Source organism: Pseudomonas sp. Q2-TVG4-2 (assembly GCF_013620795.1).
In the GTDB taxonomy this organism is placed as follows: Bacteria; Pseudomonadota; Gammaproteobacteria; order Pseudomonadales; family Pseudomonadaceae; genus Stutzerimonas.
Genome location: NZ_LGLW01000003.1, coordinates 336014 through 384547 on the forward strand (window position 1 = coordinate 336014; position 48534 = coordinate 384547).

At 60.2% G+C, this 48534-nt stretch carries 49 protein-coding genes and 1 tRNA gene (1 of these 50 running past the window's edge); 18 read left to right on the plus strand and 32 right to left on the minus strand.

From position 1 onward, the window contains the following. The 12 genes from H3028_RS07935 to rpsU all read right to left on the minus strand — a co-directional run. A protein-coding gene (locus tag H3028_RS07935) for an acyl-CoA synthetase family protein (RefSeq protein WP_181296481.1) crosses the window boundary here: on the minus strand, positions 1-36 show its 5' portion. It extends 1644 nt beyond the left edge of the window; 36 of the gene's 1680 nt are visible here — the first part of the coding sequence; its start codon is at positions 34-36; its stop codon lies off the left edge, out of view. Next, complete coding sequence (locus H3028_RS07940; protein ID WP_181296482.1) at positions 33-611, minus strand: hypothetical protein; 579 nt, start codon at positions 609-611, stop codon at positions 33-35. The genes H3028_RS07935 and H3028_RS07940 overlap by 4 nt, the downstream gene beginning before the upstream one ends. Positions 612-702: 91 nt before the next feature. Continuing rightward, a complete protein-coding gene (locus H3028_RS07945) occupies positions 703-960 on the minus strand; it encodes an acyl carrier protein (RefSeq protein WP_181296483.1) in 258 nt (85 codons plus the stop codon). A 13-nt stretch (positions 961-973) separates the two neighbouring features. Continuing rightward, positions 974-1237: a phosphopantetheine-binding protein gene (locus H3028_RS07950; protein WP_181296484.1), complete on the minus strand. Its 264-nt coding sequence runs from the start codon at positions 1235-1237 to the stop codon at positions 974-976. Next, the gene (locus H3028_RS07955) at positions 1218-2027 is read right to left on the minus strand and encodes a 1-acyl-sn-glycerol-3-phosphate acyltransferase (protein WP_181296485.1); all 810 of its coding nucleotides are present in this window, start codon (positions 2025-2027) and stop codon (positions 1218-1220) included. Before H3028_RS07955 ends, H3028_RS07950 begins: the two co-directional genes overlap by 20 nt. Further along, positions 2003-2722 (minus strand): beta-ketoacyl synthase chain length factor, encoded by a 720-nt coding sequence (locus tag H3028_RS07960; RefSeq protein WP_181296486.1) that lies wholly within the window; start codon positions 2720-2722, stop codon positions 2003-2005. The genes H3028_RS07955 and H3028_RS07960 overlap by 25 nt, the downstream gene beginning before the upstream one ends. Positions 2723-3037: 315 nt before the next feature. Continuing rightward, a complete protein-coding gene (gene trxC, locus H3028_RS07965) occupies positions 3038-3469 on the minus strand; it encodes a thioredoxin TrxC (RefSeq protein WP_181296487.1) in 432 nt (143 codons plus the stop codon). 118 nt (positions 3470-3587) lie between these two features. After that, complete coding sequence (locus H3028_RS07970) at positions 3588-5378, minus strand: SLC13 family permease (protein WP_181296488.1); 1791 nt, start codon at positions 5376-5378, stop codon at positions 3588-3590. A 214-nt stretch (positions 5379-5592) separates the two neighbouring features. Continuing rightward, positions 5593-5669: transfer RNA gene (locus H3028_RS07975), tRNA-Ile, on the minus strand. Positions 5670-5786: 117 nt separating this feature from the next. Then, positions 5787-7643: an RNA polymerase sigma factor RpoD gene (gene rpoD / locus H3028_RS07980; protein WP_181296489.1), complete on the minus strand. Its 1857-nt coding sequence runs from the start codon at positions 7641-7643 to the stop codon at positions 5787-5789. Between the two features lie 67 nt (positions 7644-7710). Next, positions 7711-9642, minus strand: coding sequence for a DNA primase (dnaG, locus tag H3028_RS07985; RefSeq protein WP_181296490.1), 1932 nt, complete (start codon positions 9640-9642; stop codon positions 7711-7713). Between the two features lie 137 nt (positions 9643-9779). Beyond that, on the minus strand, positions 9780-9995 hold the full coding sequence (rpsU, locus tag H3028_RS07990) for a 30S ribosomal protein S21 (protein ID WP_003283508.1): 216 nt from the start codon (positions 9993-9995) through the stop codon (positions 9780-9782). A gap of 196 nt (positions 9996-10191) precedes the next feature. Here rpsU and tsaD point away from each other — a divergent pair, with 196 nt between their 5' ends. After that, the gene (gene tsaD / locus H3028_RS07995) at positions 10192-11217 is read left to right on the plus strand and encodes a tRNA (adenosine(37)-N6)-threonylcarbamoyltransferase complex transferase subunit TsaD (protein WP_181296491.1); all 1026 of its coding nucleotides are present in this window, start codon (positions 10192-10194) and stop codon (positions 11215-11217) included. 13 nt (positions 11218-11230) lie between these two features. Here tsaD and plsY read toward each other — a convergent pair whose 3' ends face one another. After that, a complete protein-coding gene (plsY, locus tag H3028_RS08000; RefSeq protein WP_181296492.1) occupies positions 11231-11800 on the minus strand; it encodes a glycerol-3-phosphate 1-O-acyltransferase PlsY in 570 nt (189 codons plus the stop codon). A 75-nt stretch (positions 11801-11875) separates the two neighbouring features. Between plsY and folB the strand changes: the two genes are divergently transcribed. Both folB and folK read left to right on the plus strand, forming a co-directional pair. Continuing rightward, complete coding sequence (gene folB / locus H3028_RS08005) at positions 11876-12229, plus strand: dihydroneopterin aldolase (RefSeq protein WP_181296493.1); 354 nt, start codon at positions 11876-11878, stop codon at positions 12227-12229. Further along, the gene (folK, locus tag H3028_RS08010) at positions 12220-12756 is read left to right on the plus strand and encodes a 2-amino-4-hydroxy-6-hydroxymethyldihydropteridine diphosphokinase (protein WP_181296494.1); all 537 of its coding nucleotides are present in this window, start codon (positions 12220-12222) and stop codon (positions 12754-12756) included. Before folB ends, folK begins: the two co-directional genes overlap by 10 nt. A 74-nt stretch (positions 12757-12830) precedes the next feature. On the opposite strand, the gene H3028_RS08015 is transcribed toward folK, so the two are convergent. From H3028_RS08015 to H3028_RS08065, 11 genes are all read right to left on the minus strand, one after another. Beyond that, positions 12831-14057, minus strand: a complete 1227-nt coding sequence (locus tag H3028_RS08015) for a multifunctional CCA addition/repair protein (RefSeq protein ID WP_181296495.1) — start codon at positions 14055-14057, stop codon at positions 12831-12833. A gap of 93 nt (positions 14058-14150) precedes the next feature. Then, a complete protein-coding gene (locus H3028_RS08020) occupies positions 14151-15704 on the minus strand; it encodes a SpoVR family protein (RefSeq protein ID WP_181296496.1) in 1554 nt (517 codons plus the stop codon). A gap of 10 nt (positions 15705-15714) precedes the next feature. Continuing rightward, the gene (locus tag H3028_RS08025; protein WP_181296497.1) at positions 15715-16986 is read right to left on the minus strand and encodes a YeaH/YhbH family protein; all 1272 of its coding nucleotides are present in this window, start codon (positions 16984-16986) and stop codon (positions 15715-15717) included. A 79-nt stretch (positions 16987-17065) separates the two neighbouring features. Continuing rightward, complete coding sequence (locus H3028_RS08030) at positions 17066-18988, minus strand: PrkA family serine protein kinase (RefSeq protein WP_181296498.1); 1923 nt, start codon at positions 18986-18988, stop codon at positions 17066-17068. A 272-nt stretch (positions 18989-19260) separates the two neighbouring features. Further along, positions 19261-19590: a thiosulfate sulfurtransferase GlpE gene (gene glpE, locus H3028_RS08035; RefSeq protein WP_181296499.1), complete on the minus strand. Its 330-nt coding sequence runs from the start codon at positions 19588-19590 to the stop codon at positions 19261-19263. Next, positions 19583-20407 carry a symmetrical bis(5'-nucleosyl)-tetraphosphatase gene (locus tag H3028_RS08040; RefSeq protein WP_181296500.1) on the minus strand — a complete coding sequence of 275 codons (825 nt, stop codon included), beginning with the start codon at positions 20405-20407 and terminating at the stop codon, positions 19583-19585. The genes glpE and H3028_RS08040 overlap by 8 nt, the downstream gene beginning before the upstream one ends. Further along, positions 20404-20787, minus strand: a complete 384-nt coding sequence (apaG, locus tag H3028_RS08045) for a Co2+/Mg2+ efflux protein ApaG (protein WP_181296501.1) — start codon at positions 20785-20787, stop codon at positions 20404-20406. Before apaG ends, H3028_RS08040 begins: the two co-directional genes overlap by 4 nt. A gap of 26 nt (positions 20788-20813) precedes the next feature. Continuing rightward, on the minus strand, positions 20814-21611 hold the full coding sequence (rsmA, locus tag H3028_RS08050) for a 16S rRNA (adenine(1518)-N(6)/adenine(1519)-N(6))-dimethyltransferase RsmA (RefSeq protein ID WP_181296502.1): 798 nt from the start codon (positions 21609-21611) through the stop codon (positions 20814-20816). A gap of 149 nt (positions 21612-21760) precedes the next feature. Further along, entirely contained in the window at positions 21761-22741 is a 981-nt protein-coding gene (pdxA, locus tag H3028_RS08055; RefSeq protein WP_181296503.1) for a 4-hydroxythreonine-4-phosphate dehydrogenase PdxA, read from the minus strand. A gap of 82 nt (positions 22742-22823) precedes the next feature. Next, positions 22824-24131, minus strand: coding sequence for a peptidylprolyl isomerase (locus H3028_RS08060; RefSeq protein ID WP_181296504.1), 1308 nt, complete (start codon positions 24129-24131; stop codon positions 22824-22826). After that, complete coding sequence (locus H3028_RS08065) at positions 24112-26868, minus strand: LPS-assembly protein LptD (protein WP_181296505.1); 2757 nt, start codon at positions 26866-26868, stop codon at positions 24112-24114. The genes H3028_RS08060 and H3028_RS08065 overlap by 20 nt, the downstream gene beginning before the upstream one ends. 131 nt (positions 26869-26999) lie before the next feature. On the opposite strand from H3028_RS08065, the gene H3028_RS08070 reads away from it, so the two are divergent. The 3 genes from H3028_RS08070 to H3028_RS08080 are packed head-to-tail and all read left to right on the plus strand — an operon-like array spanning position 27000 to position 29461. Further along, positions 27000-28022 carry an aminoglycoside phosphotransferase family protein gene (locus H3028_RS08070; RefSeq protein ID WP_181296547.1) on the plus strand — a complete coding sequence of 341 codons (1023 nt, stop codon included), beginning with the start codon at positions 27000-27002 and terminating at the stop codon, positions 28020-28022. After that, on the plus strand, positions 28019-28690 hold the full coding sequence (murU, locus tag H3028_RS08075; RefSeq protein ID WP_181296506.1) for an N-acetylmuramate alpha-1-phosphate uridylyltransferase MurU: 672 nt from the start codon (positions 28019-28021) through the stop codon (positions 28688-28690). The genes H3028_RS08070 and murU overlap by 4 nt, the downstream gene beginning before the upstream one ends. Then, complete coding sequence (locus tag H3028_RS08080; RefSeq protein WP_181296507.1) at positions 28691-29461, plus strand: DnaJ domain-containing protein; 771 nt, start codon at positions 28691-28693, stop codon at positions 29459-29461. Positions 29462-29492: 31 nt separating this feature from the next. Here the strand turns inward: H3028_RS08080 and H3028_RS08085 are convergent, their stop codons facing one another. Continuing rightward, entirely contained in the window at positions 29493-30512 is a 1020-nt protein-coding gene (locus tag H3028_RS08085; RefSeq protein WP_181296508.1) for an alpha/beta hydrolase family protein, read from the minus strand. A gap of 386 nt (positions 30513-30898) precedes the next feature. Between H3028_RS08085 and gabT the strand changes: the two genes are divergently transcribed. From gabT to trpC, 7 genes are all read left to right on the plus strand, one after another. Beyond that, positions 30899-32179, plus strand: a complete 1281-nt coding sequence (gabT, locus tag H3028_RS08090; protein WP_181296509.1) for a 4-aminobutyrate--2-oxoglutarate transaminase — start codon at positions 30899-30901, stop codon at positions 32177-32179. A gap of 99 nt (positions 32180-32278) precedes the next feature. After that, positions 32279-32953: a ribulose-phosphate 3-epimerase gene (gene rpe, locus H3028_RS08095; protein ID WP_181296510.1), complete on the plus strand. Its 675-nt coding sequence runs from the start codon at positions 32279-32281 to the stop codon at positions 32951-32953. Continuing rightward, positions 32950-33651, plus strand: coding sequence for a phosphoglycolate phosphatase (locus H3028_RS08100; protein ID WP_258237729.1), 702 nt, complete (start codon positions 32950-32952; stop codon positions 33649-33651). The genes rpe and H3028_RS08100 overlap by 4 nt, the downstream gene beginning before the upstream one ends. A 179-nt stretch (positions 33652-33830) precedes the next feature. After that, positions 33831-35315 carry an anthranilate synthase component I gene (gene trpE, locus H3028_RS08105; protein ID WP_181296511.1) on the plus strand — a complete coding sequence of 495 codons (1485 nt, stop codon included), beginning with the start codon at positions 33831-33833 and terminating at the stop codon, positions 35313-35315. A 2-nt stretch (positions 35316-35317) separates the two neighbouring features. Beyond that, positions 35318-35911, plus strand: a complete 594-nt coding sequence (locus H3028_RS08110) for an aminodeoxychorismate/anthranilate synthase component II (protein WP_181296512.1) — start codon at positions 35318-35320, stop codon at positions 35909-35911. Next, positions 35911-36957 (plus strand): anthranilate phosphoribosyltransferase, encoded by a 1047-nt coding sequence (gene trpD / locus H3028_RS08115; RefSeq protein ID WP_181296513.1) that lies wholly within the window; start codon positions 35911-35913, stop codon positions 36955-36957. The genes H3028_RS08110 and trpD overlap by 1 nt, the downstream gene beginning before the upstream one ends. Then, positions 36954-37787, plus strand: a complete 834-nt coding sequence (trpC, locus tag H3028_RS08120; RefSeq protein WP_181296514.1) for an indole-3-glycerol phosphate synthase TrpC — start codon at positions 36954-36956, stop codon at positions 37785-37787. The genes trpD and trpC overlap by 4 nt, the downstream gene beginning before the upstream one ends. A 60-nt stretch (positions 37788-37847) precedes the next feature. On the opposite strand, the gene crp is transcribed toward trpC, so the two are convergent. Continuing rightward, positions 37848-38492 carry a cAMP-activated global transcriptional regulator CRP gene (gene crp, locus H3028_RS08125; protein ID WP_025240288.1) on the minus strand — a complete coding sequence of 215 codons (645 nt, stop codon included), beginning with the start codon at positions 38490-38492 and terminating at the stop codon, positions 37848-37850. Between the two features lie 217 nt (positions 38493-38709). On the opposite strand from crp, the gene H3028_RS08130 reads away from it, so the two are divergent. Together H3028_RS08130 and speD are read left to right on the plus strand one after the other, a co-directional pair. After that, on the plus strand, positions 38710-39132 hold the full coding sequence (locus tag H3028_RS08130; protein ID WP_181296515.1) for an OsmC family protein: 423 nt from the start codon (positions 38710-38712) through the stop codon (positions 39130-39132). A gap of 266 nt (positions 39133-39398) precedes the next feature. Next, the gene (gene speD, locus H3028_RS08135; RefSeq protein WP_168426147.1) at positions 39399-40193 is read left to right on the plus strand and encodes an adenosylmethionine decarboxylase; all 795 of its coding nucleotides are present in this window, start codon (positions 39399-39401) and stop codon (positions 40191-40193) included. 55 nt (positions 40194-40248) lie between these two features. On the opposite strand, the gene coq7 is transcribed toward speD, so the two are convergent. The 4 genes from coq7 to hemJ form a co-directional block, all read right to left on the minus strand. Continuing rightward, positions 40249-40896 carry a 2-polyprenyl-3-methyl-6-methoxy-1,4-benzoquinone monooxygenase gene (gene coq7, locus H3028_RS08140; protein ID WP_181296516.1) on the minus strand — a complete coding sequence of 216 codons (648 nt, stop codon included), beginning with the start codon at positions 40894-40896 and terminating at the stop codon, positions 40249-40251. 56 nt (positions 40897-40952) lie between these two features. Beyond that, complete coding sequence (locus H3028_RS08145; protein WP_181296517.1) at positions 40953-41294, minus strand: histidine triad nucleotide-binding protein; 342 nt, start codon at positions 41292-41294, stop codon at positions 40953-40955. An 80-nt stretch (positions 41295-41374) separates the two neighbouring features. Then, a complete protein-coding gene (locus H3028_RS08150; protein WP_181296518.1) occupies positions 41375-42349 on the minus strand; it encodes a nitronate monooxygenase family protein in 975 nt (324 codons plus the stop codon). 20 nt (positions 42350-42369) lie between these two features. Further along, complete coding sequence (gene hemJ, locus H3028_RS08155; protein ID WP_181296519.1) at positions 42370-42798, minus strand: protoporphyrinogen oxidase HemJ; 429 nt, start codon at positions 42796-42798, stop codon at positions 42370-42372. Positions 42799-42934: 136 nt separating this feature from the next. Between hemJ and argC the strand changes: the two genes are divergently transcribed. Continuing rightward, positions 42935-43969, plus strand: coding sequence for an N-acetyl-gamma-glutamyl-phosphate reductase (gene argC, locus H3028_RS08160; RefSeq protein WP_181296520.1), 1035 nt, complete (start codon positions 42935-42937; stop codon positions 43967-43969). Between the two features lie 139 nt (positions 43970-44108). Further along, positions 44109-44459, plus strand: a complete 351-nt coding sequence (gene erpA / locus H3028_RS08165) for an iron-sulfur cluster insertion protein ErpA (protein ID WP_122166900.1) — start codon at positions 44109-44111, stop codon at positions 44457-44459. A gap of 80 nt (positions 44460-44539) precedes the next feature. Here the strand turns inward: erpA and H3028_RS08170 are convergent, their stop codons facing one another. Together H3028_RS08170 and H3028_RS08175 are read right to left on the minus strand one after the other, a co-directional pair. Continuing rightward, positions 44540-45640: an anhydro-N-acetylmuramic acid kinase gene (locus H3028_RS08170; RefSeq protein ID WP_181296521.1), complete on the minus strand. Its 1101-nt coding sequence runs from the start codon at positions 45638-45640 to the stop codon at positions 44540-44542. Further along, positions 45641-47038, minus strand: coding sequence for a peptidoglycan DD-metalloendopeptidase family protein (locus H3028_RS08175; protein ID WP_181296522.1), 1398 nt, complete (start codon positions 47036-47038; stop codon positions 45641-45643). It lies immediately after the preceding gene. A 183-nt stretch (positions 47039-47221) separates the two neighbouring features. Here H3028_RS08175 and tyrS point away from each other — a divergent pair, with 183 nt between their 5' ends. Beyond that, the gene (tyrS, locus tag H3028_RS08180) at positions 47222-48421 is read left to right on the plus strand and encodes a tyrosine--tRNA ligase (RefSeq protein ID WP_181296523.1); all 1200 of its coding nucleotides are present in this window, start codon (positions 47222-47224) and stop codon (positions 48419-48421) included. Positions 48422-48534: the final 113 nt, after the last annotated feature.

The following is a 48534-nucleotide window of genomic DNA, read 5'->3' on the forward strand; positions in this document are numbered from 1 at the left end:
CTGATCGAGCAGGTGTTCCAAGGAAATCCAGTTCATTTACCTTTCCTGATTCGCTGGCGCACCAGCCACTCACCCGCAAATAGCAATCCCATCAGCAGATAGGCGATCAACCCGGTGTACAACGTCCACCAGCTCAGCGGCGCCCACAGCGCGAGGCCGCTGGCGATACCGGCATTGGTGATGAAATACCCCACCCAGACCCAAGTCACCTGCCGCGTGTAGCGCACCGCCGCGGGCGGGAGCTCGGGCTCGCTCAGGCGTGCCAGGCGCTCGATGATTGGCATGCCGGAGCAGAGGCTACCGGCAAACAAGCCGAGCAGCGCCAGGCTGATCAACACCGGATACCAGCGCAGCAGCGCGGGCTCGCCCGCCACCCCCAACAGCAGGCAGAACAGCAGGGCCACGACGGCCAGCGTGCGGCTGAGCGGCGTTTGCTGGCCGCCGAGGATGCGTGCCAGCCAGAGTGCACCGAGCAGCAGGGCAAACAGTCGAGGCGACAGGTGCTCCAGCCCTAGGTACACGGCAAACGGGTAGGCGAGACCGGCCAACAGCAGGCCGAAGCCAATCAGCCGGTTGGCGTTCGCCTTGCCTGTTCGAGTGGTTACGTGCATCGCATGTCATCCGTTGGCGAGCAGGGTGCATAACGCAGACATCTCCCGTCCGGGTGGCCGGGAGATGTCTGGCTTCCTTGAAGGTTGCGGCTCACGCCGTTTGCGGGTTCACCAGGCGATACACCGCCTCGACGACATCGCCCACGGTACGCACCGACTTGAATTCTTCGGCAGCGATCTTTTTGCCGGTCTGGCGCTTGATATGGTCGATCAGGTCGACGGCATCGATGCTGTCGATCTCCAGGTCCTGATAGAGGTTGGCTTCGAGGCTGACGCGCTCGGGGTCGAGTTCGAAGAGCTCGACCAGCGCATCGCGCAGGGTCTGGAAGATCTCGTTGCGACTGTTCACGTTGGGCTCCTCCTCAGGCGGCGGCGCGGTTGGCGCTAACGTAGGCAGCCAGGCTGTCGACGCTGGCGAAGTGCTTGCGGGTGTCTTTGGCGTCGGCGTCGATCTTGATGCCGAAGCGCTTCTGAATCGCCAGGCCCAACTCCAGGGCGTCGACCGAGTCCAGCCCGAGCCCTTCGCCGAAAAGCGATTGATCGGCCGCGATATCATCCGGGCCGAGGTCTTCCAGACCCAGGGCGTCGATGATCAATTGCTTGATCTCAAGCTGCAGTTGGCTCATCGAGTGCGAGCTCCTTTATGAAGTGTTGGTGCAGATGGTCGTTGAGTCGCCGCGAGGCGATGGGCGCCGCTCCCCGTACGGCAAATTCCTGCGGGTCGATATCCTCACCAACGCGCAGGTGAAAATGAAAACGTCTTGTCGGAATGCGGTACCAGGGTTCGGCCTTGGTCAGGGTGGTGGGCGACACCGTGATCACCACCGGCGTCACCAGGCTTGCGCCGCGCAGGGCAATGGCGGCCGCGCCCCGATGGAACCGCGGCGCCTGACCGGGCGTGGTGCGAGTGCCTTCGGGAAAGATGATCAACGTCTGGCCCTGTTGCAGCACCACGGCGGCTTCATCGAGCATCTCGGCGCTGCCGTTGTTGCTGATGTACTGCGCCGCGCGGATCGGACCACGGGTGAACGGATTGTCCCAGAGACTTTGCTTGACGACGCAGTTGGCGTCGCGGATCAGCGCGATCAGTACCACCACGTCGATCAGCGAAGGGTGGTTGGCAATCACCAATTGTCCGGGGCGGCCGAGTCGTTCCGCGCCCTCGACTTCGTAGGTCAGCACGCCGCTGCGATACATGAACTGGACAAACAGCCAGAACAGCCGGCTCACCGTTTGACGAGCCCGGCGACGGCGCTTGGCTGCCTCACCCGGAAGCAATCCGAGGAGGGGAAATATGACCAGCCGCAGGCAAAGCCCACCGAGACCGAACAGGATGAATGACAGCCCGGTCGCGACCAGACGCCACGGCCAGGGCGTGTTGGGCCGTTTATTCAACGAGTCTGCTGCCAGCTCCATCGGCGTCTCCCCCATCGATGCTGAAAGGTGGGCTGGTCGTTGAGCAATGCACCGATCAGCTCGATCGCGTGCGGTCGCTGTGTCAGCGCCTCATGCCCATCGGCGGCTTCGAGCCGCAGTTGCCACGTGCTGCCCGGCTTGAGCAGCAGCGCGACGGCATAGGGAAAGCTGACATCGCTGATCCAGGGAGCATAAACGGAGGGGGTTTGGTCTTCGGCGACCACCACCAGAACGGCCGGAGCACCCTCGCCGAGCAGTAGGGAGGCTTCAAGCACGGCATGTTCCAGGCCATCACCTTCCGCGGCGAGCGCGGTCATTTCGCTGGGGTTTTTCTGCTGAATCGACCAGAGGCCGATGATCGCGTTGTGCACCGACAGGCTGAACTGCGTTGGGGAAAGGGGCTCGTCACTTGCCAGGTCATTGAGAATGGCGAAGGTGCGTGCGGTTTCGCCGTGACGTGAGGCATAAACCAGGGGCATCGGAGGGTGTCCGGCCGCTAGCGGTGCGGTCACGGCGAAGACCATGCGCGCCAAGCGGCTCAGCCGCCGACGCTGCATGGGCGGCAGAAAACTCACATCCGGCTGTGCGTCGCTGCTCTCCGGGTCGCACGGATCCCGGGCCCAAATCGCCCAGTCGTCGGCGCTCGCCAGGCCCGGAGCCCAGGCCTGCCATTTATCGATATCGAATTGAATCACGCGAGAACTCACCGGCTCGCCCGCGAGCCTTGTTATTGGCGTGTCGACGTCCCTGTACAGCGACTATCGGTAAATTATCCGCCGTGAAAGTGGCGGCATTATCCAATCGCGATCCGACTGAGGCAAACGTTGCGTGGTATATCCGGATAAAAGGTGCGCTTGCTTCATGGAACCGGAAGCGAAATGCATGGTCTGTTATGGGTTTTCCTGTGCGCTGCGGAGCCGCTTCTGCTTTTGGGATGGAGCGCCACCCGGGATGAAGCGTGTCTAGGTGCAACGTTCCGCCATACGGAATCTGTCAGCGACAGGCGCTCGTCATACTCCCTGCTGATTGAGCCATGCCAGCAACTGCGGCAACGGAAGCGCGCCGCTCTGGCGTGCGATTTCGCGTCCCTCCTTGAATAGGATCAGGCTGGGAATCGAGCGAATGCCGAGCTGGGTCGACAGCTGCGGGTTGGCCTCGCTGTCCAGTTTGGCCAGCCGGCAGCGCCCCTGCAGCTGGGCGGCGGCCTGGGCGAAGGTCGGTGCGAAGCTCCGGCAGGGTCCGCACCAGCTCGCCCATACGTCTACCAGTAAGGGAAGGTCGCCCTTGATCTGACTGGCGAAGCTCGCCTGGTTGACATCGAAGGGGGCGTCGACCAGCACCTTGGCTTTGCAGCGACCGCAACGTGGCGCCTCGGACAGTCGGTCGGAGGGGATTCGGTTGAGCCCGGCGCAGTGCGCGCAGGGAACGACGAGGGCGCTCATAAGGATTCTCCACGATGGCGTGCTGATTATTTAGGTGGAGGCGGGGAGCTGGATATCAAGGTAGCGTCGACGGCGGCAAAAACAGGTTCGCTAGGATACGTTGCGCCTGATTGTCGCCCTACAGCGGTGTCAACGGCCAGAACAGTGGAATCACCAATGTCGCGACGACCCACAGTAAGAGATTCAGCGGAATACCAACCTTGAGAAAGTCGACGAAGCGGTAGCCACCGGCATTGTAGACAAAGGTGTTGGTCTGATAACCGATGGGCGTGGCGAAACTGGCGCTGGCGGCGAACATCACCGCGACCACGAAGGCGCGAGGGTCGATGCCGAGTTGCTGGGCGAGGCCAATGGCGATCGGGGTGACCAGCACGGCGACCGCATTGTTGGACAGGATCTCGGTGAGCACCGACGTGAACAGGTAGATGAACCCCAGCATGAACAGCGGCCCAGCCCAGGGCGTCAGGTCGACGACGCTGGAGACGATCAGCTCGACCAGTCCGACCTTGCTCATTGCCACGCTGATGGCGAGCATCCCAAAGATCAGGCTGAGAATCTTCCAGTCCACCGCCTTGTAGGCATCTTCGACATCCAGGCAGCGGGTGGCCAACACCGCAGCGGCGCCCATGATCGCCAGACCCTCGATGGGCATCACACCGAACGCCGCCAGCAACATCACCATCAACGTAGTGCCAATGGCGATTGGCGCCTTGTCGCGGCGAAACGCGCGCTCTTGCACGGCGTTGAGGCTGATCAGCTCACCGTTGTCGGCGAAGCGCTTGATCTGCGCCGGCGTGCCCTCGACCAGCATCACGTCGCCGAACTGCAACTGGAAGTCGTCCAGGTTACCTTGGATGTTCTCGTCCTGGCGGTGCACGGCGAGCACGTTGATGCCGTAGCGGGCGCTAAGGTCGAGATCACGCATCGGTCTGTGGCTGTAACGCGAATTGCGACCGACAATGGCTTCAGCGAGCACTTCGTCTTCGCTGCTGATGGTCTCGAAGGCGTCGCCGCGATTGAAGGTTAGATGCCCGCTGCCCCGCAGCTCGACCACGTCCTTCACCTGCCCGTGGATCACCAGAACATCGCCAGCCAGCAGGCTGAAGTCCTGTTCCGGCCGGCTGTGCAGGTGAACGCCGCGGTTGACCTGCAGCACCTGCAGGCCGCTGCCACCATTGAGGTTGGCTTCGGCAATGCTCTTGCCAATGACCGGGGAGCCCTGAGGGACCCGCAACTCGCTCATAAAGGTGCGATCGAGCCTTGGCCCGAGCAGCTTGGACAATGTGTCGCGCTCCGGCAGCAGCCGCTTGCCGATAGTCATCATGTAGAGCATGCCGGCCGCGGCGAGCACCAGCGCCGCGCCAGTGATCTCGAACATGCCGAACGGCGGAAGACCAGCCTTGCGCGCCACGCCGTCGACCAGAATGTTGGTGGAGGTGCCGATCATCGTCAGCGTGCCGCCGAGGATGGTGGCGTAGGACAGTGGGATCAGCAGCTTCGAAGGCGTGGTGCCGGCACGCTTGGCCAGTGAGATCGCCACCGGCGTCAGGATCGCAACGACCGGGGTATTGTTGAGAAAGGCCGAAATGACCAGCGCGGTAATCGTCAAACCACCAAGCACCCGGGTCGGGCTGGTGCCGACGAGCCCACCCAGCCAGTTGCCCAGCGCATCGATACAACCGGTGCGCTCCAGCGCCGCGGATATCACGAACATGCAGGCGATGGTGACCGGCGCGGAATTGGATAAGACGCCCAACACTTCTGCCGGGGTCAGCAACTGGCTCGCGATCAGCACGCCCACCGCGATCGCCACCACGACATCCGGGCTCCACGTCTCGCGCACGAAGGACACCAGCACCCACAGCAACAAGGCACAGACGAACAGGAGCGGCAGCGATTCGAAGAGCATGAGCGTCCTTAACGTGGCGTAACAACCGGCCACAGACAGCGGCCCCGCGCGAACGATAGGAGGCAACGCTTAGAGAGTCTAGGAACGTTTATTCTGGTTTATATTCGATTTGGTTATTTTTCGGCGGATCACCGTCCCGCTTTCGTCTCGCGAGAAACATCGCGCTGTCAGGCAGTCAGAAACGAAAAAGCCGCGCGGTGCGCGGCTTTGGAGTTGGTGGGCCCACACGGACTCGAACCGTGGACCAAAGGATTATGAGTCCTCTGCTCTAACCAACTGAGCTATAGGCCCTCAGAGGCCGGCGGATTATACCGGTGGTGTTGCGGGTGCGCCAAGCGAAGCTGAGCGCGCATTGTTGTTTTGCTGGTACTGAATGCAAAACCCCCGGCGCGGGCCGGGGGTTCTGGTTTACTCGTCGAGGAATGAGCGCAGATGCTCGCTTCTCGTCGGGTGGCGCAGCTTGCGCAGCGCCTTGGCTTCAATCTGCCGGATCCGCTCACGGGTGACATCGAACTGTTTGCCGACTTCCTCTAGGGTGTGGTCGGTGTTCATGTCGATGCCGAAGCGCATGCGCAGTACTTTGGCTTCCCGTGCGGTGAGGCCGGAGAGGACTTCGCGGGTGGCTTCCTTGAGGCTTTCCACCGTCGCCACGTCAATCGGCGATTGCATGGCGGAGTCTTCGATGAAGTCACCCAGGTGCGAATCTTCGTCATCACCAATCGGCGTCTCCATGGAGATTGGCTCTTTGGCGATCTTCAGTACCTTGCGGATCTTGTCCTCGGGCATTTCCATGCGCTCGCCAAGCTCTTCAGGCGTGGGCTCGCGACCCATTTCCTGCAGCATCTGACGGGAGATGCGGTTGAGCTTGTTGATCGTCTCGATCATATGCACCGGGATGCGGATGGTCCGCGCCTGGTCGGCAATGGAGCGAGTGATCGCCTGGCGAATCCACCAGGTGGCGTAGGTCGAGAACTTGTAACCGCGGCGATATTCGAACTTGTCCACCGCCTTCATCAGGCCGATGTTGCCTTCCTGAATCAGGTCGAGAAATTGCAGGCCGCGGTTGGTGTACTTCTTGGCGATGGAGATCACCAGGCGCAGGTTGGCCTCGACCATCTCTTTCTTCGCCCGGCGAGCCTTGGCTTCACCGATGGACATGCGACGGTTGATGTCCTTGATGTCGGCGATCGCCAGTACGCATTCTTCTTCCAGCGCGAGCAGCTTCTGCTGGCAGCGATGAATGTCTTCCTTGCGTGCGGCAATGGCTTCTGCGTACTTGGCTTTGCCCCCGGCCAACTGATCGGCCCAGTTCAGGTCGGTTTCGTTATTTGGGAACTGGCGCAGGAAGTCGGCGCGCGGCATGCGTGCGTCGCGGACGCAGATCTGCATGATGGCGCGTTCCTGGGCCCGGACCTGGCTCAGGGCGTTGCGTACACGTTCGACCAGCGCATCGTACTGCTTGGGGATGAGCTTGATCGGCATGAACAGCGTTGCCAGCTCCTGCAGTGCATCGGTGGCCTGCTGGCTACCGCGGCCATGCTTCTTCAGGGCCTTCTTGGCGACGTCCAGCTGCTCGGCAACAGCGCCGAAGCGAACGCGAGCGACTTCCGGATCCGGGCCGCCATCGCCTTCTTCTTCATCGCTGTCGGAGTCGTCTTCTTCCTCGTCTTCCTTGTCACCAGCAGCCGGCTTTGCCGCTGTCTGAGGTGCGGCGGGCTCGACTTCCTGCTGCGGACCGGCAGCGCCGTCGTCGTCAGGATCGATGTAGCCACTAAGGATGTCGGACAGACGGCCGCCTTCGCTGGTGACGCGCTCGTAATCAGCGAGAATGCTGTCTACGGTGCCCGGGAAGTGGGCAATGGCGCTCATCACCTCGCGAATGCCTTCCTCGATGCGTTTGGCGATTTCAATCTCGCCTTCGCGGGTCAGCAGTTCGACGGTGCCCATCTCACGCATATACATGCGCACGGGGTCTGTAGTACGGCCAATGTCGGTTTCGACAGCGGCAAGTGCCGCAGCGGCTTCTTCCGCGGCGGCTTCATCGGTATCGGCTTCGGCCAGCAACAGGGCATCGGCATCCGGGGCAACCTCGAATACATTGATACCCATGTCGTTGATCATGCGAATGATGTCTTCCACCTGTTCCGGGTCGGAAATATCCTCCGGTAGATGGTCATTGACCTCGGCGTAAGTCAGGTAACCCTGCTCACGGCCACGCTGGATCAATTCTTTGAGACGGGACTGCTGTTGCGCTTTTCCGGACATATAACCCTATCCACTGACGGTTCTGGCGGGCTGAAAACAAGCTGAGCATTATAGCTGAGCAAGGACCTCACGCGCCAGTTGAGGTCGATATAGCGGGTGTTGAGTTGCGATTTAGCAGGTTGCGCAGTTGCTCTTTCTCCTCTGCGCTGAGTTCACCCTGGCGAGCTTTGCGGAGCAGCGATTCAAGGCTGCGCTCGCGTTGCCTGGCGGCCAGAGTGGTTATGGTGTCGAAAAACTGTTGTTCAAGGTTATCGGCCGAGATCAGCCATTCTTTCTCTGCAAGTGCGCGTAAAAGGCGCCCCTGGTCGGTTCCATGCCAACGTGCAATCAATTGCAGGCTGCGTAGCTTGGGATTCTTCTGCAAGGTGCCGAGAAGCGCGACGAGCAATTGGGCATAAGTATCGTCTTCTGCTGCGAAATGGCTGGCATCTTCGACCTTTTGAGCAAGCTCTGGATGATGCAGCAGCGTGCGCAGCGTGGTCAGTGCCGGTGGTTCTACAGTCGCGGGCGTTCTCGGTGTGCGTGATCTGAAGTCTGGACGCTGGCCGGGCTTTTTCCAGTCCTTTTTCCATTCTTTCTTGCTGTTGCGCTTCTGATGGGCGGGCTCCGGCGGTATGTAGTAGTCGCTGTCGTCCTGTCCGGAGCCCGTGTCGTAATACACGCTGTCGTCGTATTCCGGGGCTGCTTTTGGCGACGAGGTACTCATCTGCTGAAGCGCTTCGCTGTGCAGTCCGGTGATCTCGCCGAGGCGCTGGCGCATCAGTGCACGCAGGTTGGCGCCGGGTATCTTTTCGATGAGCGGTGCCGCCAGGGTGGCCAGGTGGGCCTTGCCTTCCAGTGAGCGCGGGTCTGCTTCTTCGCTGAGCTGCTGGAAGAAATAGTCGGCCAGTGGCTGAGCTTGTTGCTGTATCCGAGCCATGAAGGCATCGGTGCCTTCGCTTCGCACCAAGGTGTCTGGATCTTCGCCTTCCGGCAGAAACAGAAAGCGGGCGCGGCGGCCATCCTGCAGGTTGGGCAGCGCCGATTCCAGCGCACGCCAGGCGGCCTTGCGGCCAGCCGCATCACCATCGAAACAGAACAGCACGCTGGGTACGATGCGAAACAGGCGCTTGAGATGCTCGTCGCTGGTGGCTGTGCCAAGGGTGGCGACGGCGTTGCGCAGGCCTTGCTGGGCCAGCGCGATCACGTCCATGTAGCCTTCGACGACCATGATTTCATCCAGGTCGCGATTGGCCTTGCGTGCCTCGTAGAGACCGTAGAGCTCCTGACCCTTGTGGAAAACCGGTGTTTCCGGTGAGTTCAGATACTTCGGCTTGTCATCGCCCAGTACGCGGCCGCCAAAGGCAATGACGCGTCCGCGACTGTCGCGGATCGGAAACATCACCCGGTCGCGAAAACGATCGTAGCTTCTGCCGGTTTCGGCGTTTTCGATCAGTAGGCCGGCATCGATCATCGCTTTTTGCTGTAGGGCGTCGCCGCCCAAGTGCTTCATCAGGTTGTCCCAGCCGGGTGGCGCGAAGCCGAGGCCAAAATCTCTGGCGATGATGCCGGACAGGCCGCGGCCTTTGAGGTATTCCACCGCGGCCTTGCGCGCCGGATGCCCCTTAAGCGCCTGTCGGTAGTACTCGGCGGCCGATTCGAGCAGCGGATAAAGTGGCGAATCCACTGGCTGTCGTGGCTTGCGCCCTGGGCCGCTTTCCTCGCGCGGAACTTCCATGCCGGCGCGCTTGGCCAGCTCTTCGACGGCCTGGGGGAACTCCAGGCTGTCGTGGTCCATGATGAAGCCGAGCGCGTTACCGCCAGCGCCGCAGCCGAAGCAGTAGTAGAACTGCTTGTCTGGGCTGACGCTGAACGAAGGCGTCTTCTCTTTATGAAACGGGCAGCAGGCCGTGTAGTTTTTCCCGGCTTTTTTCAGTTGGATGCGCGAACTCACCACCTCGACGATGTCGGAGCGGTTGAGTAGGTCATCAATGAATGATTGCGGGATCAAGCCGGCCATAGGGGTATGAGAATACGCTCGCGGTGTTCGGGCCGGAATGAAAAAAACTCCGACCATTCGCCAGCTGGCGAAGCGGAGTCTATTTCAATGCAAAGCCCGACGTTTGTCGGGCTTGATGCAGCTTCAGCTGTACTGGATCAGTACAGACGAACGCTGCGGCGCTGTTCGCGCTGCACTTTCTTGGCGTGACGCTTGACTGCGGCAGCAGCTTTGCGCTTGCGCTCAGCAGTCGGCTTCTCGTAGAACTCACGGCTGCGGACTTCAGCCAGTACACCGGCTTTTTCGCAAGAACGCTTGAAGCGACGCAGAGCTACGTCGAATGGTTCGTTCTCTTTAACTTTAACGTTGGGCATCCAGGACGTACCTTCACTTGTTTACCGGTTACAACGCGCTTCGGCAAATATCGCGAGCACGCTGGTTTTAAGGGTTGCGGATGTTAACGCCTTGCCGCGTGGAATGCAAAGCCCCCTGATCGAAAAGCGCTGGTCGGTCGCTGGTCCCGGCGATTAGTATGCGCGGCTTCATTCGCTTCTCTGGAAGGTCGTACCCATGCTGGTGCTGGGGCTGGAAACTTCATGCGACGAGACCGGCGTCGCGCTGTACGACAGCGAGCACGGCCTGCTGGCCGATGCCCTGTTCAGTCAGATCGATTTGCATCGCGTCTATGGCGGGGTCGTGCCGGAGCTGGCCTCGCGTGACCACGTCAAACGGATGCTGCCACTGATTCGCCAAGTACTTGCAGAAGCCGGTCGCGAGTCGAGCCAGATCGATGCGATTGCCTACACTGCCGGTCCCGGTCTGGTGGGGGCGTTGCTGGTCGGGGCCTCGTGTGCGCAGGCAATGGCGTTTGCCTGGGGCGTGCCGGCGGTCGGCGTGCATCATATGGAAGGTCATCTGTTGGCGCCAATGCTTGAAGAGCAGCCGCCAGCGTTCCCCTTTGTGGCGTTGCTGGTCTCCGGTGGGCACACGCAGTTGGTCCGGGTCGATGGCATCGGCCGCTACGAACTGCTGGGCGAGTCGGTAGATGATGCTGCCGGCGAGGCTTTCGACAAGACGGCGAAACTGATGGGGTTGCGTTATCCCGGCGGTCCGGAGATCGCCCTGCTCGCCGAGCGCGGCACACCCGGTCGTTTCCTCTTTCCACGTCCCATGACTGATCGGCCGGGGCTGGATTTCAGCTTCAGCGGCCTTAAGACCTCAACACTCACTACCTGGCAGCAATGCCGTAGCGCTGGCGACGACGGTGAGCAAACCCGTTGCGATATCGCGCTGGCCTTCCAGCAGGCAGTGGTCGAGACGCTGACCATCAAATGCTGGCGCGCGCTGAAGCAGACGGGTTTGAATAACCTGGTGATCGCCGGTGGCGTAAGCGCCAATTCGGCGTTGCGTGAGAACCTCGAAACGATGCTCGGGGAGCTGAAGGGGCAGGTGTTTTATGCGCGGCCACGTTTCTGTACCGACAATGGTGCGATGATCGCCTACGCCGGTTGCCAGCGGTTGCTGGCCGGCCAGCAGGACGGGCCGGAGATTTCGGTTCAGGCGCGCTGGCCGATGGAGATGCTGGCGCCGGTATAAGCCTGCTTGCCAGCTAGAAGTGCCGTTCCGTACCCGCGAACAGGTCGCGTAGATTGTTCCGGTGACGCCAGACGATCAATCCGGCCAGCAGTACCATCGGCCAGAGCGCTTCAGGCTGCTGCCAGGCCAGAAAAGGCAGGCACAGCGGTAACGCGGCAAGCGCGGCTAGCGAGCTAGTCCGGGTAATCTTGAATACCAGCAGCCAGATAATCAGGGCTAGCAGTGCAGTGGGTGGATGCAGGCCGAGCAGGGCGCCGGCAGCGGTAGCCACGCCCTTGCCGCCACGAAAGCGGAAGTACAACGGATAAAGATGACCGAGCACCGCCGCAAGTGCGATCCAGGCTTGTTGCTGAACAGATAAGCTCAGCGCTGCGGCGAGCAGGACCGGTAGCAGGCCCTTGAGCAGATCGCCAAATAGCGTGCTGATCGCCAGGCGCCTGCCGGCGAGCCGCAGCATATTGGTTGCGCCGGGATTGCCGGAGCCACTAACCCGCGGGTCGGGTGCGCCGGTCAGGCGACTGAGTAGAATGGCGAATGACAGAGAACCGATCAGATAGGCGAGCAGAATCAGTTGCCAAAACATGGCATCCATCCGGGGCAGGGAGCTCCTGAGTCTAACGACGTGCGGCGAAGTTGTCGTGCCGTAGGAGAGAGTTGCGTGGATACAGTTTTCATCGAAGGGCTGGAAGTGGATACGCTGATTGGCGCCTATGATTGGGAGCGTGGAATTCGGCAGTGCCTGCGTTTGGATCTGACTCTCGGCTGGGACGTTCGTCCCGCTGCAGAGAATGACGAATTGGACAAGGCGCTGGATTATGCCGAAGTGACCGCCGCCATCGATCGGTTCGCGCAGGCGTCGCGCTTCGAGTTGGTCGAGACCTTTGCCGAGCGATTGGCTGCTGGCCTGATGAATCAGTTTGGTATCCCCTGGCTGCGACTGCGGGTTACCAAGCCGGGCGTCAACGCGCGCGCCTCGGCGCTCGGCGTGGAGATCGAACGCGGATGCCACTAACTCGCGTACTGCTGGGGCTCGGCAGCAATAACCGACGCGAACAGAATCTGACCGCCGGTCTCGATGCGCTGGAGCAGCTGCTCGGCGGCATGCGCTGTTCGCCCGTTTTCGAAAGCCTCGCGGTGGGTTACAAGGGCGACAATTTCTACAACCTTGTCGTGTGCGGAACCACCGACCTGCCGTTGATGGAATTGGACCGGAGGCTCAAGTTCATCGAGGCGGATAACGGTCGCTACGCGCCGGACCGCAAAGGTCTGCCGCTGGATATAGATGTCCTGCTGTATGACGATCTGGTGGGCAACTTCCATGGCTTGGAGCTGCCGCGACCGGAAACGCTGAAGAATGCCTTCGTGCTCTGGCCGCTGGCGCTATTGGCACCGGATGTGACGCATCCCAGCACGGGGCGACGCTTCGCCGAACTGTGGCGCGAATCGACCATCGAGCAGCAACTGTGGCCTGTGTCGTTTCGTTGGCGAGGTGATGAGCTTACTCCGGCCGCGCTGGTAGGCTCCTTTTCCAGGCCCTAGCTCGGCACCTGCGAGCGCGCCGCGGAACGTACGCGGGGCTTCGCCAAAGCCCCGCGATGCTCGCCCCGATATGGTCAGTCGATGGTGTCCTGGGTCTGACACTGGTACGCCTGAACGGCGATCAGGCGACCACGCTTGAGAGCTTCGCCCAGCTCGGCTCCCTTGTAGCCTTGTTCGATCAACGGTTTCACCTGAACGGCGCGGGCGGACTCGGCGGCGCCTCGCAGGTAGTCCGCCTGTGGATAATCATGCGCCTCCAGGCCGCGGCCTTTCGCATCCATTTCGCACGCGGCGATGAACTGCTCGAAGCGGTCCGGGCGACGGTAGATATCGAAATGCTGAAGCAACTCGAACAGCTGGGGCGCGGGTAGCGTCATTGCGCCATGAGCCTGAGCGTGAAACTCACCGGTCAGCGTGGCCAGTTCCTGGCAGTCTCGCGGCACTTTAAATCGAGCATTGACGGTCTCGATCAGCGGCACTCCCGCTTTGCCGGAGTCCGATCCCTGCACGTTCGGCGCTACCGTTCTGCCCAGGTGCTGTAATAGGCAGGACCAGCGCACCGTTAACGGCTGTCCATGGGCAGCGCACTGGCGCATTACCGCGAGCATGTGTTCGCCGGTAGCTGTATCTGCGGGGTTGGCCTGCGCTTGCGGCATGCTGAACAGCCGGTCGATTTCCGGAAACAGTTCCTTTAGCGCGCCGCATTCGCGCAGTACCTGCACGAACACGTCAGGGCGGGGCTCCATGAGGGCGCGTGAGATCTCCTTCCAGCTGCGTTCCGGTGTCAGCGCCTGAAGCTCTCCCGACTCGGCAAGCTGGCGCATCAGCGCCTGCGTTTCAGGCGCGACGCTGAAACCAAGCTCGGCATAGCGCGCTGCAAAGCGGGCCACACGCAGCACCCGTAACGGGTCCTCGGCGAAAGCAGGGGATACATGCCTGAGCTGGCGGGCGGCGAGGTCGGCCTGGCCTCCGTAGGGGTCGATCAGATTACCCTGCTCATCCTCAGCCATGGCATTGATGGTCAGGTCGCGACGGGTCAGGTCTTCTTCAAGCGTAACGTCAGGGCTGGCGTAGAAGGTGAAACCGCCATAACCGCGGCCACTCTTGCGCTCGGTGCGGGCAAGCGCGTATTCCTCGCCTGAAGCAGGATGCAGGAACACCGGGAAGTCCGCCCCCACCGGGCGATAGCCCTTGGCCTGCATTTCCTCGGCGCTGGAGCCGACCACGACCCAATCCACCTCGGTCACTGGCCGCCCCAGCAATCGATCACGCACCGCTCCGCCGACTTTGTAGATCTGCATGTGTTCCTCCGTTCCGGCGGAGGATAAACGAAAGCCCCGCGACAGCAAGCCGCGGGTACCTAGGGCGAGCCGTCGTTCGAAGGCGTGTCCCGATCAGATCGGCGGCAGCGCCAGGTTCACGCCTGGGAACTTGCTTTCGGTGTCCGGCTCTACCCGGGGCGGCATGTGATGAGTGGTGACCAGCTTGTCGTCCTGCATCGATTGCAAATGCACGTCGAACCCCCAGAGCCGGTGCAAGTGCTTGAGCACTTCATCGGTGGAGCCGCCCAGGGGTTTGCGGTCATGCTGCTGATGGCGCAGGGTCAGCGAGCGATCACCGCGGCGATCGACACTCCAAACCTGCACGTTGGGCTCGCGATTGCCGAGGTTGTACTGCGCCGCGAGCAATTCGCGGATAGTGTGGTACCCGCTCTCGTCATGGATGGCGGGTACTAACAGGTCGTCTCTGTGGTCGTCGTCGAGAATGCTGAATAGCTTGAGATCGCGGATGACCTTCGGCGAAAGGAACTGCAGGATGAAGCTCTCATCCTTGAAGTTGTTCATTGCGAACTTCACGGTGGTCAGCCAATCGCTGCCGGCGATGTCCGGGAACCAGCGCCTGTCTTCCTCGGTGGGGTGTTCGCAGATCCGGCGGATGTCCTGATACATGGCGAAACCGAGGGTATAGGGGTTGATGCCGCTGTAGTACGGGCTGTCGAAGCCGGGTTGATAGATCACACTAGTATGCGATTGAAGGAACTCCATCATGAAGCCGTCAGTCACCAGCCCTTCGTCGTACAGGTCGTTGAGCAGCGTGTAATGCCAGAAAGTCGCCCAGCCCTCGTTCATGACCTGGGTCTGGCGCTGCGGATAAAAGTACTGCGCGATCTTGCGCACGATGCGCACCACTTCGCGCTGCCAAGGCTCCAGGAGCGGTGCGTGCTTCTCTACGAAGTAGAGGATATTTTCCTGCGGCTCGGCCGGGAAGCGCTGGTCGCGCTCGCGTTCGTCGGTCTTTTCGCTGGACTTCGGAATGGTCCGCCAGAGGTCGTTGATCTGCTTTTGCAGGTGCTCTTCGCGATCCTTCTGCCGCCGGCGTTCTTCCTCGGCGGAAATCGGGTAAGGGCGCTTGTAGCGGTCGACGCCGTAGTTCATCAGGGCGTGACAGGAGTCGAGCAGGTCTTCCACCGCATCGATGCCGTGGCGTTCCTCGCACTGCATGATGTACTGCTTGGCGAAGACCAGGTAGTCAATGATCGAGCTGGCATCGGTCCAGGTGCGGAACAGATAGTTGCCCTTGAAGAAGCTGTTGTGACCGTAGCTGGCATGGGCGATCACAAGCGCCTGCATGGTGATGGTGTTTTCTTCCATCAGGTAGGCGATGCAGGGGTCGGAATTGATCACGATCTCGTAGGCCAGGCCCATCTGTCCCCGGGTGTATGATTTTTCCGTGCTGAGGAAGTGCTTGCCGTAGGACCAATGGTGATAGCCCAGCGGCATGCCCACCGAGGCATAGGCGTCCATCATCTGTTCGGCGGTGATGACTTCGATCTGGTTCGGGTAGGTATCCAACGCGTAGCGCTCGGCGATACGACCGATCTCGCGGTCGTAGGCGCGGATCAGCTCGAAGGTCCATTCCGAACCGGTGGAAATGGGCTGTCGTTTCATACTGCGTACCTCAGCTAGCCATGCGCCGCTGGAACAGTTCGCGGAACACCGGGTAGATGTCTCCTGCGGTTACCAGCTGCTGCTGGGCGAACGAGTCACCGAAGGCCTCGGCCACCTGGTTATATTCGTACCACAGCGCCTGATGTTCGCGCGGGGTGATTTCGACGTAGGTGAAATACTGGACGAAGGGCATGATCTGGTTGATCAGAATGTCCCGGCAGATCGGCGAATCGTCGTTCCAGTTGTCGCCATCGGAAGCCTGCGCCGCATAGATGTTCCACTCGTTGGCCGGGTAACGCTCGGCCATGATCTCCTGCATCATTTTCAGCGCACTGGACACAATGGTGCCGCCGGTTTCCCGCGAGTAGAAGAATTCTTCTTCATCAACCTCCTTGGCACTGGTGTGGTGACGAATGAACACCACGTCGATCTTGTCGTAGTTCCGCTTGAGGAACAGATACAGGAGGATGAAGAAGCGCTTGGCGATGTCCTTGGTGGATTGGGTCATGGAGCCCGATACGTCCATCAGGCAGAACATCACCGCCTTGGAGCTGGGATTGGGGTGCTTGACCAGCAGGTTGTATTTGAGGTCGAAGGTATCGAGAAAGGGAACGCGGTGGATGCGTGCGCTGAGGCGTTCGATCTCCTCTTCGGCTGCCTGGATGTCGGTAAAGTTGGCAGGCTCCTCAAGCTTCAGACGCGCCAGCTCGGCTTTGATCTCACGCAGCTTGGCGCGGCTGCTGCCCGACAATGCGATGCGGCGCGCGTGGGCCGAGCGCAGGGTGCGAATAATGTTGATGCGTGACGGGTTGCCTTCGTTGCTGATGCCAGCGCGGACAGTCTTGAAGGTATCGGTGCCGGCCAGATGTCGCTTCACCAGATTGGGCAGCTCCAGGTCCTCGAACATGAAGTCGAGAAACTCCTCCTGGGTGATTTGAAAGACGAAATCATCCATGCCTTCGCCGCTGTTGCTGGCTTGACCCGCGCCCTGGCCACCGCCGCCGCCCTGAGGCCGGGGGATGCGCTCGCCAGCGACGAATTCCTTGTTACCGGGGTGGACGATGGTCTGCCGACCGCCGCGTCCATGATGCAGGATCGGCTCATCGGTATCGCGGCCGGGAATGCTGATCTGCTCGCCGTGTTCCATGTCGGTGATGGAGCGGCGCCCGACGGCTTCTTCCACCGCCTTCTTGATATGCCCACGGTACCGCTGCAGGAAACGCTGGCGATTCACCGTGCTCTTGTTCTTGCCGTTCAGTCGGCGGTCAATCACGTAACTCATATGAGCCCTCCGGGCTGAGGCTGGAGGCTGGACGAATTGTTGTTCCTGTCGTCCAGCCCAGCTTCAAGCGGCTTTTGCGTTACTGTGATTTACGTACCCGCAGATACCATTCGGAAAGCAGGCGCACCTGTTTCTCGGTATAGCCGCGTTCGACCATGCGCACCACGAAGTCGCTGTGCTTTTTCTGATCTTCCTTGCTGGCTTTGGCGTTGAAGCTGATGACCGGCAGCAGGTCCTCGGTGTTGGAGAACATTTTCTTCTCGATCACCACCCGCAGCTTTTCGTAGCTCAGCCAGGACGGGTTCTTGCCGTTGTTGTTGGCGCGGGCACGCAGCACGAAGTTGACGATCTCGTTGCGGAAGTCCTTCGGGTTGCTGATGCCGGCCGGCTTTTCGATCTTCTCCAGCTCTTCGTTGAGCGCGGCGCGGTTGAGGATCTCGCCGGTTTCCGGGTCGCGGTATTCCTGATCCTGAATCCAGAAGTCGGCGTAGAGCACGTAGCGGTCAAAAATATTCTGGCCGTACTCGCTGTAGGACTCAAGATAGGCGGTCTGAATTTCCTTGCCGATGAAATCGACGTAACGCGGCGCCAGGTATTCCTTGATGAATCGCAGGTAACGCTCACGCACCTCGGCAGGGAATTGCTCTTGCTCGATCTGTTGCTCCAATACATAAAGCAGGTGCACTGGGTTGGCCGCGATCTCGTGCGGATCGAAGTTGAATACCTTCGACAGGATTTTGAAGGCGAAGCGAGTCGAGAGCCCGTTCATGCCCTCGTCGACGCCAGCGGTGTCGCGATACTCCTGGATCGACTTGGCCTTGGGGTCGGTGTCCTTGAGGTTCTCACCGTCGTAGACCCGCATCTTCGAATAGATGTTGGAGTTTTCCGGCTCTTTCAAACGGCTCAGCACCGAGAACTGCGCCAGCATCTTCAGCGTATCGGGGGCGCAGTGAGCCTTCGATAGCGAGCTGTTGAACAGCAATTTGTCGTAGATCTTTATCTCGTCAGTGACCCGCAGGCAGTACGGCACCTTGACGATATAGATACGGTCGATGAACGCTTCGTTGTTCTTGTTGTTGCGGAAGGTGTGCCATTCCGATTCGTTGGAGTGGGCCAGCAGGATGCCGCTATAGGGAATCGCGCCGAGGCCCTCGGTGCTGTTGTAGTTGCCTTCCTGAGTAGCGGTCAGCAGCGGATGCAGCACCTTGATCGGCGCTTTGAACATCTCGACGAATTCCATCATGCCCTGGTTGGCACGGCAGAGCGCGCCCGAGTAGCTGTAGGCATCGGCGTCGTTCTGTGGGTATTCCTCGAGCTTGCGAATATCGACCTTACCCACCAGGGCCGAAATGTCCTGGTTGTTCTCGTCGCCCGGCTCTGTTTTGGCGATTGCGATCTGGTTGAGGATCGAGGGGTACAGCTTGACCACGCGGAACTGGCTGATGTCGCCGCCGAACTCCTGCAAGCGCTTGGTGGCCCAGGGCGACATGATCGAATTCAAATAACGTCGCGGGATGCCGTAGTCCTCTTCAAGGATTTGAGCGTCTTCGGCCGGGTTGAACAGGCCTAGCGGTGATTCGAACACCGGCGAGCCCTTGATGGCGTAAAAGGGCACTTTCTCCATCAGCTGCTTGAGCTTTTCGGCGAGGGACGATTTACCACCGCCCACCGGACCGAGGAGGTAGAGGATCTGCTTCTTCTCTTCCAGCCCTTGAGCGGCATGGCGGAAGTACGAAACGATCTGGTCGATGCACTCCTCCATCCCGTGGAAGTCTTCGAACGCGGGATAGCGGCGGATCACCTTGTTGGAAAAGATCCGCGACAATCGAGAATCGGTCGAGGTATCGATCAGCTCGGGTTCGCCGATTGCGACCAACAGACGCTCGGCGGCGGTGGCGTAGGTACCCCGGTCTTCCTTGCACAGGTCGAGGTATTCCTGGAGCGAATATTCCTCCTGGCGGGTTGCTTCGAATCGTTGCTGGAAATGGCTGAAAATGCTCATGACTTCACCTCGGACGATGCTCGGAGCCGGTGTTGTCATCAGGCATTCAGGTACGGCCGACTGCTCGGCCTGTGGAGTCCCCCCGAACACCTAATGGTCGAAAACCTGAGGCCCGGTAGCCGGTGCACGGCTTTCACCTGTTTGGATGGCCTGAACTGAAGGATAGTTCGGATTCAGCAAATTCAAGGGAAGAGAGGTGCTTTTACCGCTGCGTTTCGTCGGATGGGAAGCGCAAGGCCGCGCGATGCGCGGCGTTTGGAGACGATATTTTTTTACGACAGATCGCCCTGTTCGACGTCTTTGGGATAGGTCTGGCGCCACAGCTCGAAGCCGCCATCAAGGCTGTAGACGTCCGAGAAACCCTGGTTTACCAAGTAAGCAGCGGCGCTCTGGCTGGAGTGACCGTGATAGCACGTGACGACCAGTGGGTGGTCGAGATCCGCCGCCGCGATGAAGTCCGGCAGGGAATGGTTGTCAAGATGTGTCGAGCCGGCGATATGCCCGCTGGCGTAGCTGTGTGCGTCGCGAATATCGACGATCACACCGCCGCCGTTGCGCAGCGCCTGGGCCTGCTGCGGAGAGATACGTTTGAACTCAGTCATGGGTTGCCTCGCATTCGCAGCGGTGCATTTCTCCGCTGTCGAGATTCATCAGGGTCATGGTGTTGCCCCATACGCAGCCGGTATCCAGCGCATAAACGTTGGGCTCGTCGCAGTGACCTTCCAGTGCGGCCCAGTGGCCGAAGATAATCTTACAGCCTCGGGTCTTGCGATTGGGATGGCTGAACCAGGGCGCGAAGCCCGGCGGTGCCGATTCGAGCCCTTCCTTGGCTTGCAGATCGAGCGTGCCGTCAGCCTTGCAGAAGCGCATGCGCGTCAGATAGTTGGTGATCAGGCGCAACCGCGGCACCCCGTGCAATTCCTTGTTCCACTTAGCGGGCAGGTTGCCGTACATGCCGTCGAGAAAGGGCTGCAGCATGGCGTCGTCGCACAAGGCTTGTTCGACTTCCGCGGCTCGCCTGAGCGCCTTGGCCAGTGTCCATTGTGGGGGGATGCCGGCATGGACCATGGTGGTCGCTCGTTCGGCGTCGTGATGGACCAGCTTCTGCTGACGCAGCCAGTCGATCAGGTCGGTCCGATCGGGCGCGTCGAGGATGGGTTTGAGCGTGTCGGATCGTTTCAACCGTTCGATCTTGTGCGCAACGGCCAGCAAGTGCAGATCATGATTGCCCAGCACGGTGACGGCTGAACTGCCAAGGTCGCGCACGAAGCGCAGCGCTTCAAGCGATTGCGGACCACGGTTAACGAGGTCCCCGGCGAGCCACAGGCAATCCCGCGAGGGGCTGAAGTCGACTCGCTGCAGCAGGCATTGAAGAGGTTCGAGGCAACCCTGCAGGTCGCCGACAGCATAGATAGTCAATGCAAGGCTCCGGGTACGGCCAGCCGGAAGGGGGCAATCTCGGCATCGAAGCGGTGCCCGTCTTCCGCGAGCATCTGATAGCTGCCCTGCATGGTGCCGACGCTGGATGTCATCAGCGTGCCGCTGGTATAGACATGGCGCTGGCCCGGCGCGATCACAGGCTGCTCGCCGACCACGCCGGCGCCGCGTACCTCCTGAACCTGGCCGTCGCCGTCGGTAATGATCCAATGACGAGACAGCAGTTGTGCAGTGAGCTGGCCCTTGTTTTCAATCGTTACTCTGTAGGCAAAGGCATAACGGTTTTGTTCCGGCTGCGACTGGTCGGCCAGATAAGCCGGGCTGACGCTGACGTCGATCCGGTAGCGAAGGTCTTCAGGCATGGGGACTCCTACTTTGGGGCTCGCCTTCAGACGCGGGCGGAAAGTTGGTCTGACAATCTTACGAACGCTGCCAGGTCAAGCTGTTCCGGGCGAAGGCTGCCATCAACATCTGCCGCGGCGATGGCGTCCGCGTCGAGCAGGCCCTTGAGCGTGTTGCGCAGCGTCTTGCGGCGCTGGTTAAAGGCCTGGCGAACGACGATTTCCAGCTGGCGATGATCGCGCGCTGGATGCGGCAGCACTCCGTGAGGCGCCAGGCGCACGATGGCCGACTCCACCTTTGGCGCCGGGTTGAAGGCGCCAGCGCCAACATTGAACAGGTGCTCTACGCGACAGTGGTACTGCACCATGATCGACAAACGCCCCCAGTCACCACCGCCTGGCTGCGCAGCGAGGCGCTCGACCACTTCCTTCTGCAGCATGAAATGCATGTCGCGGATCAGGTGAGCGTGGTCGAGCAGATGAAAGATCAGCGGCGTGGAGATGTTGTACGGCAGGTTGCCGACGATGCGCAGACTGCCGGGCTCCTGGCTCAGCTGGGCGAAATCGAACTTCAGGGCATCGCCCTGGTTAAGCGCGAAGTTGTCCCGCCCGGCGAACTTGTGCTGAAGAATCGGAATGAGGTCCAGGTCCAATTCGACCACATCCAGGTGCGCGCCGCTGTCGAGCAGCCCTTCGGTGAGGGCGCCCTGACCCGGTCCGATTTCCACCAGGCGCTCGCCCGGTTTGGCATGGATAGCGCGCAGGATGCGATGAATCACGCCAGCATCGTGGAGGAAATTTTGGCCGAAACGCTTTCGCGCGCGGTGTTGATAGTTCTCGGACATGGACAGCAGCACCCAGGGAGCAGCTTGAAGCCAGAAGCCAGAAGCTGGAAGCGAAAAGGTGCGCAGTTTAGCAGGCTGGTGTGGGCGCCGCTTTTTGCATCCATCAGAAATCGGTGCGTCGAGACAGCCATGCGCCAATAAGCTTCCAGCTATCTAGCCATCTGATACGCCGTTTCCAGCGCCACTTGCAGACTGCCGGTATCGATCCGGCCGGTACCAGCGAGATCCAGCGCGGTACCGTGATCGACCGAGGTGCGCACGATCGGTAAACCCAGGGTGACGTTGACGGCCGCGCCGAAGCCTTTGTATTTCAGCACCGGCAGGCCCTGGTCGTGATACATCGCCAGCACAGCGTCACAGTTATCGAGGTGCTTGGGAGTGAACAGGGTATCCGCGGGCAGCGGGCCGACGAGGTCGAGCCCCTCGTGCCGAAGTGCTTCCAGTGCCGGTTCGATGACTTCGATTTCCTCGCGCCCCAGGTGACCATCTTCGCCGGCATGCGGGTTGAGTCCGCAGACCAGTATGCGCGGACGAGCGATGCCGAACTTCTCCACCAGGTCGGCATGCAGAATGCGCGTTACACGCTGCAGTCGCTCGGTGGTTATTGTGGCGGCAACGTCCTTGAGCGGTAGGTGCGTAGTCACCAATGCGACCCGTAGGCCACGGGTGGCCAGCATCATTACCACCTGCTCGGTGCCCGTCAGCTCGGCGAGGAACTCGGTGTGTCCGGAGAAGGGTATGCCGGCCTCGTTGATCACGCCTTTATGCACGGGTGCGGTAATCATTCCGGCGAAACTGCCGTCGAGGCAGCCGCGACCAGCGCGTTGCAGCGTTGCGAGCACATAGTTGGCATTTGCCGGGGTGAGCGCGCCGCTGACAACGGGTGAGGCTAATTGTGTATCCCAGATATATAGGCAACTTGCGGCGGCAGGCTGGTCCGGCCAGCTGTCTGGAGTGACTTCAATCAAGGTGATATCCAGCCCTAGCTCGGTTGCGCGTGCGCGCATCAGCTCAATGCTGGCTATGACGATCAGGGCGTGGGGGTGGCTGTCGCGTGCGAGCAGCAGGCAGAGGTCGGGGCCGATGCCGGCAGGCTCGCCGGGAGTCAGAGCGAAGCGTTTGACGGTCATGTCGATCAGCCCTCAGGCGGGTAAAAAAAGCGGTCCGGCCAAATTGGCAGGCCCGCTGATGGCGTGCGGCGACCCTGTCGAATCAGATCTTGATCTCGACGTAGGCCTCGTCGCGTATCTGGCGCAGCCAGGCTTGCAGCTCTTCTTCGTACTTGCGGTTGCGAAGCAGCGTTTGCGCCTGCTGCTCGCGGAACTCTTCGCTGGCATCGGTGGCGCGGCGCCCAAGCACTTCGAGGATATGCCAGCCGTACGGGGTCTTGAAGGCTTCGGACAGTTGGCCATTGGGGGTGTTGGCCATGACTTCGCGGAACTCCGGTACCAGCGAGCTTGGGTCGATCCAATTCAGGTCACCGCCGTTGAGGGCCGAACCCGGATCCTCGGAGAAGTTCTTCGCTAGGTCGGCGAAGCTCTCGCCTGCGAGAATCCGGTCGCGCAATCGCTGAATCAGGCGGCGGCTTTCTTCTTCGCTGCGGATCTGGCTCGGCTTGATCAGAATATGGCGAACATGAACCTCGTCGCGAACCTGAGTGTCGCCGCCGCGCTTGTCCAGCACCTTGAGCAGGATGAAGCCCGGCGGAGTGCGAACGGGCTGGGTGAAATCCCCGACGTTCATGGTGCTGACCTCGGTGTCAAACGGCGGTGGCAGCTGAGCGGCCTTGCGCCAGCCCATGTCGCCGCCTTCCAGTGCGTTCTCGCTGGCCGAGCGCGACACTGCCAGCTTGGCGAAGTCCGCGCCTTGCTGCAGTTGTTCGTAGGTATCCCGGGCAGTTTCCTCGGCCGCCTGGATGGTCGCCGAATCGGCTGATTCGGGCACCGGAATTAAAATGTTGGCCAACCGGTATTCTTCGGAAAGCTGCAGCTTGCCCAGGTCGGAAGCGAGGAAGTTCTCAACCTCCTGATTCGATACCTGAACGCGCTCGGCGATGCGGCGTTGACGCACGCGGCTGATGATCATCTCCCGGCGTATCTGCTCGCGTGCAGTTTCCAGGCTCAGCCCGTCGCGCTCCAGGGCGGCGCGGAACTGCTCAAGGCTCATGTTATTGCGTTGGGCGATGGTGGCCATCGCCTGGTTGAGCTCCTCGTCCGAGATGCGGATGCCTGAGCGTTCACCGATCTGCAGCTGCAGGTTCTCGGTGATCAGGCGCTCAAGCACCTGCTGCTGCATCACGTCTCGTGGCGGCATTTCGGCGCCGCGTTTCTCAATGGTCTGCTCGACTTCGCGGAGGCGCTGGTCCAGCTGGCTCTGCATGATGACATCGTTATCGACGATCGCGACGATGCGGTCGAGCGGACGCACCTCAGCAGCGACCGAGGTGACGACAGTGGCGTTGCCTAACAGGAGCGCGCCCACAAGCAGCGGACGCAGGTAATCAGAAAGCTTGATCTTCACGTTCACGGTAACCTTGTATGCCTTCGTCGAGGAATGTCTCGGTCGTGCTGCCGAACACGCCGCCGAGTCCCTTGAGGACGATTTGCAGGAAGATGCCATTGTCGGGCTCGTCGTTCTGCGATGGGTTGAGACTGGTTTCGTCGTAGTCGATCCAGTAGCGGTTGATCAGCCGCAGCTTCCAGCAGCAATTGTCGTACTCGAAGCCGCCGAAGGCTTCCAGCGTACGGTTGCGGCTGTAGTCATGCTGCCAGCGCGCGATCACACTCCACTGAGGCACGATTGGCCAGATGGTGGAGATATCGTGCTGGTTGATCTTGTAGTAGTCCTCGATGAATTCCGGCGAGCCCGGTGTGCCGTAGTCGCCACCAAAGGTCCATTGTCCGGTCGCCTGGTCGAAGCGCACCGTGTCATTGCGATAGCGATAGCCGACGTTGACGATCTTTCTCGGGTTATCGGTCGGCTGGTAGTGGAACATGGCGCTACCGGAGCGGGTGCGGCCTTCATCCGGATCCCAATTGAAGGTCGAGGTGAAATGCCAGTCGCGGTTGTAGCGATACATGTATTCAAGCGCATACGGCGATACGTCCGAAGTCGAGCCTGGACGGCCTTCAAGATTCGGCAACTGCACTTCGCGATCGCGAAAGTAGTAGGTCTGGCCGAGGCTGAAGCGCTGACGCTCCAGACCGTTCGGTTCGATCCAGCGATTGGTCACGCCCAGCGAAACCTGATTGGCGTCTCCGATGCGATCTTTACCTGAGAAGCGATTTTCGCGCCACAGCGAGGAATAGCTGAAGGTGTTTTCACCGGTATCGAATACCGGGATATCGTCCTGATCCTCTTCCGGCACGTAGAGATAGAACAGACGCGGCTCGAGCGTCTGACGGTAATCCTTGCCGAACCATTGGGTGTCGCGATCGAAATACAGGCCGCTATCGACACTGAAGATTGGCACGCTGCGGTCTGGTGAGTCGTTGAAATCGGTCACCTGGGCGCGGCCGGTATTGTCCAGATTCAGGTCGTACTTGGTGTAAGCATACTTCAGCGATGGTTTGACGAAGCCCCAGCTGGAATTCACGGGCAGGCTTACGCCCGGCTCCAGATGAAGGCGCTCGCCTTCGGCGCGGGTCAGGCCGCTCAAACGGTCGTCGTACCAGCGCTCAGGGTTGCCGTCTTCGTTGATGAAGTTTCCCTCCCGTAAACTGCGCTGGAAGCTGACGAACTCGGTGTTGTACGCAAATCGAAAACCGCCCGGCTGGAACGGCAGCGCGCCGTTGAGTGTTAGCTGCGGCAGGCGCTCGTACGGTGTGATGTCTGCAATCGTGGCTCGTTCGTAGGCGTGCACGTTGAGTCGCGCGGTATAGCTCTCTGCGCGATAGGTGAGAGTGCCGCGTTGATCGAGGTGATCGGGCTGGTCGATGCCCAGGTTGGTATCCAGATCCTGGAAGTAGTACGGGTCGCTAATATCTGTGTAATCGGCTTCGGCCAGCCAGCGGCTGTCCAGACCGGTGCGATGCTGCCAGCTGTACATCCAGCGTTGGTCCTCGTACTCGGACTGCAGCTCGCGATCATCGTTGCTGTCGTTCAGGTAGGCCCCGCCGAACTGGCCTTCGCTACGGCGGGTCAGGTAGCGGAACTGGCCTTCCATCAGCAGGCCGCGGTCGGTCATGTAGTTCGGGTAGAGCGTGGCGTCGAAATTCGGCGCCAGGTTGAAATAGTACGGGGTGACCAACGACAGCCCGGTATCGCTCGAGGAGCTGATGCTGGGCGCGAGGAAGCCAGATTGGCGGCGATCATCGATCGGGAAGTGGATATACGGCGTGTAGAACACCGGGACGCCCTTGACCCGAAGCGTCACGTTGGTCGCCGAGCCAAAACCGGTCGCTGGGTTCAGGGTGACGTTGTTGCCTTGCAGATACCAGTCGTTGTCGCCTGGCTCGCAGCGCGTGTACGTCCCGTCCTTGAGACGGATGATGGCGTCGTCGGTGCGCTTGGCATACAGCGCGCTGCCGCGGATTTTGCCTTCGTGAACCACGTATTCGGCGTTATCGACCTGAGCTTCACCGGTATCGAGGAAGATCTCGGCGCGGTCGCCAACCATCAGGGCGCTGCGGTCACGCAGGCGAACATTGCCTTTTAGCTCGCCGCGGTTTTCCAACTGATGAAGACTGGCTTCATCGGCTTCGGCCTGGATGCTTCCCTGGCGCAGTACGACGTCACCCGCCAGCGTCGCAATTTCCTGTTGCTGTTCGTAGCGCGTGGCTTTCGCCGAGACATAGGTCGGCGCGTCGCTCATCGGAGTATCGTCGAACTGACCGGGGCGGCTCGGTTCAACATAGGTACCGGCGCAATAAGGACCTGTTTCGGCCAGCTGCGCATTGGTCAGCTGATCACGCGGCACCCAGTCCAGGTGGCTGTAGTCGGCACTGCGTGATGCCAGCGCGCGGCCCTTGCTTTCGGTCACCAGCTTGGTGGTGGCTGCCTGGCGTTCGGCCTTGCTAGCGCGCGGCTGTGCCGCGCCGGTGTTACCACTTGCGGCACTGCCGGGGTGTACGGGGCGGGGTGGTAGGTCGGGACTCGCGGCGTCGGCTGCGCAGCTCCAGCCGCCACCAGCACCAGGCTGACAGGCGAACTGTTCGGCTGCGATCACAAGCGGAGTCGCTACAGGTTGCAATGCGAGCAAACCGCCAGTAACCAGTAGGGGGAATTTTTTACGAAAAGCGGGATATTTGACTGCCATCTTGTTTTTGGGGTCCGTGCTTGCGGCGAGCCATCGGCCGGGCTGGGCCGCACGCCTCTCGATGGGCTGAAAAAGATGCTGGATAATAAAGCATGACCCGTCTATCGGCTAGCGCCGCGGAGAGCACTGATATGCCGCAACACGATCAACGCCTACAGGACCTGAACGCCTGGTTGAAACCCCAATTAAGCGAGCTTTTCACGCGTCGCGGCTGGGGCAACGTACCCGAGGCAGCACTGGTCCCGGCCAGCAGCGACGCCAGTTTCCGTCGCTATTTTCGCTGGGAGGCGGAAGGTCGCAGTTTTATCTTGATGGATGCTCCGCCCCCTCAGGAGAACTGCCGGCCATTCGTTGCCGTGGCTGCCTTGCTGGCCAGCGCGGGGGTCAACGTGCCGCAGATACTCGCCCAGGATCTGGACCGCGGCTTTCTGCTGCTCACTGATCTGGGTCGCCAGACCTACCTCGATGTCATCGAAGAATCCAACGCTGACGAGCTGTTCGCTGACGCCATTCAGGCGTTGCTCGCCTTCCAGTCCAAACCGCTGGAGCAGTCACTGCCGAACTATGACGAGGCACTCCTGCGCCGTGAGCTGCAGCTGTTTCCCGAATGGTACGTGCAGCGCCATCTGGGTTATCAGTTCAGCGCGGCCGAACTGGACATTTGGGAACGGGCCTGCCGACTGCTGATCGACTCGGCTCTGAGGCAACCTCGGGTGCTGGTGCACCGTGACTACATGCCGCGCAACTTGATGGTCAGCAAACCGAACCCCGGTGTGCTGGATTTCCAGGATGCGGTTGTCGGTCCGGTGACCTACGACATCACCTCGCTGTTCAAGGACGCTTTCCTCAGCTGGCCGGAGGAGCGGGTGCGAGGCTGGTTGCAGGGCTATTGGAACGCCGCGCGCGCCGCCGCTATTCCGGTCCAGGGCAGCTTTGACGAGTTCCGGCACGCCAGTGACCTGATGGGCCTTCAACGGCACCTGAAGGTCATCGGCATCTTCGCGCGGATCTGCCACCGCGACGGAAAACCGCGCTATCTGGCGGACGTGCCGCGCTTCTTCGCCTACATCGAGGCGGTCACGGCTCGCCATCCCGAACTGGCTGAGCTGAGCGCGCTGCTGCAAGGTTTGCCTCCCGCACAGGTCCAGTCATGAAAGCGATGATTCTCGCAGCAGGCAAGGGCGAGCGTCTGCGCCCACTGACCTTGCATACGCCCAAGCCGCTGGTAAAGGCGGGCGGCATGCCGCTGATCGAATATCACGTTCGGGCACTGGCCAGTGCAGGCTTCACCGAACTGGTGATTAACCATGCCTGGCTCGGCGAACAGATCGAGGCGTATCTGGGGGCGGGTGATCGGTTCGGTGTGTGCATCGATTACTCGGCTGAGGGCGAGCCGCTCGAGACCGGCGGCGGCATTCATCGCGCGCTGCCGTTGTTAGGCGATCAGCCATTTGCCGTGGTCAATGGCGACATCTGGACGGACTACGACTTCGCCGCGCTGGCGCAGCCGCTGGCTGGGCTTGCGCATCTGGTACTGGTGGACAATCCGGCCCATCACCCGGCCGGTGACTTCTCGCTGGCAGGGGGAAGGGTCATCGAAGGCGATGCGCCGGCAACTGCATTCACCTATAGCGGTATTGCAGTGCTGCATCCACGACTGTTCGAAGGCTGCAGTGCCGGCGCGTTCAAGCTCGCGCCGCTGCTGCGTCAAGCAATTGCGGCGGGCCGGGTGAGTGGTGAGCACTACAGCGGCCGCTGGGTCGATGTCGGTACCCATGAGCGACTGGCCGAAGTCGAGCGAATCCTGGAGGCGCGGCGCTGAATGTTCTGGCCCATTACGCTGTTGGGGGCGCTGATCGGCTGGCTGATCGCGAGTATTCCGGGGGCCCTGCTTGGCGCAATGCTCGGGCAGGTGCTCGACCGTCGCTTCGGGCTCAACTCCTGGGCCAGGCTGCGCGAGCGCATGGGCGTCGGAAGGGCCGTGATGCAGGGCGACGAGCTGCTGTTTTTTCTGCTGGGGCGCCTTGCTAAGAGCAGCGGGCGAATCAGCGAGGCGCATATCCAGGCCGCGCGCAGAGAGATGCAGCGGCTGCAGCTGGATCCGACCGCTCAGCGCACCGCCATCGATGCCTTCTACCGGGGGAAATCCAGCGGCGATGGCCTTCGCGACCCGGTACAGCGCCTGCAAGGGCGACCCGGCGAGGCCAAGACAGTGCTTCAGGCGTGTTGGCGCATGGCTCGGGCGCAGGGGCAGATCGACGCGCGCGAACACGAGCTGGTGATGCTCTGGGGCAAGTGGATGGGCTGGGACTCGGCGGCCATCGCGGCGCTGGACCCGAGCGGCGGGCGCCGCCAAGGCGCACCGAGCAATCTCGGTGGTGCCTATGAGCAGGCCTTGCGGCTGCTCGGCGTGCGCGCCGACAGCGAGCCTCAAGCGATCAAGCGAGCGTACCGGAGGTTGCTCAGCAAGCATCACCCGGACAAGCAGGCCGGTGCTGGCGCAACGGCACAGCAGGTTCGCGAAGCGACTGAGCGAACCCGTGAGCTGCACAATGCCTATGTCCTGATCCGCGAGCGTCGAGGATTTCGCTAGCGCCGCTGAGGCTGCGTGACGCTCCGATCCGCTACGTCTGATTGTCCAGCCAGCCGCGGATCCGGCGCAGTAGCTGTTCCTGGTCGGCCTGGCTATCGCCGGTCTGGGGTGGCAATCCCACCTGACGATAGGCTGGGTGCTGGATCCTGCGACTTGCCTTCAGTCGCTCGCGGGCCGCCGTCGGATCGCCGCGTCCGTTCTTGTAGTAGAAATCGGCAGTGGCCAGCTTCAGCGTCGGGATTAGCTGCACCAACGGTTCGTCTTGTCCTTCCGGCTGGCGCGGCTGAATCACCCCCAGGTGTCTGACATCGCTCGGTGCCACGTGCTGAAGATACCGCGCTGCCCAGTAGCCGCCGGTGCCTTGCCCAAGTAGGACGATAGCTGCCGGTTGCTTGCTGCGAGCAAACGACAGCGCCGCCTCGATGCGCTCGGTAATCTGATCGGCATGCGGTGCAGCTGGAGCGACAGTTTCCTCCGTTTTGGTATCGTCACTAACCAGTTCGCTTGGTATCGCTGCGGTTTCTTCAGGCAGGTAGCCTGCCTCGCTTGGCACCGGATTTTCGGCAACCTGTTCGGTCTCCGCTGCGGGGTCTTCGACCGGCGGCTCAGCTGCGCCTTCTGAGGTGTTCGCGACCGCTGGAAGCGCAGGGCCGGGCGAATCCGGCAGGCTCAGGCTTAGCGTATGCCAACCGTGGTCGGGTAGGCCGCGGCGCAGCGGGCCGATGCCGCGCGGCCAGTCGGCGCTTTCTCCCTCGCCGGGTAGCAGGATGATCACGCCTCTGGGTTCGCCGACATTGGCGGGGCGCCAGAGCGCAGCGAAATCGTCGGTGCCTGCTTTGAGGCTGACGACCTCCTTATCGGGAAGTTGGCGCAGGAGGTCGGAGGTCATGATATCGCTGCGCGATCGCAACGGCGGGCGTTGGGTCGAAGCGGATGCTGGGGCTGCTCCCGCGTCTGCTGTAGAGGAGGCAGTCTCGGCATCGCTGGCGGTCGCCATCGTGATCAACGACAACAGTGCGAGCAACCTAAACGGGTCAAGCAAACGAGGCATTTATGTCTCCCTGGTTATCTACCGCAACTGAAGTGGCGTCGTTGTCTGCGGGAAGATGCCATCAGCCGATCTCGCCATGCCGCAAATACGTGAGGCCTATTTGTCGAAGATTATCGCCAGATGATTGTATGACGATCAGCGCTGTATCAGCGCGATCTCCAACCGGTTATGCGGAACCTCCCTGGCCAGCTGCGCGCAATCAGTACAGCCAATGCATGCCGAGAAAGCGTGATCGAAGATGAAGTTGGGCGTGCAATATAGCGAACAGCGTTCTACTGTAATCCGAACGCCCGGATGGCTCGGCAGTCGATCATCGTATGCTGCCTCGCTTGTTTCCTGGCGCTTATTCCGACCCGTGCCGACGATGAGCGGCTACTGAGGAGCTTATGAGCAAGACCAACGAATCCCTGATGCAACGCCGTGTCGCCGCTGTACCGCGCGGTGTCGGCCAGATCCATCCGATTTTTGCCGATCACGCAAAGAACAGCAGCGTGGTCGACGTCGAAGGTCGCGAGTTCATCGATTTCGCCGGCGGCATCGCTGTGCTGAATACTGGCCACCTGCATCCGAAGATTATCAAGGCGGTGGAACACCAGTTGCACAAGCTGAGCCACACCTGCTTCCAGGTGCTGGCCTACGAGCCCTATGTCGAACTGTGCGAGAAGATCAACGCGCGCGTGCCGGGCGATTTCGCCAAGAAGACGCTGCTGGTCACGACCGGCTCCGAGGCGGTGGAAAACGCCGTGAAGATCGCCCGCGCCGCCACCGGTCGCGCCGGGGTGATCGCCTTCACCGGCGCCTATCACGGCCGCACGATGATGACGCTCGGCCTGACCGGTAAGGTCGCGCCCTATTCGTCGGGCATGGGGCTAATGCCAGGCGGCATCTTCCGCGCGCTGTACCCGTGCGCCATCCATGGCGTCAGCGTCGACGAGTCGATCGCCAGCATCGAACGCATCTTCAAGAACGACGCCGAGCCGCGCGACATCGCTGCGATCATCATTGAGCCGGTGCAGGGCGAGGGCGGCTTCTACGTCGCACCGAAGGAGTTCATGGTCCGCCTGCGCGCGCTGTGCGATCAGCACGGCATCCTGCTGATCGCCGACGAAGTGCAGACCGGCGCCGGGCGCACCGGCACCTTCTTCGCCATGGAGCAGATGGGTGCGGTAGCCGACCTGACCACCTTCGCCAAGTCAGTTGGCGGCGGCTTCCCGATTGCTGGCGTCTGCGGCAAGGCCGAGCTGATGGACGCCATCGCCCCGGGCGGGCTGGGCGGCACCTACGCTGGCAACCCGCTTTCCTGCGCGGCGGCGCTGGCCGTAATGGATATCTTCGAGGAAGAGAAACTGCTTGATCGTTGCAAGGCGGTGGCAGAAAAGCTGACCGCTGGGCTCAAAGCCATCCAGACGGGGCACAAGGAAATCGGCGAGGTGCGTGGGCTCGGCGCGATGATCGCCATCGAGCTGTTCGAGGACGGCGACCATGCGCGACCGGCCGCCGCGCTCACCACTCAGATTGTCGCAAAGGCACGGGATAAGGGGCTGATCCTGCTGTCCTGTGGGACCTATTACAACGTACTGCGCGTGCTGGTGCCGCTGACGGCAGAGGACGAGTTGCTCGAGCGCGGTCTAGCGATTATTGCCGAGTGCTTCGATGAGCTGACCTAATCGCCCCGGTGCGCCTGCATCCGCAGCGGATGTCAGGCGCGCCGCAACCCTGGCCCTCGGGTACAATGCGCGGCATTCCGCCGTGCTACCGAGGTCGTCATGCAGCCGTTCGCCATCGCTCCCTCCATCCTCTCCGCCAATTTCGCCCGCCTGGGTGAGGAAGTGGACAACGTGCTCGCCGCCGGCGCAGACATCGTCCATTTCGACGTCATGGACAATCACTATGTCCCTAACCTGACCATCGGGCCGATGGTCTGCTCGGCGCTGCGCAAGCACGGCGTCACCGCGCCCATCGATGTGCATCTGATGGTCAAGCCGGTAGATCGTATGATCGGCGATTTCCTCGAAGCCGGCGCCAGCTACATCACCTTTCACCCGGAAGCCTCCGAGCACATCGACCGCTCGCTGCAGTTGATCAAGGACGGCGGCGCCAAGGCTGGCCTGGTGTTCAATCCGGCAACACCGCTGGAGGTGCTCAAGTACGTCATGGATAAGGTCGACATGGTGCTACTGATGAGCGTCAACCCTGGCTTCGGCGGGCAGAAGTTCATCCCCAATACCTTGGACAAGCTGCGCGAAGCGCGTGCGCTGATCGATGCCAGCGGTCGCGATATCCGCCTGGAGATCGACGGTGGGGTCAATCCGAAGAATATCCGCGAGATCGCCGCGGCTGGCGCCGATACCTTCGTGGCCGGCTCGGCCATTTTCAATCAGCCGGACTACAAGGCCGTGATCGACCAGATGCGTGCCGAACTGGCGCTGGCCCGCTCATGACTTACCTGGAGCAGCTCTTCGACGGCAAGCTGCCGCGGCTGGTGATGTTCGACCTGGATGGCACCCTGATGGACTCGGTGCCGGACCTGGCCGCAGCGACGGACAAGATGCTGATGCTCCTCGGCCGCGAACCCGCCGGCGTCACCCAGGTGCGCGACTGGGTCGGCAATGGTTCAAAGGTGCTGGTGCGTCGCGCCCTGGCCGGTCAGTTGCAGCACGATGGCGTCGCTGACGATCTGGCCGACGAGGCGCTGGCGCTGTTCATGCAGGCCTATTCCGGGGGACATGAGCTGACCACTGTCTACCCAGGTGTTCGTGAATGCCTGGATTGGCTGCGCGGGCGCGATGTAAAGCTGTCGATCATCACCAACAAGCCGGCGCAGTTCATCGAACCGCTGCTGGAAGAGAAAGGCCTCGCCGGGTATTTCCAGTGGCTGGTCGGTGGCGATACCTTGCCGCAGCAGAAGCCCGATCCGGCAGCGTTGTTGTGGGTTATGAGCCAGGCGGGCGTCGAATCCAATGCTTCGCTGTTCGTCGGTGACTCGCGCAGCGATGTGCGCGCGGCGAAGGCGGCGGGCGTTCCCTGCGTCGCGCTCAGCTACGGCTACAACCACGGCGAACCCATCGCCAATGAAAAGCCGGCACTGGTGCTGGATGACCTGCGCGAGCTGGTTGCTTCGGTTTCGGGGCTGCGCTAGTGTGGCCTCTGTTCCGCACACCTGGCAGACGAGATCAGATCGTGGTGGTCACCCGCAAACAATGGATGAATGTCATCAAGGCCCTGGCCCGTTGGCGCTGGCGCGCCTGACATTTCCTGCCGGCTCAGCCGGTACGTTTGCATTCGACCCAAGTAGCTCCCTCCGACCACGAGGCTGATATGACCCGCGAAGAATTCATGCGTTTGGCCGCCGAAGGCCACAACCGCATTCCCCTGTCGTTCGAAACCCTCGCCGACTTCGATACGCCGCTGACGCTGTATCTCAAACTCGCCGACGCCCCTAATTCCTACCTGCTCGAGTCTGTACAAGGCGGCGAGAAGTGGGGCCGCTATTCGATCATCGGCCTGCCGTGCCGCACCGTGCTGCGGGTGCAGGATCACCGCATCAGTATTACCACCGACGGGGTCGAGACCGAGGCCTGCCAGGTCGACGATCCGCTGGCCTTCGTCGAGGCTTTCCAGCAGCGCTACCGCGTGGCGCCGGTCGAAGGACTGCCGCGCTTCAACGGAGGGCTGGTGGGCTACTTCGGCTACGACAGCGTGCGCTATGTCGAACGCAAATTGGCGACCTGCCCCAACCCCGATCCGCTGGGCACGCCAGATATCCTGTTGATGGTCTCGGACGCCGTGGTGGTATTCGACAACCTTGCCGGCAAGCTGCACTGCATCGTTCTGGTCGATCCGTCGCAGCCGGACGCCTACGAGGCGGGGCAGGCGAAGCTTCAGGCGCTGCGCGAAAAACTGCGTCAGTCGATCACGCCGCGCCTTGGGTTGGACTTCGAAAGCGGCGGCGGTGCCGAACCGACCTTCCGCTCCAGCTTCAGTCGTGGGGACTACGAGCAGGCAGTCAACCGCATCAAGGACTACATCCTCGCCGGCGACTGCATGCAGGTGGTGATTTCCCAGCGCATGTCGATCCCCTTCAAGGCCGCGCCGATCGATCTCTATCGCGCGCTGCGCTGCTTTAACCCGACGCCCTACATGTACTTCTTCAACTTCGGCGATTTCCACGTGGTGGGCTCGTCGCCGGAGGTGCTGGTGCGTGTCGAGGAAGGGCTGGTCACCGTCCGGCCCATCGCCGGTACGCGGCCACGGGGCGTTAGCGAGGAGGCGGATCTGGCATTGGAGCAGGACCTGCTCAGCGACGCCAAGGAGCTCGCCGAACACCTGATGCTGATCGATTTGGGGCGCAACGATGTCGGCCGTGTGGCTGAGAACGGCTCGGTGCGGCTCACCGAGAAGATGGTCATCGAGCGCTATTCCAACGTCATGCATATCGTGTCCAACGTCACCGGCCAATTGAAGGCGCCGTTGACGGCGATGGATGCGCTACGTGCGATCCTGCCTGCGGGCACGCTTTCCGGCGCGCCGAAGATCCGCGCCATGGAAATCATCGACGAGCTGGAGCCCGTGAAGCGCGGCGTCTATGGCGGCGCGGTTGGCTATCTTGCCTGGAACGGAAACATGGATACGGCGATCGCCATCCGTACGGCGGTGATCAAGGACGGCGAGCTGCACGTGCAGGCCGGCGCCGGCATCGTTGCCGACTCGCAGCCAGCGTTGGAGTGGGAAGAAACGCTGAACAAACGCCGCGCCATGTTCCGCGCGGTCGCTCTGGCCGAACGCGACCAGCAGGAGAACTGATCATGCTGTTGATGCTCGATAATTACGATTCTTTTACCTACAACGTCGTGCAATACCTCGGCGAATTGGGCGCGGATGTGAAAGTAGTGCGCAACGACGAGTTGAGTGTCTCCGAAATCGAAGCCTTGAACCCTGAGCGCATCGTTGTCTCGCCTGGCCCCTGCACGCCGAACGAGGCGGGCGTCTCACTGGAGTTGATTCGCCATTTCGCTGGCAAGCTGCCGATTCTCGGCGTGTGCCTCGGCCATCAGAGCATCGGTCAGGCCTTTGGCGGTGACGTGGTGCGCGCGCGTCACGTCATGCACGGCAAGACCAGCCCGGTCATGCACGAGAACACAGGGGTATTTGCAGGACTGAACAATCCGCTCACGGTGACACGCTATCACTCGCTGGTAGTCAAGCGCGAAACCCTGCCTGACTGCCTGGAAGTTACGGCGTGGACGCGGCTGGATGACGGCAGCGTCGACGAGATCATGGGGCTACGGCACAAGACGCTGAATATCGAGGGCGTCCAGTTCCATCCCGAGTCCATCCTCACCGAACAGGGTCATGAACTGTTCGCCAATTTTCTGAAGCAAACTGGAGGCGTGCGCTGATGGATATCAAGGAAGCCCTCAACCGTATCGTCGGCCAGTTGGATCTGAGCACCGATGAAATGAAGGCGGTGATGCGCCAGATCATGACGGGGCAATGTACCGATGCGCAGATTGGCGCGTTCCTTATGGGTATGCGCATGAAGAGTGAAACCATCGATGAGATCGTCGGCGCCGTGCAGGTGATGCGAGAGCTCGCTGAGCCGGTGCATTTCGATACTCATCGCCTGGTGGACACCTGCGGCACCGGTGGCGACGGAATGAACATCTTCAACGTCTCCACCGCTGCGGCGTTCGTGGTGGCGGCCGCCGGCGGCAAGGTCGCAAAGCATGGCAACCGCGCGGTGTCAGGCAAGAGCGGTAGCGCCGATCTGCTTGAAGCAGCCGGTGTTTACCTGGATCTCACGCCCGAGCAGGTCGCCCGTAGCGTGGATGCCGTCGGCGTTGGCTTTATGTTCGCGCCAGCGCATCACGGCGCGATGAAATTCGCGGCGGGTCCGCGGCGCGAACTGGGACTGCGCACGTTGTTCAATATTCTCGGGCCGATGTCTAACCCGGCGGGCGTCAAGCATCAAGTGCTCGGTGTGTTCAGCAAGGAGCTCTGCCGGCCGATGGCCGAAGTGCTGGCGCGCCTCGGTAGTCAGCATGTGTTGGTGGTGCATGCGCAGGATGGTCTCGACGAAATAAGTCTGGCGGCGCCGACCTATGTTGCCGAGCTGAACAAGGGCGAGATCAGCGAATACCGCATCCAGCCGGAGGACTTCGGCATCAAGAGCCAGAGCCTGATCGGCCTCAACGTCGAGGATGCCCAGGGCTCGCTAATGCTGATCCGGGATGCGTTGGGGCGACGGAAAACTGAGAACGGTCAAAAAGCTGCCGACATGATTGTGTTGAATGCCGGCGCTGCGCTTTATGCCGCCGATGTGGCCAGCAGCCTGAAGCAGGGCATCGAAATCGCTCATGATGCGCTGCATACTGGCCTGGCGCGGGACAAGTTCGAGGAGCTGGTGTCCTTTACCGTGGTGTTCAAGCAGGAGAAGTCGCAATGAGCGTACCGACGGTTCTGGAAAAGATCCTCACGCGTAAGCGTGAGGAAGTAAGCGAGCGCCGTGGCCGTGTCGGTCTAACCGAGCTTGAGCGACTGGCGGCTGCGGCGGACCCGGTGCGTGGCTTCGCCCGTAGTCTGCAGGCGCAGGTCCGCAACAAGCAGCCGGCGGTCATCGCCGAGGTGAAGAAAGCCTCGCCAAGCAAAGGGATCCTGCGTGAGAACTTCGTGCCAGCGGACATTGCCAAGAGTTACGAGGCGGGTGGCGCAACCTGCCTTTCGGTACTGACCGATATCGATTTCTTCCAGGGCGCCGATGAATACCTGCAACAGGCCCGTGCAGCCTGCAAGCTGCCGGTAATTCGCAAGGATTTCATGGTCGATCCCTATCAGGTGGTCGAGGCGAGGGCGCTGGGAGCCGATTGTATTTTGCTGATTGTCGCTGCGCTGGAGGATGCGCAGATGGCAGAGCTGGCCGATGTGGCAAAGTCCCAGGGACTTGATGTGCTGGTGGAGGTCCATGACGGAGCGGAACTGGAGCGGGCGCTGCGTCTTGAGACGCCTCTGCTCGGAATCAACAACCGTAACCTACACACCTTCGAACTCAGCCTCGAAACCACCCTCGACCTGCTGCCGCGCGTTCCTCGTGATCGCCTGGTGGTCACTGAGAGCGGGATCCTGCATCGTGCCGACGTGGAGTTGATGGAAATAAACGAGGTGTATGCATTTCTGGTCGGTGAAGCCTTCATGCGTGCTGAGCAGCCCGGCGTCGAGCTGCAACGCTTGTTCTTCCCGGGGCGTGCCCGCCCGCGGTTGGCTGGCGACCCAGCCTGATTCGTTAAGAAATGAAAAAGCCGGCAATAGCCGGCTTTTTCATGGGGGCTGACTGAGCGCTTAGCGCGTGCCGAACACCACCATGGTCTTGCCTTTCACATGTACCAGGCCCTGGGCTTCCAGGCTCTTGAGTACACGCCCTACCATTTCCCGCGAGCACCCGACGATGCGGCCAATTTCCTGGCGGGTGATTTTGATCTGCATGCCATCCGGGTGCGTCATCGCGTCAGGTTGCTTGCAGAGGTCGAGCAGGGTGCGCGCTACCCGGCCGGTTACATCGAGGAACGCCAGATCACCGACTTTGCGCGTGGTATTGCGCAGGCGTTCGGCCATCTGACTGCCGAGGGCGTAGAGAATGTCGGGATCCTGCTGTGTCAGTTCGCGGAACTTGGCGTAGCTCAGTTCGGCGACCTCGCATTCGGTTTTTGCACGAACCCAGGCGCTGCGCTCTTTTTCCGAGCCTTCCTTTTCAAACAACCCCATCTCGCCGAAGAAGTCCCCGGAGTTGAGGTAGGCGATGATCATTTCGCGACCATCATCGTCTTCGATCAGGATGGTGACCGAGCCTTTAACTATAAAGAAAAGCGTTTCGCAGCGATCGCCTGCATAGATGATCGTGCTCTTGGCCGTATAGCGCCGGCGATGGCAGTGCGCAAGTAGCTTGTCGATGTTCTTGATCTTGGGCGTGAGTGTAATAGCGACCATGCTGTAGTCCCGGAAGATGTGTCCAATAGAAGGCAGTTCTTATTATGTATGACTGAGTTCTGTTATCAGGCCGAGGGAGCTTAACAGACCGGTTCAGATCGACAACAAAACTGCGACACGAATATCAACTTCCAGGCATTCATTTCGTCGGATTGCTGCCTCCAGTCACAAGCAGTGGTCATGCTAAGCTTCGCTCCTTTTTAACCGGAGTCTAGCGATGAAAGCGCGCATTCAGTGGGCCGGCGAAGCAATGTTTCTTGGCGAGTCGGGCAGTGGTCATGTCGTGGTCATGGACGGTCCGCCGGAAAACGGCGGGCGCAATCTCGGCGTCCGTCCGATGGAAATGCTTCTGCTGGGGCTCGGTGGCTGCAGTAACTTCGATGTGGTAAGCATTCTGAAGAAGTCCCGTCAGGCAGTGGAGAGCTGCGAAGCCTTTCTCGAGGCAGAGCGGGCCGATGAGGACCCGAAAGTGTTTACCAAAATCCACCTGCACTTTGTCGTCAAAGGACGAGGCTTGAAGGAAGCGCAGGTCAAGCGTGCCGTGGAGCTTTCGGCTGAAAAGTACTGTTCCGCCTCGATCATGCTAGGGCGTGCAGGTGTGGAGATCTCTCATGATTACGAAATTATCGAGCTGAATTGATTGCCGGGCCAACACTGCCGAACGCTTTATCTAGGCGCTTCTGGCTGGGATACTGCGCCGGCTCATATGGATAAGGTTCGCAAGCACTGGAACCGCGCGTCATCAATCTGCATAATGCGCGCCCCGTTTTTAACGGGGCCGTTTCGTTAGAACAGCACAGCCACGGTCGCAAATGCGAAGAGGTGTATACGGTCCTACGCAGGTACGGGGTATCTGACGGGCATGCTCAATCACGCGGTAAGCCGCATCAAAGAGAGTCTCCAATGGTGAAAAGCAAACTCAAGCTCCACGGGTTCAACAACCTGACGAAGTCCTTGAGCTTCAATATCTACGACATCTGCTATGCCGAAACCCAGGAAGACCAGCAGGCGTACGTGCAGTACATCGATGAACAGTATGATGCGGAGCGTCTGACGCAGATTCTGACCGATGTTGTCGACATCATTGGTGCGAATATTCTCAATATCGCGCGGCAGGATTATGAGCCGCAGGGCGCAAGCGTGACCATCCTCATCTCAGAGCAGCCGGTTACGCCGACTGACAGCCAGATCGAGGAGTCTCCCGGGCCGCTGCCGGATACTATTCTGGCGCACCTGGACAAGAGCCACATCACGGTCCACACCTACCCCGAAATTCACCCGGTCGAAGGTATTGCGACCTTCCGTGTGGATATCGATGTGTCAACCTGTGGCGTTATTTCACCGCTTAAGGCGCTGAACTATCTGATCCATCAGTTCGACTCGGATATCGTCACCGTCGATTATCGTGTTCGCGGCTTTACCCGTGATGTGGAGGGTAAGAAGCACTTCATCGACCATGAAATCAATTCGATTCAGAACTATCTCTCCGAAGACACGCGTTCGGCCTATCAGATGACCGACGTAAACGTTTATCAGGAGAACCTGTTCCATACCAAGATGCTGCTGAAGAATTTTGAACTGGAGAACTATCTGTTCGGTGATGCCACCAGCAATCTCTCTCCAGAACAGCGCGATCAGGTGGAAGATCGATTGCGTCACGAGATGCTCGAAATTTTCTACGCCCGTAACATGCCGGGCTAACGACCCGCAGAAACGAAAAGGGCGCCTGTATCGGCGCCCTTTTTTACGTCTGCGATCAAATCCGGTAGGTCGTCTTTGTCATTACCTTCGCCATTAGGCTCATGCCGAATTTGACTGGTGCCGGAAAACGCAAGCCGCCGGCATCGAGGGCGGCGGTCGAATGCTGTGCCTCGTCCGAACGCATCTGCTCCAGAATGGCCCGGGACTTCCCGTCACTGGGCGGAATCTGCTCGAGATGCTCATCGAGATGCTTGCAGACCTGATCTTCGGTTGCGGCAACGAAGCCCAGGCTGATGCGGTCGCTGATCAGGCCGGCAGAAGCGCCAATGCCGAACGACAAACCATAGAAGAGCGGATTGAGCACGCTGGTATGGCTGCCCAGCTGGCGGATGCGTTGTTCGCACCAGGCCAGGTGGTCAATCTCTTCATCGGCGGCGCGCTCCATGGCTTCGCGCACCCTCGGCAATCGTGCCGTTAATGCCTGCCCCTGATACAACGCCTGCGCGCAAACCTCGCCGGTATGATTGATGCGCATCAGCCCGGCCACGTGACGTGCTTCGCTGTCGCTTAGATCGGTCTCGTTCTTCAATACCGCAGGCGTCGGACGGTGGGGCTGGCCGCTGAACGGTAGCAGTGTTCTTAACGCGGCATCGGCCTGCATCAGCAGACGGTCGGTAGAGGAATATTGGCGTCGGTTAGGCATGTCGCCTCCAGGTGATTCGGAGTAGCCGTGGGCAGTGATGGGTGCGTCTCGGATGATCAGCCTGGTGGCCAATGCATCTGACGCTGGCCGAGCACATGCATGTGGATGTGATAGACCGTCTGGCCGCCCAGATCGTTGCAGTTCATGACGACGCGAAAGCCTTCCTGGCAGCCCTGTTCTTCGGCGAGGCGCTGAGAGGTGAACAGGATGTGGCCGGCAAGCGCCTTGTCGTCTTCTTCGCTCAGGTCGTGGAGCGTCGCGATATGCTTCTTCGGGATGACCAGGAAATGCACCGGCGCCTGGGGCGCGATGTCGTTAAAGGCGATGACTTGGTCATCCTCGTAAATCTTGTGCGCGGGGATATCCCCGGCGACGATCTTACAGAACAGACAATCCATGGCGTTTCTCCAGCATTTGACTGTTGAACAGTGTACCAGGCGATTTTCAGGCCAGGTGCCGAGCGGCTATGGGTTCGATGCTACGGTTGTCGTAGCCAGTGTTGCGAGAGCTGCGCTGCGTGGTGGATGGCTGCGCGATATTCACGATCCAGGCGCGCAATCAGCTCTTCGGCGCTCGGTAGATCATGTATTGCCCCCACGCCTTGCCCTGCTGACCAGACAGTTTTCCAGGCCTTGGCCTCGTCACTGACTGGTTTGAGCTTGTCTGCGTAGTTCATCTCGCCTTTGTTTTTCAGGCGCTCCTCGTCGTAGCCGGCCTGTTGCAGGCTTTGACGCAGGAAGCTCGCTGGCACGCCTGAAACGGCCGCGGTATGGATGACATCCGCAGCCTTGGCCTGCAGAAGCATCTGCTTGTATTCATCCGAAGCCTCGCTTTCCTGGGTGGCAATGAAGCGGGTGCCCATGTAGGCGAGATCGGCCCCTAGCAGCTGCGCCGCGAATACTTCATGGCCATGGTTAAGGCAGCCTGACAACAACAGCGTTTTGTCGAAGAACTGTCGGATCTCAGCAATCAATGCAAATGGACTCCAGGTGCCAGCATGACCGCCAGCGCCTGCGGCAACCGCAATCAGGCCATCGACTCCGGCTTCGGCGGCCTTCTCCGCATGACGGCGGGTAGTAACATCGTGGAAGACCAAGCCTCCGTAGCTATGGACGGCATCGACCACTTCTTTCGCGGCACCGAGACTGGTGATGACAATCGGAACCTGCTCTTCTACGCATATCGCTAGATCCGCCTGTAAGCGCGGGTTGCTGTGGTGCACGATCAAGTTCACGGCATAAGGCGCAGGCCTCTGCATTTCTGATAAATGCTGATTGATCTCTTGTAACCAGTCACGAAAGCCGCTGCTCTCCCGCTGATTGAGCGCAGGAAAGCTGCCCACCACGCCGCTGCGGCAACACGCCGCCACAAGCGTTGGGTTGGACACTAGAAACATGGGCGCGGCAACCAAGGGCAGGCGCAGACGTTCTTCGAGGAGGGCTGGCAGTGGCATGGTGGATTCCTTAAGTGGATTCAGAACGGCTTGACGACCACCAGAACGACGATGGCCAGCAGCAGCAACACCGGAAACTCGTTGAACCAGCGATAGAACACGTGGCTGCGGGTGTTCTCGTTGCGTGCAAAACGCTTTAGCTGCGCGCCGCATATATGGTGATAGCCGATCAGTAGGACAACCAGCGCGAGCTTGGCATGCAGCCACCCGCCGCTGCTGAATAATGCGGGGTTCAGCGCGATCATGCCGATCCCGAACAGCAGCGTGGCGATCATCGAGGGCATCATGATTCCACGATAAAGCTTGCGTTCCATGACCTGAAATCGCTCACGACTGACGATGTCCTCGCTCATGGCGTGATACACGAACAGTCTTGGCAAATAGAACAACCCGGCGAACCAGCAAACGATCGCAACGATGTGCAGGGCTTTCACCCAGAGATAGAGCATTAGGGGATTCCTTGGTTTCAGGGGCGGGGTTGATAGTAGTGGCTTGAAGGCCCGCGCGTCATCTAGGTGGTTGGCCCTGGGGCCAGGCACCTTTATCATCGACCCTCTTTAATCGTTCCACTGCGCGAGGCAGCTCATGGTCAAGGTCGGAATCGTTGGTGGCACAGGCTACACCGGGGTTGAATTGCTGCGTCTGTTGGCGCAACACCCCCAGGCCGAAGTGGTGGTGATCACCTCCCGCTCCGAAAATGGGGTCAAGGTGACGGATATGTATCCGAACCTGCGAGGCCATTACGATGAGCTGGCCTTCAGCGTGCCGGACGCCGCGACGTTGGGCGCCTGCGACGTGGTCTTCTTTGCGACGCCGCATGGTGTCGCCCATGCGCTCGCAGCTGAGCTGCTGGACGCCGGTACCCGAGTTATCGATCTCTCCGCGGACTTCCGCCTGCAGGACGCAGGCGAGTGGGCTAAGTGGTACGGCCAGCCGCATGGAGCGCCAGCTCTGCTCCCTGAGGCGGTCTATGGCCTGCCGGAGGTCAATCGTGAGCAGATCAAAGGTGCAAGATTAATAGCCGTTCCTGGGTGCTATCCGACCGCCACCCAGCTTGGCTATCTACCGTTACTGGAAAATGGCCTGGCGGATACATCGCGGCTGATCGCCGATTGCAAATCGGGCGTCAGTGGTGCGGGCCGCTCAGCCAAGATCGGGTCCCTTTTCACCGAGGCGGGCGAAAGTATGATGGCCTACGCGGTCAAGGGGCATCGTCATCTGCCTGAGATTACCCAGGGGCTGCGCCGTGCAGCCGGTGGTGACGTGGGGCTGACGTTCGTTCCCCATTTGACACCAATGATCCGCGGCATTCATGCCACTCTGTACGCAACTGTAACCGACACATCTGTGGATCTGCAGGCGCTCTATGAGCAACGTTACGCCGGCGAGCCGTTCGTCGATGTGATGCCGGCCGGCAGCCATCCGGAGACGCGCAGCGTGCGTGGCGCCAACATGTGTCGCATCGCGGTCCATCGCCCACAGGGTGGGGATTTGGTGGTTGTGCTCTCGGTTATCGACAACCTCGTCAAAGGCGCCTCCGGTCAGGCGTTGCAGAACATGAACATTGCCTTCGGCCTGGATGAGCGGCTCGGCCTGGGCAACGCCGCGCTATTGCCTTGACCGAAGCTGGCGACGATCGGCGCGCAGAGATGTCGCTCCGAAGCGGTCGGCCGCTGATGAATAGTTGACCAATTTTGTAGGAGAAGCCGATAATGCGGCGTCAACGCAGTAATGCGCGCTCCCGCGCCAGGAGAACCAAATGAGTGTCGAATCCTTCACGCCCACCGCGATTCAGTTTAGTCAGGGTGCCGCGAGCAAGGTGAAGAGCCTAGTTGATGAGGAGGGCAATCCGCGGCTGAAGCTGCGCGTCTTCGTTACGGGCGGCGGTTGCTCTGGTTTCCAGTACGGTTTTACCTTCGATGAGGATCTGGCCGAAGATGACACCATCATTGAGCGTGAGGGGGTGAGTCTTGTGGTGGACCCTATGAGCTATCAGTACCTGGCTGGGGCTGAAGTCGACTACCAAGAAGGCCTGGAGGGTTCTCGTTTCATCATCAAGAATCCGAACGCCACAACGACGTGCGGATGCGGCCAGTCCTTTTCGATCTAAAGCTGTTCTCGTTGCAACAAAACACCGCGCCTGGCGCGGTGTTTTTGTTCGTCGGGTGCGGTTCTCGCGGAAAGCGTCGTTCAGGCGGGGTAGATCGCACCCAGGACCCGCGGTCCTCGAGCGCCTGTCACGCTGGGGCGGTTGGCGGCGATGCCTTCGATGCAGCAATGCGCCAGCCAGCCGAACGCCATGGCTTCTATCCAATCTGGCTCGATTCCGTAGTCGGAGGTGCTCCCCACATGACACGCCGGCAACAGGGTTTGCAGGCGCTTCATCAATGCGGCATTGTGCGCGCCGCCCCCGCAGACCAGCACGTCTTGTGTTTCCGGTTGGGCTGCCAGGAGCGACTCGCAGATGCTGCGGGCGGTTAGCTCCAAGAGAGTAGCTTGGACATTTTCAGGCGCGATGTCGTGGCATGAGGCGAGGTGGGCATCCAGCCACGGCAGGTTGAACAGCTCTCGCCCGGTGCTTTTAGGTCCCTGTGCAGCGAAGAAGCTATCGCCTAGCAGTTGTGCCAGTAACCGACTATTCACCTGGCCGCTGGAGGCCCAGTTGCCATTTGAGTCGTATGGCTTACCTTGGTGGCGTTGAATCCAGGCGTCGAGCAGTACATTGCCTGGCCCGCAATCGAAGCCTTGGGTCGTTATGCCTGGTTGGAGCAGGCTGACGTTGCTGAATCCGCCGATGTTCAGCACCGCTCGGGCACGGATGGCGTCGCTAAATACCGCTTCATGGAATGCTGGTACCAAGGGTGCACCTTGGCCGCCGGCCGCCATGTCGCGTCTACGGAAATCGGCTACGACGCTAATGTTTGTCAGCTCGGCGAGCAAGGAGGGATGGCCAATCTGGATGGTGAAGCCACGTTGTGGTTCGTGTCGCACTGTCTGCCCATGGCTTCCGATCGCTCGGATGGCTGCGGTCCCGCACTGAGCCTTGCTGAGCAGCTTGTATATGCCGCTGCTCGCCAGTTCGGCCCAGGCCTGTTCCGCGATGGCCGCTCGGGCTAGCTCGTCAGGACCGGATGAGCAAAGGTCGAGCAGATCCTTTTTCAGCTGCGCCGGCATCGGTTCGTAATGCGTTTCGAGCAGAGTGGTCCGCTCGTTATGCTCGTTATGCTCGATTAGGGCGAAATCCAGACCATCCAGACTGGTACCTGACATGACCCCAATATAGAGCGGCATTTATTCGTTCTTCATGGCCAGCATGGTCGCGCGCTCTTCGTCCATGCGCGCCATCAGCGGCTTGCTCAACTGAAGGAAGCGCTGTTTCTCGTTCTTTGCAATGGGGTCCGCCATGGGTAGCTTCAGGCCCAGCGGATCGACATGCACCCCATCGACCTGAAATTCATAGTGCAGATGGGGGCCGGTCGAAAGGCCTGTCGTACCTATGTAGCCGATGATCTGTCCCTGCTTGACGGACGAGCCGTTGCGCACACCTTTGGCGAAGCCCTGCATGTGGGCATATAGCGTGCGGTAGCGGTTGCCATGCTGAATGACGACAGTGTTGCCGTATCCGCCCTTGCGGCCGGCGAGGAGAACCTTGCCATCACCTGCGCTTTTAATAGGCGTGCCGTGCGGTGCGGCATAGTCCACGCCTTTGTGGGCGCGGATCTTGTTCAGAATCGGATGTTTGCGGCCATTGGAAAAGCGGGAGCTGATCCGGGCGAAATCAACCGGCGTTCGGATAAATGCCTTGCGCATGCTCTCGCCGTCAGCTGTGTAATAGCTGCTGGTGCCTTGCTTGTTGGTATAGCGCACAGCGGTATAGCTTTTACCCCGGTTCGTGAAGCGCGCCGCAAGGATGTTCCCGGTACCTACCTTTTCGCCGGCAACAGTCTTTTGCTCGTAAACCACTTCGAAGGAGTCGCCTTTGCGTATATCCATGGCGAAATCGATGTCGTAACCAAAGACGTTGGCCAAGTCCATTGTCAGATTATGGCTGAGGCCTGCACGCTTCGCCGCTAGGAACAGGCTGCTTTCGATACGGCCGTACGCGTAAGCGGTACTGACATCAGGTTTCAGCTGTTCTTTCTTGAATACGTAACCTGCGTCGGATCGTTCCAGTTGCAGGCTTTCCAATTTGTTCAGCGGGCTGCTCAATTTGGCCAGATTACCTAGCTCATCCAGTTCAAATTCAAGACGCTGGCCCACTCGGAGACGTGCGAGCTGCTTCGCTTCTTTACTGCTTGTCAGTACCTCGTGAACAACTGCCTGCGGAAGACCTACCTTCGCAAATACAGTCGATAGCGTATCTCCATTGGCGACCACCACTTCCTTTAGGAGAGGCTTCGCTTCGATCGCTTCTTCTTTTTCTTCTGGTAAGGCTGATTGAAGCTCCGGTTCGCCAGGAAGCTCGGCCGAAGTGAATGGAGTCTCCGAGGGCGCACGTGTGAGAGGTTCGGCGGCAGCGGTTGCCAGCTCCGCGCTGGTATCGAGGCGAAGATCGAGAAAGGTCTTTTTCGCCTCGACTTCTCGAGATGGAAATACAAGGAGTGCCAGGCTCAGAAGCGCAGCTACACCGCTTGCAGCCAGGAGATGGCTCTTCGGGTAGAGAGGTGCTTTCGATTTTGAATAGGTCATTAGATGTCTGGAAATGTCTGGCGAAAATTTGTACAGGAAAAATAGTTGCCTAAAATATAACCAAAGAAGGGCTGAGGCAACCCTTGAATACCCTTGCGGCTCAATGCGCGCATTCGATGACGTTGAATTTTCCCGGCGTTCTTGTAAGGTTGACCGCCTTTATTTTCTGGTATGGGACCTCCAATGAAGTCGGTTCAAGAGCAGCTGTCGGTGATCAAACGGGGCGCTGATGAAGTGCTCGTCGAGTCAGAGTTGGTCAACAAGCTTGAGCGCGGCCTTCCACTTCGAATCAAGGCTGGCTTCGACCCGACTGCGCCGGATCTCCATCTTGGGCATACGGTGCTTATTAATAAGCTGCGCCAACTCCAGGAGCTGGGGCATCAGGTGATCTTCCTTATAGGGGATTTCACCGGAATGATCGGTGACCCAAGCGGCAAAAGCGCAACGCGTCCTCCCTTGACGCGTGATCAAGTCTTGGAGAACGCAGAAACCTACAAGAGTCAGGTGTTCAAAATTCTGGATCCGGCCAAGACCGAGGTCGCCTTTAATTCGTCCTGGATGGATCAGTTGACACCATCGGATTTCATTCGGCTGGCGTCACAGTACACCGTTGCTCGAATGCTTGAACGCGATGATTTTAGTAAGCGCTACTCGACCAATCAGCCAATAGCGATTCATGAATTCCTCTATCCGCTTGTTCAGGGCTATGACTCCGTTGCGCTGCAGGCGGATATCGAGCTCGGCGGTACGGACCAGAAATTCAACCTATTGATGGGGCGCGAGTTGCAACGCTCTTATGGGCAGGAGTCACAGTGCATCGTCACCATGCCGCTTCTCGAGGGGTTGGACGGGGTGAAGAAGATGTCCAAGTCGCTTGGTAACTACGTTGGGATTCAAGAGGCGCCGGGTGTGATGTACAGCAAGCTCGTGTCGATCCCGGATGTGCTTATGTGGCGCTATTTCGAGCTGTTGAGCTTTCGCGATATGGCGGAGATCGGAGAGTTTCAGGCGGACGTGTCGCGTGGTGCGAATCCTCGCGACATCAAGATCAAGCTCGCCGAAGAGATCGTTGCCCGCTTTCATGGCGAGGAGGTCGCAGCAACGGCTCACCGCTCTGCGGGTAATAGAATGAAAGAAGGTGAACTACCTGAAGACATTCCAGTGATCGAGTTGCGTTCGCCTGAGGGGATGCCCATCGCCTCGGTGTTGAATCGGGCGGGTCTGGTTAAGAACGCGGCGGTAGCGCGAGATCTGCTTGCATCGGGTGGGGTGCGGGTAGATGGTCAGGTAGTAGATCGGTCGTTTATCTTCGAGCTAGGCAGCACTCATGTTTGTCAGGCTGGAAAGAAGGCTTATGGGCGAGTTTCGCTCGAGGCTGAATAAAAGTTCAAACAACCGTTGACGTGTAATTGTGAGGGCCTATAATGCGCACCTTCTCCGGCGCAGGCCTTTCGCTAACCTCTTGTAAATCAAGAAGTTAGCGAAATAAAAGGCTT

Bases quoted from the DNA above. Each gene is read 5' to 3' on its own strand.
- erpA (WP_122166900.1), top strand. From the start codon at position 44,109: ATGAGTGTCGAATCCTTCACGCCCACCGCGATTCAGTTTAGTCAGGGT.
- rsmA (WP_181296502.1), bottom strand. From the start codon at position 21,611: ATGTCCGAGAACTATCAACACCGCGCGCGAAAGCGTTTCGGCCAAAAT.
- H3028_RS08130 (WP_181296515.1), top strand. From the start codon at position 38,710: ATGAAAGCGCGCATTCAGTGGGCCGGCGAAGCAATGTTTCTTGGCGAG.
- H3028_RS08080 (WP_181296507.1), top strand. From the start codon at position 28,691: ATGTTCTGGCCCATTACGCTGTTGGGGGCGCTGATCGGCTGGCTGATC.
- dnaG (WP_181296490.1), bottom strand. From the start codon at position 9,642: ATGGCCGGCTTGATCCCGCAATCATTCATTGATGACCTACTCAACCGC.
- H3028_RS08100 (WP_258237729.1), top strand. From the start codon at position 32,950: ATGACTTACCTGGAGCAGCTCTTCGACGGCAAGCTGCCGCGGCTGGTG.
- rpsU (WP_003283508.1), bottom strand. From the start codon at position 9,995: ATGCCCAACGTTAAAGTTAAAGAGAACGAACCATTCGACGTAGCTCTG.
- H3028_RS08070 (WP_181296547.1), top strand. From the start codon at position 27,000: ATGCCGCAACACGATCAACGCCTACAGGACCTGAACGCCTGGTTGAAA.
- trpC (WP_181296514.1), top strand. From the start codon at position 36,954: ATGAGCGTACCGACGGTTCTGGAAAAGATCCTCACGCGTAAGCGTGAG.
- tyrS (WP_181296523.1), top strand. From the start codon at position 47,222: ATGAAGTCGGTTCAAGAGCAGCTGTCGGTGATCAAACGGGGCGCTGAT.
- H3028_RS08170 (WP_181296521.1), bottom strand. From the start codon at position 45,640: ATGCCGCTCTATATTGGGGTCATGTCAGGTACCAGTCTGGATGGTCTG.
- gabT (WP_181296509.1), top strand. From the start codon at position 30,899: ATGAGCAAGACCAACGAATCCCTGATGCAACGCCGTGTCGCCGCTGTA.
- trpD (WP_181296513.1), top strand. From the start codon at position 35,911: ATGGATATCAAGGAAGCCCTCAACCGTATCGTCGGCCAGTTGGATCTG.
- H3028_RS07955 (WP_181296485.1), bottom strand. From the start codon at position 2,027: ATGGAGCTGGCAGCAGACTCGTTGAATAAACGGCCCAACACGCCCTGG.
- H3028_RS07970 (WP_181296488.1), bottom strand. From the start codon at position 5,378: ATGCTCTTCGAATCGCTGCCGCTCCTGTTCGTCTGTGCCTTGTTGCTG.
- plsY (WP_181296492.1), bottom strand. From the start codon at position 11,800: ATGTTTTGGCAACTGATTCTGCTCGCCTATCTGATCGGTTCTCTGTCA.
- H3028_RS08020 (WP_181296496.1), bottom strand. From the start codon at position 15,704: ATGAAACGACAGCCCATTTCCACCGGTTCGGAATGGACCTTCGAGCTG.
- H3028_RS07950 (WP_181296484.1), bottom strand. From the start codon at position 1,237: ATGAGCCAACTGCAGCTTGAGATCAAGCAATTGATCATCGACGCCCTG.
- glpE (WP_181296499.1), bottom strand. From the start codon at position 19,590: ATGACTGAGTTCAAACGTATCTCTCCGCAGCAGGCCCAGGCGCTGCGC.
- H3028_RS07940 (WP_181296482.1), bottom strand. From the start codon at position 611: ATGCACGTAACCACTCGAACAGGCAAGGCGAACGCCAACCGGCTGATT.
- trpE (WP_181296511.1), top strand. From the start codon at position 33,831: ATGACCCGCGAAGAATTCATGCGTTTGGCCGCCGAAGGCCACAACCGC.
- H3028_RS08030 (WP_181296498.1), bottom strand. From the start codon at position 18,988: ATGAGCATTTTCAGCCATTTCCAGCAACGATTCGAAGCAACCCGCCAG.
- apaG (WP_181296501.1), bottom strand. From the start codon at position 20,787: ATGCCTGAAGACCTTCGCTACCGGATCGACGTCAGCGTCAGCCCGGCT.
- trxC (WP_181296487.1), bottom strand. From the start codon at position 3,469: ATGAGCGCCCTCGTCGTTCCCTGCGCGCACTGCGCCGGGCTCAACCGA.
- H3028_RS08025 (WP_181296497.1), bottom strand. From the start codon at position 16,986: ATGAGTTACGTGATTGACCGCCGACTGAACGGCAAGAACAAGAGCACG.
- H3028_RS08150 (WP_181296518.1), bottom strand. From the start codon at position 42,349: ATGCCACTGCCAGCCCTCCTCGAAGAACGTCTGCGCCTGCCCTTGGTT.
- pdxA (WP_181296503.1), bottom strand. From the start codon at position 22,741: ATGACCGTCAAACGCTTCGCTCTGACTCCCGGCGAGCCTGCCGGCATC.
- coq7 (WP_181296516.1), bottom strand. From the start codon at position 40,896: ATGCCTAACCGACGCCAATATTCCTCTACCGACCGTCTGCTGATGCAG.
- H3028_RS08110 (WP_181296512.1), top strand. From the start codon at position 35,318: ATGCTGTTGATGCTCGATAATTACGATTCTTTTACCTACAACGTCGTG.
- rpoD (WP_181296489.1), bottom strand. From the start codon at position 7,643: ATGTCCGGAAAAGCGCAACAGCAGTCCCGTCTCAAAGAATTGATCCAG.
- H3028_RS08085 (WP_181296508.1), bottom strand. From the start codon at position 30,512: ATGCCTCGTTTGCTTGACCCGTTTAGGTTGCTCGCACTGTTGTCGTTG.
- folK (WP_181296494.1), top strand. From the start codon at position 12,220: ATGCCACTAACTCGCGTACTGCTGGGGCTCGGCAGCAATAACCGACGC.
- tsaD (WP_181296491.1), top strand. From the start codon at position 10,192: ATGCTGGTGCTGGGGCTGGAAACTTCATGCGACGAGACCGGCGTCGCG.
- rpe (WP_181296510.1), top strand. From the start codon at position 32,279: ATGCAGCCGTTCGCCATCGCTCCCTCCATCCTCTCCGCCAATTTCGCC.
- crp (WP_025240288.1), bottom strand. From the start codon at position 38,492: ATGGTCGCTATTACACTCACGCCCAAGATCAAGAACATCGACAAGCTA.
- hemJ (WP_181296519.1), bottom strand. From the start codon at position 42,798: ATGCTCTATCTCTGGGTGAAAGCCCTGCACATCGTTGCGATCGTTTGC.
- H3028_RS08065 (WP_181296505.1), bottom strand. From the start codon at position 26,868: ATGGCAGTCAAATATCCCGCTTTTCGTAAAAAATTCCCCCTACTGGTT.
- H3028_RS08015 (WP_181296495.1), bottom strand. From the start codon at position 14,057: ATGCAGATCTACAAAGTCGGCGGAGCGGTGCGTGATCGATTGCTGGGG.
- H3028_RS08175 (WP_181296522.1), bottom strand. From the start codon at position 47,038: ATGACCTATTCAAAATCGAAAGCACCTCTCTACCCGAAGAGCCATCTC.
- argC (WP_181296520.1), top strand. From the start codon at position 42,935: ATGGTCAAGGTCGGAATCGTTGGTGGCACAGGCTACACCGGGGTTGAA.
- murU (WP_181296506.1), top strand. From the start codon at position 28,019: ATGAAAGCGATGATTCTCGCAGCAGGCAAGGGCGAGCGTCTGCGCCCA.
- H3028_RS08145 (WP_181296517.1), bottom strand. From the start codon at position 41,294: ATGGATTGTCTGTTCTGTAAGATCGTCGCCGGGGATATCCCCGCGCAC.